This is a genomic window from Streptomyces sp. NPDC047869, assembly GCF_040704065.1.
In the GTDB taxonomy this organism is placed as follows: Bacteria; Actinomycetota; Actinomycetes; order Streptomycetales; family Streptomycetaceae; genus Streptomyces.
In genome coordinates, this window is the sequence record NZ_JBEYRK010000019.1 from 1 (window position 1) to 56,618 (window position 56,618).

Sequence of the window (56,618 nt, forward strand, 5' to 3'; positions counted from 1 at the left end):
CTCCGTCGCTCCCATGGTCATCCGCCGTCTGGTCCAGCGGCATCCCGACAACGCCGACGCCGTCTTCCGTGCACTCCTGCGCAAGCCCACCTTCGCCTGGGAACGGGACGGGGAGGAGCTGCTGCGCCGCCGCAAGGCGAAGCACTTCGCCCATGAGCGCCTGCCCAGCGTCACCCCGGTCGGCGCCCGCCTCGCGGAACTCCTGCGTACACAAGGGAAGAAGAGGCGATGAGACTGTCCACCGCCGAACTCGACGCCATGGTCGCCGAGGCGATCGTCGATGCCTACGGCGAGCACGAACAGCTCGCCGCCTTCCAGGCAGTCATCGAGGACCGCCTGGCCCTGCCGTTCACCACCGTCGTGCTCGGCATCCCCGTGACCGTCACCGCACTCCAGGAACAGCCCGGCAGCGGCATCGCCGCCCTGTGCGCTCACTCGGCTCTCTCATACACCCGCTGGAACGTCCATGATCATTTGCTCTCACATCAGGCCTCGGGATGCTAGAACGTTTGGGGTCTGGAGGGCTCAGATGGCTACCTTCTGGGGCGTGAAGACGACGACGCCCGCCGAGCGGGACATGCAGGAGACCGCGACCGGGCGGGACACGCGTACGGCGGTCCTCACTCCGGCAAGGCCCGCCGGTGCCGGACGGCACCGGCATGGCCGCGCCCCAGCACGCGGACGTGCACGTGTGCCGGGGCGACACCACGGCCCGTTTGGGGGCGCCTGCGTCAGGACCACCGACCGCACACTGGGCACCCGTGCACGACGACCATTGCCATGTCCACCTGGCGTACCGGCCGGGCGTCCCGCTGGTCGCGCGGGTCTGGCGGCGCGGCGTGCGCGTGGTCTGACCCGCCCGGATGTTCGGCGACGACCAGTCCTGACGGCGGCGATCCAGTACGAGTACGCGGGTTTCCGGACGTCGTACGACGGCGTCAGGAGGGGCGGGTCCGGCTCGGGCTCCGCGTGGGAGACGGGGACCTAGAGGTCCGGGACGGCGACGGTGTCGCGGACACCGTCGCCGTGACCGTGACCGGCGGCGCGGTCGTGGGCGTGCCGCCGGCGCCCGCTGAGCTGTGGTCCGCGGAGCCGCCCGAGGGCAGCATGAGGATCGCCAGGGGGACCAGGGCCACGCCGAAGGCCGCGGAGGCCAGCAGTAAGCGGCGGGACGGAGGGCGCCGCGACCCCGTGCCGCCGGCGACGACCCGAGGCTCGGGGCCTTGCCGGGTCGTGTACGCCGAACCGGACCAGGGCAGCAGGCCCTCCGCCAGGGCCGCGCGCGGGGTGTCCCGCAGGGTCGTCAGCTCCTCGTGTGCGGCCGTGCAATGCGGGCATTGCGCCATGTGCGCGTGCAGGTCGGCACTGTGGCGGGGGGCGTCCGCCCGCGTCGACCACTCGATCAGGCGGCGGAAGTCCGCGCAGCGCGGGTCGTCGGAGGCGGCCAGGCGCGACCTGAGACAGGCCTGGGACATCGCCTGGAGGGCCTGTGTTGTGCCGTACACCACGTCCTGGGGGGCGAGGTCGAGGAAGGCGGCCGTGCGGCCCGCGGGCTCCTCGTCCACGACGGCGTACCAGAGCAGGCCCTGGGTGCGGGAGGGCAGGGCGTGGAACGCGGCCAGCAGGGGCGGCAGCGGGGCCCCCGGGATGCCGGTGGTGTTCAGGACCAGCAGCAGGCCGGGGTCGAGGCCCGCGGAGCGGTCGTCGCGGGCCCAGGAGGCGGCCAGCCGGGCGGTCAGCAGCAGGAGGTGGTGGCGAAGCGGGACGCGGGGTTCCACACCGTGTGCCGTCTCGCGGGCCGCCGCCGTGAAGGTCTCGGCCACCAGCCGCCGGGCCGCCGACTCGCTCGCGGTGCACAGCCGGGCGTAGCCGAGGGCCGCCGGGCGGTGCCGTCGGTGGAGCTCCCGCAGCGCCGCGTAGGCGGTGGCGGTGTCGCCGCGCAGCAATACGGTCAGCCGCGCGTCCGGAGTCTCGCCGTACGGCCCGCGGCCCGCGTCCCCGGCAGTGTCGCCGCCCTGAGCCATCCTCGCCCCTCCTCGCCCGCCGCCCATCCCCTGTCCTGACGTACCAGCCAGTTTGGGGTGCCCATGGTGGCGGAGGCGGCCCTTTTGGAAAAGAGAGTTACCTGAGGTAACTGAGCGGGGCTTCGGTAACCGGGAAGCGGATCTCCGAAAAGCGGAGCGGTCCGGCGTCGTGGGCCGGACCGCATCCGCTCGTGGAGGTCACCCGGAGAATGCCTGTGGCTCCTCGACGGCGCCGGACGCAGCGAGCGCCGACGCCGCGCCCTGTCGCGGTGGGACGAGGACATGCGCAACCGCCAGCAGTACGAGACGGACACCGGACACCTCCCCTCCAGCGGCGGCATGACCGGCGCTCAGCGCCGAGCCGAGATCCGCGCCATCCCCGACCAGCTCTGCCTCGCCCCGCTGACCGCACCCAGGACCCACCAGATCCTGCTCACGGCCGCACCGGCCGCGGGCCTGACCGCGGTGAAGGTATGCGCCGCCTGGCGCGCAGCCTCGGGTTCGCACACGGCCGCTACTGGCCCAACCTGCGCGCATCCCAGCCCCGCGCGGCGAAGGCGGGAGCCGACGGCGTCCACAACCCGCGTACGCCTTGGGCGTCAGGGTAAGCAGGTACCGGCCGGTGGGGTGGGCGGGGGAGGGGCGGGCGGCGTGGATGGCGTGGACGGCGGCCCAGGAGTGTCCGAACCGCAGGAGTTCGGTGGCGGTGACCGCGGCGTCGGTGTCGAAGGCCTCGATCCGGATGAACCGCAGGCCTTTGATGTAGCCGAGCAGGCCGGGCCGTTCGGTGTCGCCGGCCGTCAGGGAGGGCACCGGCGCGTACAGGTCACCGAGCCCGCCGGAGGCCTGGACGTAGAACGCGGCGACCGCCTCGTTGAACGGGTCCTTCAACAGTGCGTGGCGCCGCCGGTGACGACGCGCGGACAGTCTCGTGCCCGAATGCATGGTTCCCAGGCACGGAGTCGGTGGCGGATGCGGGGCCGACGGCGGGTGTGGGCGGCAGTCGTACCGGGTGGCCCGGGTGCGGTCGTGCTGCCGCCCGGCTGACTCCCCGAGGACCACGTGCAAAACAGCTTGGTCTGCTGACGGAATCATCTCCGAGATGATCCCTCCTGACCTCGCCCCGACCACGCCCTTGTTGTGACGCTGTCCCCGTAGCAGACCAGGGCTTGATCAAGTTCCGGAGTCGTGTGGCTGGTCCGGGATGTGACCGGTTGGGGTGCACAGGAGAGCACGGGTTTCGTGATCATTGGGGTGTCGAAGCTCAACGATCATGAGATGGCCCGTGCCTGCCGTTGTATCTTCCCTGCGGTGCTGGTGAAGCTGGGGCCGCTCGATGCCGGCCGGGTCGCCGACCTGCGTCCTTACCTGGATCTGGTGCCTGATCCGCGCGCGCGGCGGGGCCGCTGGTACTCGCTGACCGCCGTCCTGCTCATCTGCGCCTGCGCGGCCGTTTGGGGAGCCAGGAGCCTCGACGAGCTCGCCGAATGGGCGGAACGTGCCCCGGACACACTCCTGACGGCTGTCGGCGTCCGCCGTCACCCACTTCGCTGGCGGCGTGCTCCCTCGCGGACCACGATCGGGCGGGTCCTGGGGGCCGTTGACGGTGACGCCCTGGACCGGGAGGTGGGCGCTTACCTCGCCGACCTTCATGACGCCTCCGCGCGAGCCGTGTCCGGACAGCGGCGCGTGATCGCCGTCGACGGCAAGGCCCTCAGGGGCTCCGCCCGTCTCACCGCCGCCCGCCGGCACCTCTGCGCGGTCACCCATCACCGGGCCGTGACCCTCGCCCAGGCGGAGGTCGGCGCGAAGACGAACGAGACCGCGCACTTCCAGCCCCTGTTGGAGCCACTGGACCTGGACGGAGCCCTCGTCACCTTCGACGCACTGCACTCGGTCCAGGCGAACGTCGCCTGGCTGGTCGAGACCAAGAAGGCCCACTACATCTCGGTGATCAAGGCTAATCAGCCGACCGCACACCGCCAGCTCGCCGCCCTGCCGTGGCGGGACATCGCCGTCCAGCACACCACGGCCTCCACCGGCCACGACCGCCGCGAGTCCCGCTCGATCAAGACCTGCGGCACCGCGGACGAGCTCGGCGGGATCGCCTTCCCCTACGCCTGCCTGGCCATCCGTGTCCACCGTCGCCGCAGGCAGAGCGTCCGACGCGAGAGTCGCGAGACCGTCTAGGCCGTCACCAGCCTCGACGCTCACCAGACCACCCCCGCCGACCTGGCCACCGCGATCCGCGGCCACTGGACGATAGAGGCCCTGCACCATGTGAGAGACGTGACCTTCGCGGAGGACGCCTCCACCGTCCATACCGGGACCGCACCCCGCGCCATGGCGACCCTCCGCAACCTCGCCATCGGCCTGCCCAAGCTCCTCGGAGCCGACAACATCGCCAAGACCACCCGCGCAATCCGCGACCAACCCGAACGAGCACTCCCACTCCTGGGCATCACCAACAACCGCGACGTCTGCAGAACTTGATCGAGCCCTGGTACGGGTAAGGAGGCGGTGTTGGCGGTCCGGAGGTAGGTCTGTCGTTCACTTGCCCTACTCTTCGTCTTCGATGTGGTGTGCGCCCGGCCCGGCGACGCGGTTGCTGTTGCCCACGACAACAGGGCACAGGGCACAGCAGCTTGGGGCCTTTCAGTCGGTCACAGCTCGGTCAGAGGCACGTGGCAGTGTGTCCAGTGGATGCTCCAGTCGCTGTCGAGCGGGGTGTAGCCGGCCTCTCGCACTCGTTCCGTCGCCTGTGCCAGGTGGCTCCGCAGTTCTTCGAGACTGCCGCTGCCCAGCTCCTTGCGGTCAGCGTCCAGCTCCAGCTGGAGGTACATGACGTGGTCCTCTCCCCGGTGCTCGGCACTGAACTCGACGGTGTAGTAGCCGTTGCTGCCCTGGCTGTAGATGGACACATAGTGCTGCGTGATCTCGTCCGGATCGAAGCCGTACTCTTCGAACACTTCAAGGGTTTCGTACGGCGGGTCCGTGACGTCGCACGAGCTGCACCACCACTGGATCTGCCATGGACCGTTCGGGGCCCACCCCTCCGTTTCCAGCCTTGCCTGGGCGAGTTCGGTGAGGGTGGTGAGCGTTTCGAACCAGTCTCCGTCGGTGTCCGAGGTGATGTCGCCGCCCAGGTGATAGGCCGACTCCTTCCCCGTGCCGTCGGCGAAGTCGTCCACGACCGTCAGAACGCAGCCGGTGTCCTCCTGGTACTCCACCTTCGCGTACCGCCGCTTGTCCGCGTCTCCCCGGTGGATGCCGGGCATGCCGGCACCCGTCCGGGCCTCTGTTCCGTCGGCCTCCTCGCCTTCCGCAGACACCGGGTCCGGGTTCCGGGGCCCGACGGGTGCGTGCCGGTGAGGATTGAGGCAGACCGACTCCAACCGGGCCTTTCCGATACGGCTGCTGATCAGCGATCCGGGAACATGCTCCCCCTGGCTGACAGCACGTGCCTGAAGGGGTCGGTCCTCGCTGCGGTAGAAGGCGACGTCGAATCCGCTGTCGAGCCACTGGCCGAAGATCTCGTCAGTTCCTGGCAGGCCGGAGCTGCTCACCTCGGCCGTGCAGAACAGTGCCCGGGCGGTGTCGAGGGCGATGGTCACCAGGCCCGCGCGGTCCGGCTCTGCGACTGCGGACATGGCGGGTTCGGGTGCCGGCTCAGGCTTCTGGGTCTGCCGCCCCGTCGGCAATTCGGGGATCGCGTCGGAAACGGGCACGGGCGGTCAACCTTCCGGAGTCGATGGACCCCGGTAGTGCCCGTCCGCACCCCGGTGATCTGCGGTTTCCCAACGCACCGTGCGCTGGGCTGGTCGTCACCCGGGGCATCCGCGGCGAGCGGGATGTCGTTCAGCAAGCCGGGGCTTGACCCTGGAACTCGTGACCGGGCGCGAAGGTAACACCCGTCCGGATCTTGCACAATGTGATCCACAACGCTTTACCCCTTGACCGGTGGTGTGGCATCGTTCCGCTCGGTCACGACGCCGATCGCGCCGAGGACCGGCTCCCACGGCCTTGTGGGAGCGAGCACCGATCTCCCTGCTGGTGGGTAAGGGGGTCCTTCGTCCACAGGAGGGCCTCATGCAGGTCACTGACGCTGCGACCACACCCCCGAACTGGGATCTCTACCGGCGGACGGTCGTCGATATCCGATTCCCGGACCGGACGGTACGGGTCGCACCGCGTCCGCGGGGCACGGCCGAGGGCCCTTTCCCCGACCTCTCCGGACCTGCCGGAACCGCCGCCCTCCACGTCGTCACGGCGTGCGACCCCCACGGCCGTCCCGCCCTCGCCGCGGACAACGCCCGCGCTCAGGCCCTGCTCCTCGACGAGCTCGACCGGCGAGGGCTCGCGTGGTGGCCCGCAGCGGGAGGTGATGCGCACGGCACACACATCGAGCAGAGCGTCGCCATCGCCGGCTTGAGCGACTCGGCGGCACGTGAACTGGGACGGTGCCTCCGCCAGGACGCGGTCTTCGCCTGGACCCCCGGTGCCTGGCATCTGCTGTCCTGCGACGGCGGCGTGACGGACGTCCAGGGATGGAGGGCGTTCACCAACAGGGGTCGGAGCTTCGTCACTTGGCCCACCGCCTGACGGACCCGCGACCGGACGCCGAAACAACAGCACCAGGAACAGGAAAACGATGGGCATGTACCCCATGCGCACCCCAGACCGTTGCCCCCGATGCGCCAGGGTGCTCTCCGGACCGCCCGCCGAGCGGGTCAAGGCCGACGGTTTCCCCGCGGAGGTGACCTACGAAACCGACCCCGTGTGCGGTGCGCGCTGGCATGTGTGGGACAAGACCTCCCTGCTGCGCCACTTGGCCCGCCCCCACGTGGACGGCACAAGCTGACGTCACGATGCTGGAGCCGTACGCCCGCACCGACGTCGACGCGGTCGCCCAGCGTGCCCCTGCCGCCCGCAGCCAGGACCAAACCTCGGCCCGGCGTTCCGGCGGGTGTCTGTCGTATGGAATAGCGGGTCTCAACGTCCCTGCTGGCGCAACCTGCAGGGCGGATAGCGTCCGGTCACACACGAGAAGGCCCGCCGCATCGAATGATCGGACAACCTGTGAGTACTGCTGGCTTCGGAGGGGGGACACAGCGCTCCGGCGATCCCTCCCGGATCGGCCTGCAGGGCACCAACGAGGGCCTGGACGCCGCTCGTGCCCGCGGCGCCCGACTCGGGCGCCCGTCGGCGATGACGGAGGAGCAGGTACGTCACGCCCGCGACCTGCTCGCCCGCCCAGAGAACACCGTTACCTCGATCGCGAAGCTGCTCGGCCTCTCCAGGAACACGATCTACAACTACGTGCCAGAGCTGAACGGCGGTCGCCTCGCACTGGCTGAGGCGACGAGCACGCCGGAGCTGCCCCAACCCACCCGGTCCGAGGACTGATCACCGCCGTTTGCGGCTGGTGACAGCGTTCTTACCGGCACGACGGCCGTGGGTTCAGCGTGACTGAGGTGCTTTCACTGGGAACCCACGGCGTCTTTGGCAGGCAGGCATGGAAGTGCGGTGGGTCCGTTGCCGCTGAATCGGCAGGTCCTTCACCACTGGGCTCACTCGGCGCGCTGTCCGACGCGGAGGACGCTCAGGTAACGGCGTGATGCTCGGTCACCCATCCGCGCGCGGATGTGCTCGGCGATTGCGTCGAGCAGGGGCTCACGGACGTCGCGGTCGAGCCTCCGGTACAGCGACAACGAACGAAGGTGATCGGCAAAGCCGTCCCCGTTGAACCACTGAACGGTTGGATACCAGCGCACGATCGTTGGGCCGAACAAGTCTCCGGGGTCGTCGACCAGGCCCCAGCCCTCGTCGGTGGTGCGCACGTCGTCCTCCAGGGGAGGATGACCCCAGCCGGGGTTCCCAGGGCAGAACCGCTCGTGGAGATCGGCGGTCTCGGCGTACACCTCCGGCTCTCCCGGTCGGCGGACAACGACGTTGCCGAGCAGTGCCATCCAGCCTGCGGGATGGAGCACGTCGTGCGCTCGCTGCCAGCCGATCGAGGGGTCGACCCAGTGCCACGACGACGCAGCCACGAGGACATCGAAGCGTCGACCGCGGTCGTCCCACTCCTCAAACATCGACGTCTCGACTTCGACTTTGCCGAAGGTAGCGATCCGCTGGCGAGCGAGTGCGGCCATGTCCGCGCCCGGCTCGATGGCCGTTACTGAGCACCCGAGCGCTGCCAGCGAGCGCGTCGCCTGGCCGGTACCGCAGCCCAACTCCAGCACCGACGACCTTTCGTCCATGCCGGTGACGGTGACAAGGTCCGCGAACAGCTCGTCAGGGTATCCCGGCCGGACCCGGTCGTAGAGCTCGGGGACTTCGTTGAACACTCGGCCGAGGTCCTGCCGATTCGGGCGCATCTGCGGATCATCAGTCACGAGCGCACAAGCTATGAGGCTCGTCCACGGGACACCACTGGTTTAACGGGAGCTCCTCGACAGCAGCCGTGCCGGTCTCTTCTGTCTGTTCCGCCAGCACCGTTCGGCCGGGGATCACTTCACGGGCAGCTGTCAAGACCACCCGCTCTGCCTTTCGGCCGCACCTCGGCGGTCTGCTCGATCTGGTCATCGAGCAGGTTTTGGGCGATGGCCGCGTAGCGGCTCGCGGCGCTGTGGGACAGGTTGAAGACCAGGGCGAGATGCAGTGGGTCGGCGCCGGCGGTCAGTGCCTCGTGCAGTACCCGGTCGCCGCGGACGCGTTCGAGGTAGACGCCCTGGTGCAGCAGGTGCCGTTTAAGGTGTTCGGGGCTCACGGGCCCGGCACCCAGGGCTGTCTTCGCGTTGATCAGGACGTGCCGGTTGGGGGTCTTTGGCCAGGTGGCCCGGCGCTGGTCGAGCCAGGCCAGCAGGGTCTGGTGGGGCAGTTCGCCGAGCCGTTGGCCATGTCCGGCGATGGTGATCCTGCGGTTGGGCAGGTCAAGGTCGTCCAGGCTGAGGTGTCGGATGGCCGTAGCGCGGGCGGCGTGGACGGCGGCCAGGGCGACGATCAGCCGTTGAGCCGGGGTGACGGCGATCCGCTGGACGGCAAGCACTTCGTCGTCGGTCATCGGCAGCAGGCTGCGTGGGATGTCCTCCGCCCTGAGCCGGGTGGTGGGGTTGGCGAAGATCAGGCCGCGCTTCTTGGCGAAGCGAGTCGTCGCCCAGTTCTCCAGCAGGGGCCGGACACAGCCGAAGTAGACGTAGAGACAGGTACGTGACCGGGGTTTGGCGCGCCTGTCACCGTCGAGGAGGACCAGCAGCCAGGCGTAGACGGCACCGGCGAATCCGTCGGGCAGTTCGCCGGTGCGGTCGTCGATCCAGGAGCGGATCGACGAGGCGCTGTCATCTTCCAGAAGGTCCAGGTCGGCGAGGACTTCGGCGACCCGAAAACTGGAAGCGTGTCGAGGCATTCGCGTACGGATTTCGGTGAGCTTCACGGGCTTGCCGGGCGGGCGGTGCTCCAGCACCGCCGTCAGGCCGTCCATCGCGCACCGCACGAGCGACGGCGACCATCCGTTGGCCTCGCCGAGTTGTTCGGCGTGGGCCGAGGCCGACCGGAGCGCGAGGTTGTCCGAGGTCAAGGCGGGGTGCTGCCAGCGTGGCGGGGGTGGGACTCCCGCCTTGCGCCGGTAGTAGGAGGCCAAGCCCCGGCACTTGTTGTCGCAGTACGCCCGGTCCCGCCGGGAGCCCTCGGGCAGCAGCTTGCCGCGGTGCACGCAGTTCATCGAGGGGGCAGAGACCTGCCTGTGCGAGGACGTGGGGCGACGGCGCGCGGCTGGCCCACCGCAGTGGCCTGCGAGTCGGTCGCCAACGTCGGCTTCGGCACCCGCTCCGGCTCGGGCAGCAGCAGGTCCTCGACGCCGCAGCCGAGCACCGCGCAGATGACGTCGAGCTCATCGAGCTTGACGGTGTTCGGCTGACCGGGCCACAGCCCCGACATCTTCCCCGCGCTGATCACCACGCCACGCTCGGCGAGCATCCGCTGGAGTTCGCTGGCAGTCCAGATGCCGCGGTTGGCGGCCGCCAGACGAAGGTTCCACTTCACTGGGCCAGTCCCTTCCATGGCTCGGTTGCGCGCTGCTGTCCGGCGACCCAGGCCTCTTCGACATGGGTGCCGTGGACGTGGATATACCGAGCCGTGGTACCGGTCCAGGCATGTCCAAGTAGTTCCTGGATGGCGAACAAGGCCATGCCGGCGAGATAGAGCTGAGAGGCGCAGAAGTGCCGCAGCACGTGCCGGGGTGAGCTTCCCGGCCCAAGGTCGGCAGGTGCTGGGCGGCGGCATCGGCCAGCGACCGGCGGAAGACGTCGGCGGTCGCCCGCGAGCAGGAACCGTCCTGGTTCTTGCGCTCGGAGGGGAACAGCGGGGCGCCCGGCCGGGTGTGGTCGGCGTCGAAGTGGCCCCACACGTCCTCGATGAACCACCGCAGGTTCCGGTCGGCGGCTAGGTTGTCGCCTGCGACGGGGCGCCAGCTCTCACTCTGTGCCCGGTGGGACCCAACCCCCCCCCGTCGGTCAGGTGGGCCTGCTCGGGCCGTCTGTGGGCCGTGCGGGGGTGCGCAACGACAACCAACGCTGACAAACGTCGACGGCTCCGTCGCTGGTCAGATGGTTGACCAAGGACGGAGCCGCAGATCGCAGGCGGGCGTTTTCAGAACTTCAAGTCTGTGCCGCCCAGAGGGCGCGTAGATCAGTTGCTGACTACGCGGGAGGGGCGTAGGGGTTCCCGTTGGACGCCGGCGGGCCACCCCACCGTGCCCCCGGTGGCGGGACAGGAACCCAGTCTGGGCCGCGGTGATCCAGCCACCACCTACCGATGGTGTGGAACTTTCCCTTGCGTCCGTCAGGCCGGGCGTCCGGGAGCCCGCCCCGTACGCGCTGCTGTCGAGGTCAGCCGGTCAGTGCGTGTCGAGGGTTTCGTGGCAGTCGATGAGGGTGTCGAGGCCGACGAGTTGCAGGGTGCGCAGCACCGCACCGGTCGGGCTTGCCGGGCGGAGCCAGCCGTCGGCCTCGGTGAGGGCGTGGTGGGCGGCGATGAAGATGTTAGGACATCCTGCGTACCAACCGCGTGCGAAAGGCGATTCCTGGCTCAGCACGAGATGGAAACAGAAGTTCCGGGCCGCGCCGTAGGCGGCAGGCCCGGGCGCCGACGCTGGGTGTGGCCGCTCCCTGCGAACCCATGTGACAGCCGGGAATGAGGGGTTTAGCGTCGAAATGGAGCTGGATGACCCCACTGGTGTGAGGCGAGCTGCTGTGGTTACCGACAGGGCCGATGCGCTCACCGTCCACAGGCTCCGGGAAGGCGACGAGGTCGCGTTCGTGTCGATCATGACCTCGTGGTCCCCGGCGATGCTGAGGCTGGCGCGGGTGTACGTCAGGACGTCACAGTCGGCGGAGGACGTGGTTCAGGACACGTGGCTGGCCGTGCTGGCGGGGCTGGACGGGTTCCAGGAGCGCTCCGCGTTGCGGACGTGGGTGCTGGGGATTTTGGTCAACAAAGCGAAGACCTGCGCCCTTCGGGAGCAGAAGGTGTACCCGACGGACGTGCTGGACGGCCAGGAGGCAGGTCCCGCTGTGTCGCCCGATCGATTCCGTGGACCAGAGGACCGGTGGCCCGGGCATTGGCGGGTCTTTCCTGAGCGGTGGCCCGTGATGCCGGAGGACGAGGTGTTGTCCGGCGAGCTTCGTCAGCGGATGGGGCGGGTTTTGGAGAGCTTGCCGCGCAGGCAGCGGGAGGTGATCGAGCTCAGGGACGTCTATGGGTACTCGGCGGACGAGACGTGCTGGATGCTGGATGTGTCCGCGGTGAATCAGCGGGTTCTGCTGCACCGGGCGCGTGCGCGGATGCGTGCCGGCATCGAGGAGTACCTTCGATCCACAGGGGTGGGGTGACGCGATGGCTGAGGCGGAGGGTCTCAGTTGCGCCGAGTTCGTGGAGCTAGTGACGGACTTTCTCGAGTGGGCGCTCGATACACGGTCACGTCTTCGGTTCGAGCAACACCTGGCTGAGTGCGAGGGCTGTGAGACCTATCTGGAGCAGATGCGCGAGACGTTGAGCATGCTGGGTCGTATTCCGCGCCAAACACTCTCGGAGGAGGCCCAGCACCGGTTGCTGACTGCTTTCCGCGACTGGAGAGCCACCGCGCCGTGAAACGCTTCGGCTGTCGGAGGCCGCATCCGTGGCGGGCCTGGGGGCGCGGCACCGAAGGTGCAGGTGGAGGGCACCAGATCACCGCGGCGTGACAGCGGGAACCTGGCGGGCACAGACGGCGTAGAGGCTGGGTGCCCCAGGCTGCCCTGAGGGTGCCGAGGTCGGCGAAGCTCGTTGTTGGGTGCCTGAGGGCCGGCAGCGGTCAAGCGGACACGCAGGTCGGGGCCATTTTCCACGGAGACAGCCTCGGGGTTTTGGTGTCGCCGGAGACACGGTCAAGAGCCGGACTACGCGTCTGCCTGTGATCTGCCGATGCGCCGCGTTCGGTGCAGCCGGCTTCGGTGCAGCCGGGATCAGGGCAGCCGGCAGGGCGGCTGTAACGCCCGGCTGGGGTGGGGGGACACAACCGGACGGGTCGTTCGTGTGGAGGAGGCGGACATGCGCGAGCTGCAGGTGGATGTCGTGGTGGTCGGGGCGGGACCGGCAGGTGAGAATGCGGCGGGTCGATGCGCTGATGCCCGGCTGTCGGTTGCGGTGGTGGAGCGGCAGCTGGTGGGTGGGGAGTGCTCCTACTGGGGCTGTATTCCCAGTAAGACGCTGCTGCGGCCGGGGGACGCGGTGGCGGCCGCCCGCCGGGTGCCGGGGGCCGCTGAGGCGGTGACTGGGGGTGTGGACGCGCAGTCTGCTTTCGCCCAGCGCGATTACATGACGAGTCACTGGCAGGACACCGGGCAGGCCAAGTGGCTCGCCGACCGGAATATCACGCTGGTACGCGGGGCTGGGCGGCTGGCGGGGGATCGCGTGGTGGAGGTGACCTCCGAGGACGGCGACACCACACAGGTGACGGCGAGCAGGGCCGTAGTACTGGCCACGGGTACGGCGGCGGCCATCCCGCCTGTCGACGGATTGCGGGACATCCGGGTGTGGGACAACCGGGGTGCCACCGCGGCCAAAGAGCTCCCGTTGCGTCTGCTGGTGCTGGGTGGCGGTGCGATCGGTGCGGAGATGGCGCAGGCGTTTCATCGGCTGGGCTGTCCGGAGGTCACCGTGGTGGAAGGGACCGATCGCCTGGTTCCGCGGGAGGAGCCGTTCGCGGGCGAGGAGTTGCGGACGGCTTTCGAAGCCGAAGGCATCACCGTCATCACCAGTGTCCTGCTGCAGAAGGTCCGGCGGGAGGCTGCGGACGCGCCGGTGGAGGCGACGCTCGCCGACGGCCGGGAAGTGGTCGCCGACGAGATCCTGGTCGCGGTGGGACGCCGTCCGGCGACGGCCGATCTGGGTCTGGACAGCGTCGGCCTGCAGCCGGGCCGTTTCGTGGAGGTCGACGACCACATGAGGGCGACCGGCGTGTCCGGTGGCTGGTTGTACGCCATCGGGGACTGCAACGGCCGCGCGCTGCTGACCCACATGGGCAAGTACCAGGCCCGGATCGCCTCCGACGTCATCATCGGCAAGGGCGAGCCAACCGCCACAGACGTGGTTCCCAGGGTTACGTTCACCGACCCGCAGGTCGCCGCCGTGGGGCTGACCGAGGAGCAGGCACGCGACCAGGACCTGCCGGTGCGGACCGTCAGCTACGGCACCGGCGACGTGCCCGGCTCGTATGTGCGAGGCAACGGGCTGGGTGGCACCAGCATGCTCGTGGTGGACACCGAGCGGCGGATCGTGGTGGGCGCCACCTTCACGGGCCAGGACGTTCAGGAACTGTTGCATTCCGCCACCGTCGCGGTGGTGGGCCGGGTGCCGCTGGAGGTGCTGGGTCACGCCGTGCCCTCCTTCCCGACGGTGAGCGAGGTGTGGCTGCATCTGCTGGAGCAGTGCGGGGTGTGAGGGGGTCTCGGCATGCCTGACGTGTCGTTCGTGAATCTCTTCGCGGTCACTCTCGTGGCACTGCTGGCCCCCTTCCTGCTCGGGCTCGCTCCCAAGGTGCGGATCCCGGCGGTGGTGCTGGAGATAGTGGCGGGCATCGTCCTGGGACCGTCCGGCCTGGGCTGGATCAGGGCCGATCTGCCGGTGCAGATCGTGGCCCTGCTCGGTCTGGCCTTCCTGCTGTTCCTGGCGGGCCTGGAGATCGACGTGCACCGGCTGCGCGGACGCCTGCTGGGCTCCGCACTGCTCGGCTACGTGATCACCGTGGTCCTCGGTGTCGCGGCCGGGGCGGCCTTCCGCGCGGCCGACTGGGTGCACAGCCCTGTCCTGATCGCGGTCACACTGTCCGCCACATCGCTGGGTCTGGTCGTGCCCGTACTGCAGGACGCGGGACGGGTGAACACCGACCTCGGACAGATCACCATCGCGGCTTCGTCCGTGGCGGACTTCGCAGCGGTGCTCTTGCTGTCGCTGTTCTTCTCCGGTTCCGGCGGAAGCACCGGAAGCCGCGTGGTCCTGCTGGTCGCTTTCGCTGCCTTGGTGGCCGTGGCCGCGGTTGCCGTCGGCCTGGCGGGACGCTCGATGCGGGTGGGTGATGTGCTGTTGCGTCTGCAGGACACCACGGCGCAGATCCGGGTTCGAGCGGCCGTTGTCCTGCTGGTGGCGTTCGTGGCCCTGGCGGAGAAGTTCGGCCTGGAAAGCATCCTCGGGGCCTTCCTGGCCGGCGGGGTCGTGGGCCTGGTGGACCGTGACTCCGCCTCCCACCCGCACTTCAGGATCAAGCTGGAAGCCATCGGGTACGGCTTCGTGATCCCGGTGTTCTTCGTCGCCAGCGGCCTGCGGCTTGATCTTCGCGCGCTTCTTGCGAGCCCCTCGGCACTGCTGAGGGTCCCGGTGTTCCTGCTGGCCCTGTTGGTCGTGCGCGGTGTGCCGGCCCTGCTGTACCGGCGTTCGGTGGGGAACCGCTCGTCGCTGGCGGTGGCGCTGCTCCAGGCCACGTCCCTGCCGTTCCTGGTCACCGCCACGCAGGTGGGTGTGGCCTCCGGCTTGATGACGCCTGTCACGGCGGCGGCCCTGGTGTGTGCGGGTCTGCTGTCGGTGCTGCTGTTCCCAATCTGCGCGCTGGCCCTGCTACGAGAGCGGGCCAGGCCCGAGCTCCCTGCCCGAATGGATTCGAGGATGGGCGAAGCCATGTGAGCGGGTCTGGGGAGAACCATGTGGGCGAAGCCGTGTGATCGGGTCTGCTGAGAACCATGCGGGCGAAGCCGTGTGAGCGGATCTGCTGAGACTGCGGGCGCAGCCAGTGAGGGTGGCGGAGCTGTGGCCGTCACCCCCGGCATCTCGTTCAGGCTCCGGCGATCTCCACGAACACTTTGATCGCACCCGGCGCACCGAGCGCGGCGAGCGCCTCGTCGTAGTGGTCGAGTCCGTGGACCGGGTGGGTGAGCAGGCGCGAAAGCCAGCCCGGGTACTGAGCTTCGGCGACGGCGAGGTCCCGGACGCCTGCCTCGAAATGTTCGCGGTTGGCGTTGACGGTGCCGAACATGACCTTGTTGCCGAGGACGAAGTCCAGGTTAATCGCGTCCGAGGGGACTTCGCTGCGGCGCATGCCGCCGGTGACGCTGGACAACACGAGAATGCCGTTCTTGGCGACGAGATGGCACATGGCGTCGAAGACGATGGGCGAGTACCCGGTCGCCTCAAACACCAGGTCGTAACCGCCCGTCTGGGCGGCGTTCTGGGCGAGAGACTGCTGCTTGGTGCTGATGTAGGCGGCGCCGACGGCCTCGGCGAGGTCGGAGTTGAGGTAGGGCGGCTCGTCCAGGCCGAAAGTGGTGACCGCCAGGCCGCGGTTGCGCAGGATCACGGTCGCGAGCAGTCCGATGGTTCCCGCGCCAAGGACCGCCGCACGGCGAGGCTGCCACACCTTCAACCGCCGCTGGATCTCGTATGCCTCGATGATGCCCTTCTCCGCCACACTGGTGGGCTCCAGCAGGACGGCCACGTGGTTGAGGCCCTGGGGGATTTTGATGAGGTAGCGGGGATCTTCGACGTAGTACTCGGTCAGGAAGCCGTTGACCCGGCTGATGCCGTGCTCGTAGTAGGCGTCGTCCGTGGTCATGTCGGGCGTGTCGATCAGGTCGTAGAGACTGTCCCCGGCCCGGCGGACCCGGGCTACCACGTAGTCGCCCGGGGCGAACTCGGTGACGGCAGGGCCGATCTCCTCCACGCGGCCGAGGCTTTCGTGGCCCGTGATCAGGTAGTCCTGCCCGGCAGGGGCGGTGCCGTACTCCCCGGCGTTGATCTCCTTGTCGGTGCCGTCCAGTCCCAGGCGCAGGATACGGACCATGACTCCACGACCGTGCGGGATGTCCTCCAGTGCCGGCCGGGGGACGTCGATGAGGTGCGCGCTGCCGGCTTTTCCGGGAAAAACGCCGATGGCTTTCATGGTGTCGGTATTCCTCTCTGGTGAGCGGCTCGGGTCACGAACGGGTGCCGGGACTGCGCCCGTGGGAGTGCGCCAGGTGACGGCAGGCTTGTGCCGGACCGCCTCGCTTGCGGCTGACCGTCTGACCGGTATGCCGCCGGTGCATGGCCGTCGGGACCGCACCCTGCGCACACGCCGCTCCGGCGGGGTGTAGCGACAATCCAAGAAGGGGCAGGCGTAGGCGTCGTCGTGGATGAGCTTTCCGCACGCCACCGTCCGGCGGCGCCGCCGGTACAGCACCGCCGCGGCCAGCGCGCCCGCCGGCGGGGCGATCAGGTACACCCACCATCCGGTCCAGGTGCCGCCCACCAGAGCCGGTCCCAGGCTGCGCGCGGGATTGAGGCTGGTGCCCGACACCGGCGCCTCGACGAACACCAGCGTCGCGACCAGCAGACCTGCCGCCGCAGCCGTATACGGCATCAGCCGGGGTCGGTCCACCAGGTTCAGGATCAACGCCACCAGCAAGAACGTGGCTGCGGCCTCGGCCGCCAGACAGGCCCAGACACCCCCGGTCCCGGGCACGGTCGCACCGAGCTGCACGTCGGTGGCCCAGCTGCCCCACAGCAGCAGGACGAGCACCGTCCCCAGGATCGCTCCCGCGACCTGCGCTGCCGCGTAGCCGGCGGCGCTGCGTCCGGTCATCTTGCCCAGCCGGTAGAAGGCGAGGGTGACGGCCGGGTTGATATGCCCTCCGCTGATGCGGCCGAGCGGGGAATAGACGATCAAGGTCGCCGAGCCCGCGAACAGCACCCCGGTCAGCAGTCGGCGCAGGTCCACGCTCGGAACGGCGGCGACCACGGGCGAGTGGGCTGCGAAGTCGGCGACGACCGCGCTGAGGCCCAGCAACAGCAGCAGGGCGGTGCCGGTGAACTCGGCGGCCATCTCACGCCATCCCGTCACGGTGCGGCCTCCTCCAAGGCCCGGTCGTCCCGCTCAGGCCGCGACGGGCCGACGTGCCTGGCTGATCGCCCAGGCGGCGTTGACGAGCCCGATGTGGCTGAAGGCCTGGGGGAAGTTCCCCAGCAGCTCTCCGGTGGCCGGGTCGACCTCCTCGGCGAGCAGACCGACGTCGTTGATGTATGCAGCCGCCCGCTCGAACACGCCACTGGCACGTTCGGTCTGCCCGGCCAGGGCCATGGCCTGGGCCAGCCAGAAGGTGCACAGCAGGAACGTGCCCTCCTCGCCGGCAAGGCCGTCCACTCCGCCCTCGGTGCGGTAGCGGTAGACCAGCCCCGCTCCATCGGTCAGCCTCTCCGCGGTGGCGTCGATGGTGGCGACCATGCGCGGGTCGTCAGCCGGCAGGAACCCGACGATCGGCATCATCAGGTTCGACGCGTCCAGAGCCGTGGAACCGAAGTACTGGGTGAAAGCGCCGGCGGCCTCGCTCCAGCCCTCCCGCAACACGGTCTCGTGGATCTCCTCACAGGTGCGACGCCACGCCACCACCTTGTCCGCGGGCGCATCGAGGTGGTCCGCGAGGCTGATGGCCCGGTCCAGCGCGGTCCAGCACATCACCTTGGAGTACAGGAAGTGGCGGGGTTCGCCCCGCACCTCCCAGATGCCCTGGTCCTTTTCCGTCCAGCGTTCGGCGGCGGTATCGGCGCAGGCGATGAGGAAGCGCCGGGTGTCGTCGTCGATGCGCTGCAACTGGTCCGCCAGGCGGTGAGCGGCGTCCAGCAGTTCCCCGTAGACGTCGATCTGCTGCTGGCTCCAGGCTCCGTTGCCGACCCGGACCGGACGGCTGTCCCGCCAGCCTCTCAGGTGCGGCAGCGTACGTTCGGACAGGTCGTGCTCGCCGCCTACCCCGAACATGATCTGCAGCGACCGCTCCTTGCTCAGGGAGGGCGCGGCGGTCGCCAGGAAGGAGAAGAAGTCCTGCGCCTCGTCCGGGCAGGCCGCGACCCAGAGTGCTTCCATGGTCAGCGACGCGTCGCGGACCCAGGTGTAGCGGTAGTCCCAGTTCCGCTCACCGCCCACACCCTCGGGGAGCGAGGTGGTAGCGGCTGCGACGATGGCGCCGCTGGGCTGGAAGGACAGCGCCTGCAGCACTCGGCCGCTGTGATGCACCAGGTCCCGCCACGGCCCGTCGTACGCCTGGTGCAGATCGGACCAAGAGCGCCAGGCGCCGATCGTCGACTCCAGCCGGCCGGCGAGTTCCTCTTGAGGCCACACATGGGCCGGGGCCTCCTCCAGCGTGGAGCGATGCATCCCGAAGTACAGCGACTCACCCGCACGGACGGTGAACGCCGCGCGGGCGCCGGCGTCCGTGAAACTCATCGCCGTCGGTGTCGTCAGCACCAGCCACTCGGCGCCTCCTCGCGAGGTCACTCCACCCGGCGTAGCGGACAGGATCGGAGCGATCAGCCCATACTCAGGGCGAGGCCGATAGACCATCTCCATCGGCACCTCTCCGTCCACACCGGAGACCCTGCGCGCCAGCAACCGCGGCACCCCGACCCCAAGCCGATGGCCGCCGTTGTCCGCCCCCACCAGCAGAGCATCGGTCAGCACCACCGTTCCAGAAGCGGTCCGGAATGTCGTCTCCAGCACCATCGTCCGCTCCACATAGCGCCGCGAGACCTCGCACGTCGCTGACGGCCGAATGGACCAATGACCGGCCTCCTCGTCCAACAGCCGGCCGAACACCGAAGGGCTGTCAAAGCGGGGAAAACACAACCAGTCGACCGAACCCTCACGGCTGATCAACGCGGCGGAATGACGATCGGAAATCAGTGCGTAGTCGGCGATGGCGATCGAACTCATGGCAGCTCCCACAAACGGCGTCGACACCATGCAGTCCATCCAGAGGCCCAGACGTTACGCGGCAACGCACACCGAGCCTCTCTCGACCCCTGTTGAAGACGTTGAGCTGAGGGGTGAGGAAGCCAGAGGACCTGCGAAGATGCCCGAAGACCGGCCGGGAGGATCTGACGACGGCGCTCGGTGCGGCCCTGATCGCTACCTGGTCAGCGCCTCGATGCACTCATCGTGCGCTTCGTCGGCCAGGAAGCGGTAGCCGAACTCCGGATCGTTACGGTGCGCGTCGAACAGCGCGTTCGCGCGATACGCCTCCTCCAGCATGGCTTCGGTCACCGGCTGGTCCAGCCAGCGGTAGTAGGGCTGTCTGGCGAGCTTCAGCACCCGGCACGCAACCGTGACGGGCACCCCGTCCCCGGTCAGCTCCTTCACGAGCGGGTAGATCCTTTTCCCGGCAGATGGGCCTGCGACAGATAGGCCGCGGCCCGCCGCAAGACCTCGTTCTCCTGCTCCAGCAGCTTGATCCGCCGACGCGCTTGCCGAAGCTCTGCGCTCTCCTGGCCGGTCGTTCCGGGCTTGGTCCCGTCGTCGATGTCCGCGCGACGCATCCACTTCCACAACGCGGATGGACTCCGAAGTCGGTGGCCACCTGCTCGACCGTCACACCCGGCCCGCGGTTCCTCGCGACCCGCACGACGTCCTGACGGAACTCCTCCGGATAAGGCTTGGGCACAGCGACATCCTTCCCACCCACCCCACAGGGCAAGCCAGTTCAGATGTCACCCGATCGTGCGGCAGATCCCCCTGGCCGACATGCAGCTGGGATCGGATCCCTTCACCGGGAACTGCTACGCCTTCACCGGCGGCAACCCGATCAACAGCGTCGAGCTCGACGGACACAACTGGTGCGAAGGGGGTGCCCTCTGCCCCTGGGACGACAACTCCGCCTCTGCCTGGGTCGGCACCGTCGAGACTGTCGCCGACACGCTTGCCAGCCCCGTGATCGCCGCAGAGCCGATTCCTCGGGAGAAGTGGGCTGGGTGCTTCGGAACTCCCGGTGATCCCAATGGAGTGGATCTGGGATTCGAATGGTTCTGGGGCCGCGGCCCCAAGCATCGGGACTTCTGCGGAAACGACGCCTTCACGCAGTCGCTCATGGACCACTACCACGTCCAGCGTTGCGGGAGATCGCGGCTGACAACATCAACGGCGGAAACTGCAATCTGGGCGCCAAGGTCGCCCAGTACACGGACGAGGACACGGGTGTCACATACAATAACTGCTTGAATCACTCGCTGAACTCCAAGACCGTCTTGGACTTCACGTCGAACATGTCCGCGGCGTTCCTGGGTTCCTACACCATGGACTACACGGTCAAGTCGGTCGACAAGAAGGCGGGAACGGCGACCATTCAGTTCCATGTGGCAAACGACAGCACCATGAATTCCGGGACGCATATCGCCCCGGAGCTCGGCGGGTACAGTAAGTGGTGGAGTGAACACATCGCCAAGCCCCTCAATTCGCAATACGACACGGGGCGTTTCAGCACGAAATCGCAGGACATAACGTGGACGGAGACGGTCGACCTCAACGATCCCAAGGCTCCGTCGGCGTCATCGGGGTCATCGGACTCGTCGACCGGCGGCCTGCTGGACAACATCACAAGTTGGGTCTCCAGCCTCTTCTGACGGCAGTCTGACGCGCTCGCTACCGCCGGTCGACCGGTCGGGACGCGCCTTGAAAAATGGCGAGGTTGCTCCCAGGGAACCCTGGGAGCAACCTCGCCGCCCGTACGACTGGAAGTAGATGGCGTGAAATTCGACATATTTCGCATCAGTGCAAGCCTTGCGACTGCCACCTTGACGGTACTCGCCTCGACCGCTTGCGGGACAAGCAAGCCCGCCCACGTCGTCCCGGAGTCCCTACCCCATTCCGAATTGGTCGGCCGATGGGACGGAGAGCGGGAATGTGGATCGCCGCTTCCGGTCATTCGAGTGCGCGACGATTACACCTTTTCCGTCAAGGACTTTCCGCTCGAGTGGGACGGCCCCGTGCCGGACGCGCAGGTGACGCGTCGTTCAGTCGGCGGGAAATGGCATGCGGTCAACGAAGACCCTGGCCTGCCCCCCTATGTGATGCTCAGTTTCGAGAATCAGAAGGACAGCAAGCTTCTCACCTTCGCTTTGGATCATGGGAAGCTGCGTATGAATGGGAGTGTCGAGGCGAACGGGGGGGATCCCTATGCCTACCCATGTCACTACAGACGTACCTCTGCCGATCCCGACTTCGGCCGATAGCGGCTCTGTCAAACGTACGGCTGTCTGGGTGTGTCCTGCCAACGGCTCTTGGTAAGCATTTTCGAGGGCTGCCCGGCAGGTCGAGTTGACGGTGTGACAGGTGGTCTGGTGTTTGGCATGCTGCGCGATCATGTCTGCTGAGGGCGTTGTCACGTTGTTGGACTTGTGGGCGTCTGACGGTGTGTCGGGGCGTGGGGGCTTGCGGTTCTGGTCCGCGTTCAGGCCGTTGCGGCGGCGCCGACGACTCCGGTGACGTGGTCCCAGATGGCGAAGCGAACGGTCATTTCGGCTCGGTGGTCGGGGGCGGTGAGCAGGTGGCGGTGGGGTCGGAGGTGGGGTGAGATGCCGCTGAACGCGGACAGGAACCGCTGGGCTCCGCCGGCGGAGCGGAAGCCCTTCATGGCACGCTCGCGCTGCCGGGTGGGCTGGTGGGTGTTCTCCGCCCGGTTGTTGAGGCCCTTGTGCGAGCGGTGTTCCACGGAGGGCATGACCTCGCGGTGGGCGGCGCCGTAGGAGCGCAGCTTGTCCGTGACGACCACCCGGGGCACCGAACGTGTCTTCTTCATCAGCCTGCGGAAGAAACGCCTGGCCGCGGCCTTGTCCCGGCGGCTCTGCGCGAGGATGTCGAGCACGTTCCCGTCCTGGTCGACGGCCCGCCACAGGTACTTCAATCCTCCGCTGACCTTGATCCGTATTCGACTCCCAGCAAAGGTTGGGAGTCGAATACGGCCTTGTGCAGATGCACAATCGGGTGAGCCGATCCGGTTTCACCGCTCCATCGACCCCGCCGTAACGGCTCGCGCACACTGCCGGGAAACCGGGCCGAGCAAGGAGCACAGCCATGAAGACATACAGCGGGCACTTCATCAACGGGGAATGGACGAAGGCGCCGAACGCCGAAGTGATCGAAATCGTCAACCCCGCGGACGAACGTGTGATCGGCTCGGTCCCGGCCGGTACGCCCGAGGACGTCGACCGGGCGGTGCGTGCCGCCGCCCGGGCATTCGAGGAGTGGTCCCAGGCCTCCCAAGAGGTTCGTGCGGACTATCTGCGCCGTATCCACCGTGCGTTGGAGGAGCGCGCGGAGGACATCGCACGCCTGGTGGCGAGCGAGGTCGGTACTCCTGTCCAGGAGAGTCGGGTCCTGCAGTCGGGGCTGCCCGTGTTCACCTTCGGCCAGGCCGCCGAACTGGCGGCCGGTTTCGACTTCGGGCCGGAGCAGGTCGGCAACTCGCATGTCGTCCGTGAGCCCGTCGGAGTCGTCGGCTGCATCACGCCGTGGAACTTTCCGCTGCACCAGGTCTCGCTGAAGGTGGCGCTGGCGCTGGCCGCGGGGTGCACCGTCGTGCTCAAGCCCTCCGAGGTCGCTCCTCTGTCCGCCATGCTCCTGGCGGAGATCGCCGAGTCCGTGGGGCTGCCCGCCGGAGTGCTCAACGTGGTGACCGGATACGGGCCGGTGGTGGGTGAGGCGCTGGTGAGCCACGCCGACGTGGCGATGGTCTCGTTCACCGGATCGACCCGGGCAGGCCGGCGGGTGGCGGCGCTGGCGGCGGAGACCGTCAAGAAGGTGGCGCTGGAACTCGGCGGCAAGTCTCCCAACATCATTCTGGACGACGCCGACCTGAAGGCCGCGGTCACCGACGGAGTGGCCAAGTGCTACCTCAACGCCGGCCAGACCTGCATCGCTCTCACCCGCATGCTCGTCCCCCGTGACAAGCTCGAGGAGGCTGGCCGGATCGCCGCCGAGACGGCGCGCGGATACCGCGTCGGCGACCCGCAGGACGAGGAGACGCGGATCGGTCCCTTGGTCTCCGACATCCAACTCAACCGCGTGCGCGACTACATCGCGGCCGGCATCGCCGAGGGCGCCACCCTGCTCACCGGCGGTCCCGACGCGCCGCAGGACGGGCCCGGCTACTTCGTCGCTCCTACCGTCTTCACCGACGTCACCAACGACATGACCATCGCCCGCGAGGAGATCTTCGGACCCGTCCTGTCGATCCTGCCCTACGACACCGAGGAGGAGGCCGTGGCCATCGCCAACGACACGCCCTACGGTCTCGCCGGCGCCGTGTGGTCGGGCGATCCCGAACGGGCGCGCTCGGTTGCCGGCCGGATCCGGGCCGGGATGGTCGACGTGAACGGTGGCGCATTCAACCCCCTTGCCCCGTTCGGGGGTTACAAGCAGTCTGGCGTGGGCCGGGAGGCTGGGCGCCTGGGCTTCGAGGAGTTCCTGGAGACCAAGGCCATCCAGTACTGACCGCGTGGCCGGCCGCCGAGAGAGAGGGCACACCATGTACGACTACATCATCGTGGGTGCGGGATCCGCGGGCTGTGTGCTCGCCGCCCGGCTCAGCGAGGACCCCGACGTACGCGTCCTGCTCCTGGAGGCCGGCCCGGCCGACGACGCCCAGGAGATCCACGTTCCGGCCGCGTTCTCGAAGCTGTTCCGGACCAAGTACGACTGGGACTACCTCAGCGAGCCCGAGCCCGGCCTCGAGGGCCGACGGCGCTATCTGCCGCGCGGCCGCATGCTCGGCGGCTCCTCTTCGATGAACGCCATGATCTACATCCGCGGCCACCGTCGCGACTACGACTCATGGGCCGCCGTCAGCGCCAAGGGCTGGGGCTGGAACGACGTACTGCCGTACTTCCTGCGGTCGGAGGACCACCACGCCGGCGCCTCCGAATGGCACGGCGCCGGCGGCCCGCTCCCGGTCAACCCCGGGCGCTCCCGCAACCCCCTCATCGACGCCTTCCTGGCAGCGGCTCAGCAGGCGGGGCATCCGGTCAACCCCGACTTCAACGGCCCTGAGCAGGACGGCGTCGGGTATTACGAGCTCACCCAGCGCGGCGGCCTGCGGTGCAGCACGGCCGACGCCTACCTGCGGCCCGCCGTCGAACGGCCCAACCTGTCCGTGCTCACCGGGGTGCAGTGCACCCGCGTCCTCCTCGACGGGGAACGGGCCGTAGGTGTCGAGGTGGACCGGGACGGGGCGACGCAGGAACTTCGGTGCGAACGGGAGGTCGTCCTCTCAGCGGGCGCCTACAACTCACCCCAGCTGCTCATGCTCTCGGGCATCGGCGTGGCCGACGAGCTCGCGGCCCTCGGCATCACCCCCAAGGTGAACCTGCCGGTCGGCGAGAATCTCCAGGACCACCCGCATCTGGCCGTCGTCCATCTCACCGACACCGAATCCCTGCTCACCGCTGAGACCTCCGAGAACCTCCGGCTGCTGGAAGCCGAAGGCCGCGGGCCCCTCACCTCGAACGTCGGTGAGGGCGGCGGGTTCTTCCGCACCACCGGCGGTCTCGACGCCCCGGACGTGCAGATCCACGCCGTACCGGCCATGTTCCACCAGGAGGGGCTGGGAGCCGCCACCGACCACGCCTTCCACATCGGCGCGGTGCTGCTCGCACCCACCAGCCGCGGAAAGGTCACGCTGCGCTCGACGCTGCCCAGCGCCAAGCCGCGCATCCTGCACAACTACCTGTCCACCGCGGAGGACCGGGCCACAGCGATCCGGGCGCTGCGGCTGGTACTGGACATCGTCGGACAGCCCGCCCTGCGCCTCCACCGCCGGTCGGACTTCCTGACGCCGCCGTCCGACAGCGACGCCGACCTACTGGCTTACGCGCGGCGCGAGCTGCAGACCCTGTACCACCCGACGAGCACCTGCGCGATCGGCCTGGTGGTCGACCACGAGCTGCGCGTGCACGGTGTGGCGGGGCTACGGGTGGTCGATGCCTCGGTCATGCCGACCGTGGTCAGGGGCAACACGAACGCACCGACGATCATGATCGCGGAACGGGCTGCGGACCTCATCCGCGGCACAGTGTCCGCCGACGTCTGACGCGGGCGGATTGTCGACGTGGGCGGACTGTCGCCACAACCACGTCGTGTGGTTACTCTGCCAGTGGCCCGGCCGGCTCCGGGCCACTGGCACGTCGTGGTGGGACAGCCGGCGCGGCGGTCCCGCCGACCTCGCTGCGGGAGCCCGAATGACTGTCACCCCTCATGACAACGGCGTACGCGACAGCGGCGTGGACGACGGCCTGCGCAGGTTGGTCGACGTGCTGCTGCCCGGGATCGACCGTTTCGCCGACCTGCTCACGGACCGGATCACGGAGGGGGAGGACGCCTATGGCGACCACGGCCACGTGACGCACGACCAGCTGCGCACTTCCTGCGCGGACAACCTGCACTCCATGATCACCCAGCTGGGCCGGGACGCTCTTGACCTGCGCGTGCCGCACGACACCGGCCGTTTCAAGGCCGAGCACGGGGTGCCGCTGTCCGCGGTGACACACGCCTACCGGGTCGCCGGACGGTTCATGTGGGAGTGCATCCTGAACGAGGCGGGGGACACCGTCACCAAGGAGATGCCGCACGTCGCCGCCGCGGTCTGGTCGGTCAGTGACACCTTCACCGACGCGGTGGCCGTGGCCTACCGCGAGACCATGTCCGAAAGAGCCCACCGTGACCGGCAGGTCAAGAGCCTGCTGCTGGCCGCGCTGCTCGACGGCAGGCTGGATGAGGGCACCCACCTGTGGGAGTGCGCCGACGCGCTGCGGCTGCCGCAGCGGGGAGTCTTCGCCGTGGTCAGCGCCGAGACCGCCGCCGTGGGCCGTCCGGCAGACGAGGACGCCCTGCATGACGTGGAGGGCGCACTGCGAGCCCTCGGCGTCTGGTCGCTCTGGCGCCAGGAGGGCGACGCGCAGGTGGGACTGCTCTCGCTCCGGTCGCCCGGGAGCCTTGCGCAGGCCGTGGACCTCCTTCGCGGGCGGAGCATCGGGCGGGCGGGCGTGAGCACGCTCTTCCACGGTCTGGAGCAGGTGCCGGGTGCCTTCCGCCAGGCGCGGCTCGCCTGCGCCTGCGTCGAGTCGGGCGCCCGCGAGGTGGCCTCCTACGGTGACTCACCAGTCCGCCTGATGGTGGTGAGTGCCCCCGACTCGGCCCAGCACGCGGTGCGCAAGGTGCTCCGCCCTGTTCTCGAACTCCCGCAGCACGAAAGGGAGCTGCTGCTGGAGACGCTGAGCCGGTGGTTCGCATCGGGCGGATCCGCCACCGAGACCGCTGCCCGGATGTACTGCCACCGCAACACTGTGACGTACCGTCTGCGGCGCGTGCAGGAACTCACGGGGCGCTCACCCACCGACCCGGTGGGGGCGAGCGAGATCCACCTCGCTCTGGAGGCGCACCGCCTTCTGACGGGCCCCCCGCCCTCCGGCCCCGCCGGTTCCTGAGACAGGTGTCGTCTCCCCTCCGTCAGGAACTGGGTGGCCACAACGGTCGGTTCAGCGGCTGAGTGCTTTCCCTGTCACCGGCCGTTCCGCTGGACGGGGTCGGTGCGCCCCGGCAGGATGCGGGTCCGCAGTCCCGAGTACTCCGCCCCGCCCCGCCCCGTTCCCTCGAGCGGGAAGACGGCGAAGTCCGCGAGGGGCTCGGGGGCCGGGAACCTGTCCCGCTACCCCACCGTGATCCATCACCCGTGATCGTCGAAGCCGGACCTAGAGCAGGATGCGGAGGTCGAGCACGGGCCCGGTGGCGTCGAGCGGCGTCGCATCCAGTTTCCCCAGGACATGGAGCATCGGCTTGTTGCTCGCCACCACCGCGGCGGTCAGCGTGTGGTGTCCCTCGCGGCGGGCTAAGGTCGCCGCATGTTCGGCCAGCGCGGTGCCGAGCCCCCTGGCCTGCCACGCGTCCTCGACCAGGATCGCGAGTTCCCCCACCCCTTGCTGATGTGTGCGCATGACGTTGGTCATGGCGATGATGTGGTCCGTACGCTCGGCCGGAGCGGTCACCAGCGTTGTGCCGCGCTCCGGGCTGGACAACTGACCCCATTCGGCAGGTGACAGCCCGGACTTGCCCACGTGGTACCGCAGGGCTCGGCTGCCCGGCGAGCAGCGGCGGTGCAGTTCCTGGACCGGCACCAGGTCGACGGGGCCCGCCTCACGGGTCCGCGTGGCGGTGCCGTCGGTCAGCGTGATCGAGTGTGCGGCGTCTCGACGGCAGGCGTCGGACATCGGCGTTCTCCTCCCATTGCGATCGTGACTGCTGTGCCGCGGCTCCCGGGATGCAGGCGCGGCCTTGCTACCGCAGCAGTCTTTAGCCGCCTGCAGGCCGTCTCAAGAGGACTTCGCGCCACGTTGACTGCTGTGCGCATACGCTCAACTACGCAGCGAAGTGAAAACATTGAGGAGTCGTGGTCCTCGTCGACGCCGGTGCTGGGCATTGCTCGCGTCATCGCTCAAGGATTTACATGGAGTGCCGCCCGACCCTCGCCATCAGGACAGGCCGATGAGCGTCCACACTTCGCATAAGTGACCCACTTCCAAGTGGCTGTGCACCACTCAACCCGCTGGTGCAGAGAACGCGGGTGCCGGCAAGCGGCCAGCACCAGTACCTGGCATCCGGCCTCTCTCAAGCGGCGGCCGGCCGCGGCCGTCGGCCGGGGAGAACGGCACGTCATCGCGGAGACGAAGTGGGTCCCGCCAGCCACTTGGGCAGAAGATCGCCCACGGCTAACACTTCATCCGGGATGCAGCCCGCGAGTGCACATCCGCGCTCGACTCGGAGACGGACCACGTGCAGCGCTTGTGAACCACCCACCGCGCATCGGCCGCGACACCAGGGCCGGCACCGTGTGACCAGCCCTCCTTGAAGAACGACCCCATCCCACGAATCAACGAACCACGGGCCACGGCCAAGCACTCGCTCGCGACTGATGCTGACGGTTTACTGACCGGCAGCCGTCACCCAGGGGGAGATCGAGCAGGCCCGTGAGGACTGGACGAAGGGGACCCGTTTCGGCGAGGTGAAGGGCTACGACGGGCCTCCGCTGCCCGCACCGGAACTGCCGGGAGTACCGCTGAAGCCGCGGGGAAGGGTGCGCCGACGACTGCGCAGGCCGCGCGGCGTCACCGCGCGGCCACCTCGTCGATGAGTCAAGCCGAGGACCTTCACCACTTCCGCCTGATCGGCGGACTCAACCGCGAGCCATGAGAGCCAACAAGCGCGTATGAGAGGGCGTTAAGTCCGTTTCCCCGGCGCGTACGAGGCGCCGGCGGGCCCGGCACGCACCTCGAGCGGCTGGCGCACGACCCTCCCGGCGACCCCGGGGGCGTTGCGGCCGGCCCGCTGCGGATGATTGTCAGCAGCATCCGCTCGGGCACGGCGGGCGACTGCGTTTCGGCCCCTGTGCGAGGGCCCAATGCAGCGCTGGTACTGATGGACGAACTGGCCGGACGCCGGAGCGGCGCTCGCTCAGGCGGGGAAGTGACGCCACTTGCCCTCAGAGACGACCTCGACCGCACCGTCGACGACCGTGATGGCGGTGTCGTCGTCGATCGCGTATGCGGGATTCGGGAGGCCGGCAGCCCACTTCTCCGCCTCCGCCATGGTGTTCTCTGGCAGGTCTACGTGATCCACATGCGGGAAGATCGAGAAGTCGACCACGCCCAGCGCGCTGTCGTCCCCGGTGGGCGCCGTCCACTCGACGAAGTACTCGCCGATACGAGGGGCCATCGCCATGCTCCCGGCGCTCAACCCCACCCAGACCTTCTCGCTCAACGACGGCAGCAGGTCCGCCAGGCCGGACTGCCGCATCCAGTGGGCCAGATACAGCGCATCGCCGCCGTTCACCAGCAGGACGTCCGCCTCCTGGACCCAGGGGACCCAACGCTCTGCACCGATGCTGGGCAGCGCGGTGAGCTCCAGCACTCCCAAGGACTTCCACCCTAGGTCGCACATGGGCAGGCGAGACTGTCCACTGATGAACCGCCAGGCCCCGGCAGGACTGCCCATGGGGTGCCCGTACCCCGCAGTGGGAATGCACAGGGCGTCGGACTCGGCGATCGGCTTGCCCAGCAGCCGCACGAGCGCGTCCTGGATGCTCGCGTTGGTGATACCCGCCGCCGTAAGAAGAAGCTTCAAGATGACTCCTGACACGAGTGCGATGGAGCGGTCTGGCCGGTAGACCGGGGACCACCTCAAAACTCATCGCTGTGCAGCGTGGCAATACTTCTGCACCGGCGGCCTTTCGGAAGATGACAAGTCCCTTCTCCCTCGGTTCGTGATCACTCGATCGTGGTACTGATCGCTGCGCGGGCAATGTCTTCGCCATGTCCATGTTGAGATGCGGGCATGGACAGAAAGCCGTACCTCAGCGACTTATCGGATGCGCAGTGGGTGTTGATCGAGCCGATGATCACGTCCCGGAAGCAGGACCGGGTGGCCCGGTCGGCGACCGGGGATCCCGGGTCCTGCGAGCTGCGGGAGGTCGTGAACGCGATCTTCTACCAGAACCGGACGGGCTGCCAGTGGCGCTACCTGCCCCACGACTTCCCGGCCTGGTCGGCGGTGTTCTACTACTTCGGCCTGTGGCGCGAGGACGGCCTGGACCAGCGGATCTCCGAACTCCTGCGCTGTCAGAGGACCCGTCCCTGGTGATCCTCGATACCCAGTCCGTCCGCGCGGCCGCCGGCGTCCCCAAGCCCACGACGGGACTGGACGCCAACAGGAAGGTCTCGGGCCGCAAGCGGGAACTGGCCGTCGACGTCATGGGTCTGATCATCGGTGTCGTGGTCCTGGCCGCGTCCGCCCATGACAACGCCGCCGGCACCGCCCTGCTGGACCAGGCCGCCGAGCGGTGCGGGATGCGCCTGGAGAAGGCCCTGGTGGACCAGAGCTTCAAGGATCGTCATCCACGGCGCCCTGATGGACATCAACGTCGACATCGGTCCGCCGCAGTCCCTCCGACCAGGGCAAAGGCTTCGTACCGCAACCGAAACGCCGGGTGGTGGAGCAGATGAACGGCACCTTGCTGCTGCACCGGCGCCTGGCCCGCGAGTACGACCACCGCCTCGACACCTCCGTCTCACGCGTCTACTGGGCCTCCACCGCGAACTTGGCCCGCCGCCTCACCACACCCGCTCCGGCCTGGCGCGACGTCCTGGCAGTGGCCGCGTGAACGTCATTGAACTCCTGGCCGGCCTCCAGGCCGAGCAGGACGAGGCCGCCACACGGGCCGCGGAGTTGCGCGGCCAGATCGAGCACCTCGTCGCCGCCCTGGCCGAGACCGAGGCGCGGCTTGCTTCCCGTCGCCCGGGCCACCGATGCCGGCCGAGTGGGCCAGCACGGCCTGGAGATCGTGATGGCCGTCTGCCAGGGCTTCGAAGCGCAGCGGGAACCGGTCGGCAAACGCATCACCGCCCGTATCGCCCTGCTGGACGACCCAGGCGGCGCGGTCGCCGGCCATCGCCCCCTGTAACAGCAGGGCAGGCGGGCAAGACGCACGGGACATCCATGTGAGTGGGCCGGTAGCCGGATGCGGACCGGGCACCCGTATCGGGCTGATTTCCGGAGGGGGCCCGAGACCGTGGTCATCGTTGCCTGCCTGCCTGCCTGCCTGCCTGCCTGCCTGCTGCTGCCGACGGTGGCTTTCTTGCTGTACGGGATGGACCGCACCGAGGACTGGCTGACCCGCACCCCGCGGCCGCCCCGCCACGCCCAACCCCGGCACCTGCGCCTGATCCAGGGCGGCACGAAACCCTCAACTCTTTCCGAGGCGGAGCAGTACAGCCGCGAGGTCTACGGATATTCAGAGATCGACTACGAGCCAAACAATGCCAGTTGGCTCGGCAGTCAGCCAGAACAGAAGCTCGACCCAGAAGCCGCACTTCGCCAACTCGCCCAGTTCGAGGCCGAGGCCCGCGATCGAGGCATCGCGCACACAACGTTCCGCAGGATCACCGAGGCCCTGGGCCTCAACGGCAAGCAGCGCCAGGAACTGAGAGCTCTCCTGCTCATAGCCGGCCGGAGCAGTATGCCGCTCCGCTGTGGCGCATTCCAGCCGAAGAGGTCCAGGTTTCAGTCGATGCTTGACGGGTCGGCGTCGGGTGATGCTTGACACCTGACCCGGACGATCCTCTGCCAGGCGATCAACAGATCGACCAGTGAGTTCCCACCCGACCTCACGCCTGGGCGCGCGATGAGTGGGAGCGCGATCAATTCCAGAGCGTGCGGTGGTGCGGACGCCACGGGCCCTGACCCGGCCCCACGGGCCATGCCGGCCATGCAGCGCTCGGGCCGCCAGCGGACGGATTCCCCGTGCCCGGGGCCACGGACGGTGCCGACGGTGCAGCACTCGGGCCGCCACCGGACTGGTTCCCCGTACCCGAAGCCTGCGCGCCACCGCCGGCCCACAGCTCGTCGACACGCGCACGCTCGGTGGCGTTCGGGTTGCGGTTGGTGCAGGACGGGCCAGGTCCGCCGCCCGACATCAGCTCACTGCACGGCCCGCTGTAGTTGTCCGGCAGGCCCAAGACGTGCCCGGTCTCGTGGGTGACGACGCGGATCGAGTCGTTCTGCTGGGTCTGGGTGTAGTCGAGGAAGATCTGGCCGCTTCCGTGGCCGTCAGTGGAGGCGTGGGACCCGCGGGGGTCGTTGCCCTCGGAGTAGGAGAAGTCGGCGCTGCTCGAACCGCTCGAAGCCTCCTCGAGCTTGACGTTGGACTCGGAGCTGTTCCAGATCTCGGCCGCGCTCGATATCTGCGAACGGAAGCTCGGCGCCTTGGAGACGTCGTAGTGGAGCGTCACCGCCTGCCCGCTGGGCTGGGCGGCACTCTTCTCGGCGACCGACTGGAGCACAGCCTCGAAGAACGCCTTGTTGTTCGCGGCCTCCTCAGCCGACCCTTCGTACCCCGCCACGGAGGTATCGGAGGGATTGGCGGCCGGCTGGGCGCTCGCCGGCACCGCCACGGCCAACGCGCTGGAGGCCAGACCCAGGCCGAGAGCGAGGGCGAGGAATCTCGGGGACATGCGGGACGACTTCATGTGGGGGAGGGCTCCTACTCACTCGGTGACGCCGAGCGCCACAGCGCGCGGTCGACTCGGCGTGAACACCGGTTCCGAACTGCAGCGACGTCCTGTGGGTCGACATTCTTAGAACGGCTCGACAGGGCACGCAATGGGTCCCACTACTACGTCGCTTCGTAGATCTCAGGACCTCGCCAAGGCCATGCGCGGGCCTCCGGTCCCCACGCAGCGAAAGGAGGAAGAGCTGTCGCAGCGTCAGGAGCCTTGCAACGCGGGCAATGGGCATGCCGATCAGCCGGGCGGAATTCCGACACACAACGCAGGATCCACATCCAGGTCAAGACGGACAAAGGCTCAGATGTACGCCATGGCGCATCTACTAAGTGCACCGATTGATTCGCGAAGCACTGTGACTGACGTCACGAAATAATCGGCTTCCGCTTCTTATGCGCCCCACTGACCTCGGGTCACTCTCCCCAGGGAGCCACCCTTGTTGGCGCAGGGCAGATCCCCTCACGACTGAGCCACCACCGCTCAGTCCTGATCAGGATGGAAGCCGGGCCAGCCGTGCAACCCGGCGCGCGGCGTGGGGAGAAGTAGATCGGTTCCTCGCACGCCTCTTAGCGGCGCGTCCGCCGCACCCAGCGGCTTCGGGACTATGGGGGCCAGACTGTCGCCAGCCACACGAAGCAGGCGCGTGCCCGGGAGTAGGCAGGCCGCCCGAAAGCCGCTAACCGCCGGGCTTGACGGCGGACGCCGAAAGTTTCCCGGGCGTGGACTCAGCTCCAAGGTCCGCCGACATCACGCTCAGTAGGACCCGGAAGTTGATCACAACGGTTCTGGCGTACGGCAAAGGTCAAGCGTTCAGCCAGCCAACAAGGTGTAACGGACTGTAGTGGAAGTGGACCGGCCCAGGGCGCGCGAAGTGTCCATGTGGCTCAAGGCGGAGGAGCCGGCGCAGTCCCGGCAGTGACGGCGTCGTGGCGGAGGTTCAGTCGAGGCTGTGGGCGACAGGGGCGCTCAGGCTCCGAGATGGAGAGGCGCCGTCTGCGAGTGCCGGCCGAACGCGGCGTGCGAGGGAGGCTCCCATTCCGTCCGCCGTCGACCCAGGCAGAGCCGAGCAGCCGCGGCCCAGGGCGTCAAGGTCGTTCGTACAGTGGCGCGCTCCACCTTGACGCCCTGAACCACGCTCGCTCCACGGTGTGTGGGTCGACGGCAGACGGGATGGGAGCTGGGGAGAGTGGTGGGTTGAGGTGGGGTCGCGTCCTGGGAAGGCAGAGGGTGGCCATGGCCCGGATTTGAACCGGGGTTTCCGCGTCGGGGCGAACCCGAGCGCGACGTCTTGGGCCGCTAAACGACTCATGGCCAGGCGGATCGTACCTACTCAGGGACTGGCGAGCCCACCTCTTTTCAGGGATGACGCCTCAGAACGCCAGCTCACCGCACGACGTGTGTCACCGAGCGGGGTGAGCCGTAGATCGCACGGCAGCAAGCAGGAGGCCCGGCCCCGTGCCCTCTGCGTGCCCGATCGAGCAGCGACCGGCGGGAGTGGCGGGGAACCCCGGAGAGGGACCCGAGAACCCGCACGTCAGCGACTTGCCAGCTCAGCCCCGGTCCGCATACGCGATCTTCCAAACTAGGTGAGTCAGTGGTGCCGCCTAGAGTGCGTAATGTCGGCACAAGATCGAGCACCCGGGGTGGGACGTGAAGGAGCGCGAGTGGTTCACGCTGCTGCGGATCATCGGCAAGCACGGCGGCAGTGTCGTGGTCGAGTTGAACGACTCGTACGCCCCGGGCATCCCGGATGTGAAGGGACAGCTTCTGGTTCACAACGACTTCGTGTCCAGCGTTCACGACACCTTCGTGGAGCCAAGAGACCTGGCCGACCGCCGACGCGCCGCGGCCGGACGACGTGCGCCTGCGTTGCACCCGCTCGTCGAGCCGACACCGCTGTACGCGAGGTCGCCGGCCTGGCCGGAGTCGTCCCGCCAAAACTCGTGGTCCGTCAGCCCAGGTGATCACCGAGGACAGTAGAAAGGGCGGGGTCTCTGACCTGGGGCGGGCGTCGCCTCACCTCTGGGGGGCGCAGTCGTAGAGGGTGAAGCTGCCGTCGGTGCGGACGCCGTAGGCGGTGGGTCGGATGCGGGTGCAGTGGGACTTCACCCAGGTGGTGGCGGGAGTGGTGGGGCGCTGGGTGGTGAGCAGCGCATAGCGCAGCTGGTGGGCGGTGACGAGGCTGCCGAGCTGCTGGGCGGTCGGGAAGGGGGTGCTGCCGGTGAAGCCGCCCATGACGAGGATGGGCTCGGACTTCGCGCGCAGCAGGGGCTCGGCGGTGTAGGCGGCCTGGGTGGCAAGCAGGTATTTCTCGCCGTGGCGGTGCGTGGTGAGGTAGCCGAGCAGAGCGGTGTCACGGGCGCTGGGCCGGTCGAGTCCTCTCCTCCGCGGAGCGTGACGGGGATGCTCGTGGTACGACTTGCCGACCGGACCGGCCATCGGCGAGGTGGCGGCGCCCGCGTAGAGCGGGTTGAGGCTGGAGACGGCCCAGCCGGCCGGTACGACCAGGGTGGCCGCGATCCCGGCGGCGAGGGCGGCGTGGATCTTCCGCGGGGAGGTGCGCGGCCCCCGGCTGCTCAGGCCCACCACGCCGCACAGCGCGAGCATCACAGCGACCGGCAGCAGCCAGGAGACGAATCGGGTCGGCCAGTCGAGCACCAGCGCCCACGCCGCCGTCAGCGCGATCGCCGCCGGCAGCGCAAGGTGTCGCCGGCCGGCCGCCTCGTGCTGCGCCCCGTACTCCGCCGCCGGCTCCGGCTCGTACGTCGCCTCGTACTCCGAGCGGAAGAGCGCGAGGCCGCCGCCGGCCAGCGCGGCGAGCGCCGGGGCGATGACGGCCGTGTAGTAGGCGTGGTTGCCGTTGGAGACGCTGAACACCAGCGCGTGCACGGCCAGCCAGCCACCCCACAGCAGAAATCCCGCGCGCGGCAGGTCGGTTCGCGGTCGGCCGGCGCGCCGGCCGACGCCCAGGATCGCGGCGAGCACGGCGAGCGGCAGCAACCAGGCGACCTGCGGGCCGACCGTGTCGTTGATCAGCATGTCCCAGCCAGTGTTGCCGGTGGTGCGGCTGGCGGCGGTGCCCGCGACGGCGCCGAACCCGGTGGGATCGCTGCTGAAGCGGCTGAGGCCGTTGTAACCGAAGACCAGGGCGAACGGATTGTTGTCGGACGTTCCGTCGAGGTACGGGCGGTCGGCGGCCGGTGTCACCCAGGCGATGAACATCCAGGAGCAGGAGACCGCCAGCGCGACCGCCCCGCCCACCAGGACGCGCACAGCCCGGTGCAACGGCCTGCCGGGCGCGACGAGTTGGTACACGGCGGCGAAGACCGGCAGCACCAGCCACGCCTGCAGCATCTTCGCCTGGAAGGCGAGCCCGACCCAGATCCCGCAGGTGATCAGCGGCAGCAGCCGCTCGGTGCGCACCGCCTTCTGCAGTGCTCCGGCGGCCGCCACCAGGAGCAGAGTGAGCGCGGTGTCCGGGATGGTGGCACGGTTGAGCGCCACGGTGACCGGGGTGAGGGTGAGCGCCAGTGCGGCGATCAGCGCGGCGAACGGACCGGCCCAGGCCCGTACGATCCGGTGCAGCAGCCATACGGTGAGCACGCCCTCGACGACCTGCGGAAGCGCGGCCGCCCAGGTGTGCGGGCCGAAGAGCCAGACGGAGACGGAGTCGGGCCAGAAGGCGCCGGGCAGCTTGTCGAGGCTGATCGAGCCGGCGGCGTCGAGCCCGCCGAAGAAGAACGCACGCCAGCTGCCCGCCATCGAGCGTATCGCCGCACCGTAGAAGGGGTGGAGCGCGGCCTGCCCGATGCCCCAGGAGTACAGCACCGTGGCGACGGCCAGTACCGCGGCGAGCGCCGGGCGCTCCCAGCGCGGGGCGTCCTCCGGCCGGTCGGAGCGGCGGTTCGCCGCCCGGCGGCCTTGCTGCGCTCCGGTGGGCTGGGCGGCGGGGATGGCGGTCATGGCAGTGGTCCTCGGATCAGCAGGTCAGGTGAGGCGGCGGTGCACAGGCGGCGACATCACACGCGGCGGAGTCACAGGCGGCGGGCCGCCCGGAAGCCGCGGGCGTAGAAGTCGGTGCCGTCCAGCAGCGCGTGGCCCGACAAGTCGCCCAGGGTCGGACCGTTGGCGGCGGAGCGGCTGGAATAGAAGCGGTGCCGACCCTGGTCGTCGAGGCCCATGTACATGCCCACGTGGTCGATGAAGTCCGGCCGGTCCTTGATGATGGCGAAGAAGACCAGATCGCCGGGTTGCAGGGCGTCCAGATCGGTGGCCTGCTTCTTGCCGGTGTGGGGGATCACCGTGCGGCCGGGACCGTAGGCGGCGATGGCGTAGGCGCGGCGCGGCAGACCGGCGCCCTTGGTGTTGGTGTTGTGCATGGGGATGCCCATGCGGTAGCCCCACACCAGACGCTGGAAGCCGGAGCAGTCGACATCGCCGTAGCGGGCCTGCTCCGGCTGCACGAGGGTGCCGTCGGGGAAGGTCCAGTCGATGCCCAAATAGTCGTAGAAGTCGGACTGCTCGTCGTGGTAGGCGAAGTCCAGCGGGTTCTTGACCGCGGAGTTGCGCGGGCCGAAGTGCGCGGTGCCCGCGTAGCGCACGCCCTTGGCGTTGTGTTTGTCGGGCGCCCCGGCGCTGCTGTACTGGTACGCCACGGCGAAGACGTCCGGGCTGCTGTCGCCGAGGGCCTTCTTGAACCAGCCCTTGAACCAGGCGGACTTCTCCATGCCGCGCTGCCACGCGTGCGGCAGCACCCGCACCCAGGCGTCCGTGGTCACCTTGGCCTCGGTGGTCCGCGGCTCGCTGAAGGTGCGGCTGGGCCCGGTGAGTACGGCCGTACGGGCGCCGTCGGTGAAAGTGGCGAGCGTGCCGCCGTCGCCGGCCCGGACCACGGTGCGATCCGGGGCGGACAGCCGCTCGAAGGTGTGGGGCCCGGTGGACCGGGAGCTCGGGCCGGAGCCCGTGCCGCCGGCGGCCGTACCGCCACCGTCGTCGCTTCCGTGCCCGAGGCGGTCCCAGGCGTACCCGCCTGCCACCCCGGCGGCCGCCACGCCCGCGATCGTCCGGAACACGGCGCGTCGAGTCGGGCGGCTACGTCTGCCGTCATGTGCGGAGTGCATGGCCGATCCTCCTGGAACTGTGAGGTGAGAGGGTGTGAACAGGTCAGCCGGTGGGCAGTGCCCCGATCAACAGACCGGCGACCAGCACCACGTACGTGGCCAGGGTCACCGCGGTGGTCGAGATGACCGTGGCCGCCAGCGGCTGGCGGGCCATCTGGTAGGAGACCAGGCCGGGGACGATGAAGCCAAGGGTCTGTGACGTGTACAGCAGCGGGAACTCGTGGCTGAGGGCCAGCATCACGGTGGTCTGCATCAGCACCGCGCACAGCACGACGGCGGCGAACAGCCGCTTGCCGTAGAGGATCACCGTGCGCTGCACCAGCTTCGTCATGAAGTACGTTCCCGCCGCCACGGCGACCATCAGCCCGGCCATCCGCACGTCGGTGACGAGCGTGAGGGCGATCCAGCCCGGGGTGATCATCCCTCCGGGGGAGAGGTTGGTGGTCAGATAGCAGACCAGCGAGAGGACCAGCCCGAGGGCGATCCCGAGCGCGGCGGTCTGTGCGGTGAGGTTGGCGGGGATCACGGGTTCCTCGTGGACTGGGTCGGATCGTAGAGGTGTTGCGGGTCGTCCGCGGTGCTCCGGTCATCTGGCCGGCCCTGGCGGGCGGCGGCTCGGCGGGCGAGCTCGCGCTGCTCCGGGACACGAAAGGCGTACGTCGGTGAATCCAGCGGTGCCACCCAGCTGTACGGCTCCGGCTCGGGCGGCCGGGCCACCGAGACCCGAGCCCGGGGTATGGCGAACTGCATGGTCTCCTGGTCCAGGCCGTCGCCGTCGGGAACGAGGTCGAGCGGGTCCTCGGAGTCGTCCAGCGGCAGCTCGGCCAGGGACTCCAGGAACAGCTCGCCCTGGCCGTGGATGTTGCCGATCGCCACCAGCGAGGAGTCCGGGCCGAGTTCCGCGAGGATCGCCGTCGTCAGTTCCTCGGGGTCCCGGCGGTCGCCGCCGAGATCCACCACCCGCCCGGTGAAGCCGGCCGGAATCGCGTCGCCGGCGCTCTTGGTCGGGTGGCCGATCAGGAACACCGTCTCGGCGGCGAGGTCGGGGACGATCGTGCCCATCTGGCCGTTGCGCTCCACCCGGTCCGGGCGGCAGTTGATGACCACGCCGATCGGCCGTCTGATCGCGCCCAGATCCTCCAGCTGCCTGACGTTCATCAGCGTCGACTCGGGATCGTTGGCCGCGAAGACGTTGGCGAACCGTAGCCGCTTTCCCTCGGGGGTGACATAGCGCTCCACGGACAGCACGCCCGGGTCGGGCGGCGCGTCCCACATGCCTTGCATCGCGGTCTGCCGCTCCACGCCGAGCAGTTCGGCGACGGCGAGCGCGATCGCCACATTCTCCTTGAAGGTGAACCAGCTGAAGCCGCGCAGCTCGGCGTCGGTCACCGCCTCCGGATCGACCGCGATCAGGCGGCAGTTCCGCTTGTCGGCCTCCTCCTGGAGGATGTGCAGCCGGTCCTTCTCCGCCGTCACGCACACCCCGCCCACCGGCATCGAGCGGGAGAGCGAGCGGGCGACGTCGTCCAGCGTCGGCCCCATCTCCTCCAGATGGTCCTCGCGGACGTTGCACAGCACGCCGATCGTGGAACGGATCAGCTTCTCCTGATTGATCTCCTGCAGCGCGGGCATCACCGCCATGCACTCGATCACCAGCGCGTCCGGCCGGTAGGTCGCCGCCCGCCGCACGATGCCGATCTGCTCGACGATGTTGGAGATGTTGAACTTGCGGTAGATCGGCTCCTCGGTGGCATCCGGATGGATGAACCGGGCCGCGGTGCCGGTGGTCTTGGCCACCGTGACCAGGCGACCGCCGCGCAGCGCGCCCGCGCACAGCCGGGTGATCGAACTCTTGCCGCGGATGCCGTTGACCAGCACCCGCGTAGGTATCTGCTCCAGCGAGGCGAAGTGCCGCCGCTGCTCCAGGATTCCGGCGATCCACAGCCCGGCGCAGCACAACAGGACGATGACATAGAGGAAGAGCACGCCGATTCCGTCCTTCTACCGCTGGAGGGTGTTCTCACGCAGGGACCGCGAGGGCCCGGCGGCATGGCCGGATCTGGCTGCCCGGTCGCGTTCCGCCAGGGCCTGGCGCACCAGCTCCAGCCTGCGGGTGACCGAGCCGATCTCGTCGTGGTTGACCGGATGAAGCACGGTGCGGCGGTCTCCGCCGGCGAGCCGCTCGACGAGCACGGCGACCGCGCGCAGCGGCCGGACCACCACGACATGCAGCCAGCCCAGGCAGGCCGCGCCCACGGCGAGGCCCAGGATGCCGGCGAGCATGGTGCGCTGCTCGGCCTGCACCGCGGGGATCTGGAGCCCTGCTGCGGGCTCCGCGGTCACCACGTGCCAGCCGAGACGGGCCGTCGGGCCGCCCTGCGCCAGCGGGGCGGCGGCGTCGACCGATGGACCGGAGGACGTGTCGTGCACCGCCGAGGTCGCGGTGCCCGTGGTCCCCGGGGCGCCCTGGGTGGCGCGGACGAGACGGGTCAGGCCGGAGTCCGGCAGCGACTGGAAGGCGCGGTAGCCCACGCTCGCCGCCAGCACCTTGTCGTCGCGGTCCGTCACCCAGACGCTGCCCAGCTTCGGCCTGGGCAGAAGAGAGTTGAGCACCTTCACGTCGATCTCGCCGAACAGGACCACCCCAGCCGCCTGGGCCTTGCCCTTGCCGGCCCGGACCTGCGCGTAGGCGGCGATCACCGGGATCCGGCCCGAGGTGTTGACGTTGGTGATCCCAGCGCCGCCGGGTACGTGGACGAGGGTGCGCAGCGGTGTGCCGCCCACCCTCAGCGTGATGTCGCCCGAGCGGTCCAGGAGATACAGCGAGCGGTACTGCTTGTGGTCGGCGAGGGACTGCCGCAGAACGTCGGTCTGGGCGGCCCGGCTCGTGCCCGGCAGACTCGCTGCCGCGGCGCTCAGGTCGGTGTACGACTGGTCGAGGGACTGCCGGATCCGCTGCGTCGCGATCTCGGTGCGCGTCTGCTGGTCGGCGAGGACCGGAGCCGGAACCGCGGTCGCGATGTCCGCCCGGTTCAGCAGGAAGACCATCGGCACCGACCAGCAGGCCACCACCACCACGCCGGCCACGGCCAGCGCCCGGTAGCCCGGTCCGCGCCGGGCGGGGAACTCCTGCGGGCCGCTCTCGCCGAGCAGTTGCCGGCGCAGTGCGTCAAGTGCCCGCCCGATCCGGGCCGTTTCTCCGAAGCCATGCACCGGAACCGGCCGGGACAGCTCCGCCCGTGCGGTCGGCTCGCCTCCGTTCGCGCCCCGGGCCAGGCGGCCCGCGGACAGATACAGCCGCAGCAGTGGCCGCTGCACGGAGAAGTACAGCACCAGCCCGAGCAGCAGCGCGACCACGGCCAGCGCCCCGGCTGCCTCGAGCGCGAAGCGCGAGTAGTCGGCGGCGGTGGTCGTGGCGGGCACCGCGCGGGAGGTGAGCACCACCAGACCGAGGTCGTCGGTTTCGCCGGGACCGGTCGCCGAGGCGACCTGGGCCCAGCCGGCCACGGGGCGCCGGCTGCCGGTGGTGGCGCCCAGCAGGCTTCCCGAGGCGTCGGTGTCACTCCCCGACCCATGCGCCGCGCGGGCCGCCGCCGCGGGCAGACCACTGTGGGCGACGGCCGGCGCCGCCTCGCCGTGGACCGCGGTGGTGAGCACCGAGCCGCTCGCGTCCAGCACTTCGGCGGTGCGTCCGTCGCCGTACGCCGTGAGGGCGGGGAGCGCTTCGGAGACCACCAGCAGCCACTGCCGCTCGGTCCGGCTCGGGGCCTGGTACTGGTCCTGGTCGGGGTCTTCCTGCTGCGCGGGCAGCGTGACCCTGGCGAAGTACAGCAGTTGTCGCGTGCCGCCCGAAGTCACCAGCCGGGGCGGGATCTCCCCGTGCCCGGATGCCGTCCTGGCGTCCACCCCGGACAGCGGCACGGTCTTGCCGCCGGTCGCCAGCAGTTTACCGGTGCGCGCGTCGAGCAGTGCACGGCCGAGGGCCGCCTTCCTGGCGGAGGTCAGCGCTTTGAGCGCGGTCGTGGGGGTCGATGTGCTCGTCGCCGGGTACGCGTTGGCCGTACGGCGTACCGTGCTCGCCTCGGCTTCGATCGCGGTCCGCATCGACAGCGCGGTGTCCGCGGCGATCCGCTGCTCCCCGTCCAGCGCGGCCTGCGGGATGCCCCCCGTGTGGATGCCGTCGAGGCCGATCACGGTCAGGGCGGCGACCACCAGCAGGAGTACGACAAGTGAGGCTATCGGCGGGCGCACCCCGCCAAGCATCGGCATATCGGCGCGGCGGCGGGTGCGGTGTCGGCGTGGCGCCCGGGATACGGAGGGCAGGGCAGCGGGTCCTTCCTCAACTGGCGCCGGGCGCCCACATGTTCGACCTTGCGAACATTCTAGCTCCCTGCGATCGCATAACCATCACACATTCGCCCCATGTGTCGTACGAAACAACGGGACTTGTGTGCGGCGGCGACACATGCGGGCCCCCACGCGCCGAAGGGCGGGCCCGCGAACAGGCCCGGCCCTTCGGATGTCCGGTCAGTTGTCCGGTCAACTGTCCGGTCAGCGGACGAAAGAGATCTCCGGGTACGTGTTGACGGGCCCGTCAAGCAGGGTGCTGTGCTTGTCACGCAGCTCCTGGTCGAAGAATGCGGCGAGGTAGACGCACTGGATCTGGACCGCCCGGTCCGGGGCGATCGTGCCGTACTGCTTCTGGATCTGATCCTGGGAGATCCCGAGCAGGGGCGCCCACTGCGGCACCAACCACTCGTTGTCGCTGAATGACAGGTGCGCCGAGCCCTTGAGCTTGATGTCGACCCGGTATCCCTTCAGATGCGACCACAGCGTGCGCCACGACTTGTCGTTGTTGCGGTTGTGGTAGCCGGAGCTGAAGAGCATGAAGGGGCGGTCCAGGTCCTTGCTCGGAGCCGTCCCGAAGAACTGGCCGTCCAGGTTGGCACCGGCATCGATCCGCTTGTCGAGCTGCATCGCGGTGTCGACCGCCGCGCCGCCCAGCGACCAGCCGAACATCCCGATACGTGAGGTGTCCACCGACTTGGACAGCCCGGAGGGGAGCGTCGCGTGGCCGGCGTCCGGGTTGCCGCCACTGCTGATCTTGCCGAGCGCGTTGATGACGAACTTGATGTCGGCCGCGCGCACCTTGAGCGTGTCGGAGGAGTGGGCGCCCGACGGCATCTTGTTGACCTCGAGCCGATTGCCGGGGAACTGCACCTCGTTGGCGTCGTGGGTGTGGTCGACGGTGACGACGAGGTAGCCGCGGCTGGCGAGATCCTGGGCGAGCGCGGTGCCCATCGCGCGGTCCGAGTGCAGCCCGGTCGAGTACAGCAGGACCGGCAGCTTGCCGAGCGAGGTCTTCACCGGGGCGAGGACATGGCCCGCGGTTTTCGGCAGGGTCACCTGCTGCGGCGACAGCCCGCGTGAGGCGAGGAAGTGGGCGCCGGAGATCGACGGCATCCACGGCGCCTGATAGTGCCCGGACGTGGCGGTGGCCGGATACCAGAGCGACACCATCAACTCGCGGTGGTTGTCGCCGGGCACGTACGGATCCGTACGGGACTTGTCGACGAGGTGCAGACCGACCATGCCCACGCTGTATTTCCCGGTCGGTGCGGGCATCTTGAGCTGCAGACCGGACCCTGCGGTGCGGGCGGACGTGAGTGCCTCAGGATGTACGGGCCTGTGGTGCAGCGGCAGTTCGTCGTTCTCAGGCGCCCAGGGCGTCTTCGGGTCGGGCTGGTCGGCCGAGAACCCGGTGGCCGAAGGCTTGTCGGACGTCTTCCCGGCGGCCATCGTCGGCGTCATCCCCATAGCCAGCGCGACGGCCAGCCCACCCGCCGAGCCGACCGCTGTGGCGATCACTCTACGACGGTGGCGCGGGCGGCGGTGTGTCATGAAACCCCCTTGTTGGTCAGCGATCGCAGAACGCGCGATCGACTGCCGCACACCGTACCGCCGCGGCAGCGGGCGGACTCGCCCGCCCGGGATGCCGCCGTAGCGAATTCACGTACCGGATGCTGAGCGCTGCCACGGCCCGGTGATCCGCCGACGCTTCATGGCACCGGTCGCGCCCCGGCTGTTCTCCAGGGCCTGGCCGGTGTAAGCCTCGATACGAGCATCGTGCGCCGCCTAGATCGCTCTTCTAAGAGCTGTTCACGCTGGTGTCGCCTCTGGCCGTTGACCGAAATCCATCCACCGCCCAGACCGCCGAGAGCTCCGACAACGGCTCCGCAAACCCCGACCGCAGATGCATCCATAAGCGATTTATGGGCACCTTTGGCTACTCGTAATCTCGTAATTCCGCCGATCAGGATCGGCACAGTTGTCAAGTCTGTCTACGACCACTGACACCAACCACTGACACCAACACCGGCGGCCACCAGCGGTCATGGCTGAACTCTGACGGACGGTCTGCCGAGGACCATGGCCGGTTGATCGACGTCCCGCCCCGTGATCGACCTGATAAGGATGAGACCACAGGCCCGAGGCCCGGCGCCCCGAAGCCTACGGGGACGTGATCTCTTGCCCCGGGACAGCTCCCGCCCAAAGCTGCTTGACCGACCTGTGGTCAGCGGCAGGGCTTGGATCAGCACATTGGTGGCCATCCACGCCGGGCGCCCAGCCATTCCACCCGCTCGAACAGGTCCTCAGGCACGTCCACGCCCTTCTCCCGCGCAGTCTCAATGCGGTGCCTGACATGCCCGAGAATGTCGTCCAACTCTCCATCGCGTAGTGCGGCAAAGCCCGTCAGCTGTTCCCACAGACGGGTCTTCCGTGCGTCCCCCGAGTTGATCACGAGATCGAGCATAGGCGGCTCAGAGGTCGGACGCGATGGGCTTGGAAGGCCGCGGAGTCCTTGGAAGCGTCGCACCGTCGTGCCCCATGCGTGCCCGATCGACTAGTGCTGAGCGGGGGCCACGGGGAACCGGAGCGAAACAGCCGCTCTCCCGCAGGTCAGCAGCCTCGCAGGCCAGCCGGAATCCGCGTGCGAGATCTTCCAAACTGGTGCTCCAGGACCCGGGCAGCGGCGCTTGACGGGTAGTTGAGACTCCGCCGACCGCACGCCTCTGCCGCTCGTGTCAGGGCCCGAGCTTGTCGTATTGGGGGTCGAAGCAGACCAGCCCCATGGACTGCGCCAGGGACGCTGCGAAGGTGGAGGCTTCCTCGGCGATGCTGTAGCGCATCGGGAAGTAGATCAGTGGGCCGCTGGCCTCACCGATCAAGGGTCCGGTCGACCAGCGGGAGGTATCATCCTCGTCCTCGGTCAAGTCGCACCAGCGCTCAAGGAGCCCGGCGACGTAGGCCGCGATGCGTTCGGTCGGCGGGTGGTCGGTATCCGAGTCGATGTACCGCGCGTAGAGGTCTTCGACGAGACGAACAACTGGGTGCGGCCCTCGAAGACGTCGATCAGGGGAACGGCCCCGGTGCCCGTGACGAGCGGGGTGGACGGATCCACCTCGGTCATGGGCAGGCGCCGCCGCGCGGCGGCGATCGCGTCGCCCTCCCGGGTGTGCGCCTTCTCCCGGGCGCGCAGGGTGTCGATGGCGGTCAGCCACTCCCGGCGGGAGACGACCGGCGGCGTATTCACAGCAGTCATGCCTGTACTGACCCGGCAGCCCATGAGAACTCATCGGTTGGAGCCCGAGGCGGGCGAGAGGCCATTGCGGTACAGCAGCGAAGTACAGCAACCTCAGCGTCCAGCAGCACCCAGCATCGTCCGGCATAGCCATCACGGCGGCCTGCATGACTGGAAGAGGTCGGCCCAATCATTGAGCGGCTCCTATTGGACGCTCACAACACCGCAGTTACGCAGGAGACGGCGCAGGCCTTGCTCGAACGGAGGGACCTGGTCGGTCTGCGCGCGGTGCTGGCGGCGCTGTCGCGGGCTGAGGAGTGGTGGAGGCGGCGTACGACACTGTCCAGCACGGTCGCCGCTGTCCCCGCCGTGACGACGGCCCTGCACGACGGCGCCAGACCCGCCGGCCTCGCCGTCTGCGCCCTGTGCTGCGTGCTCTGGCTGGGCTTTCTGCTCCTGGCCCAGTACCGCATCCGCGTCCTGGCGCAGGAGGGCGTGCCCCCGGCCCCACGCCGTCCCTCGCCACGGTGGCGGCTCTGTACGCGGTTGCCCTGGCGGTGTGCGGGGCGGCTCTGGTCGTCTAGCCGGGCCAGCCGGGCTAGAGGGCGCCCTCGTAGTCGGGGGCGGGTTCGGGCCAGTCCACCTTCACCACGATCTTGCCCCGGGTCCGCCCCTCCTGGTTCAGCCGCTGCGCGTCCGCCGCCCGCTCCAGCGGGAACGTTTGCGACACGTGCACGGACACCACGCCCTCCTCGGCCAGCTCGGACAGCCGTGTCAGGTCGTCGGCGTCGGGGCGGACGAAGTAGTACAGGCCGCCGTAGCTGACCACCTCCGGGTCGGCGATGGAGACCAGGCGCCCCTCCGGCGTCAGCAGGTCCGCCGAGGTCTTCGTCGTCTGACCGCCGATCGTGTCCAATGCCGCGTCCACGCCCGCGGGCGCGAGCGCCCGCACCCGTTCGGCCAGCCCCTCGCCGTACGTCACCGGTTCGGCGCCGAGCGAGCGCACGTAGTCGTGGTTGTACTCGCTCGCCGTACCGATGACCCGGGCGCCCAGGTGCGCGGCGAGCTGGACGGCGATCGAGCCGACCCCGCCCGCGGCGGCGTGCACGAGCACGGTCTCGCCCGCCTTGACCTCTATCACCTTGGTCAGCGCCTGGAAGGCGGTGAGCCCGGCGAGCGGCAGCCCTGCCGCCTCCTCGAAGGAGAGGTTGCGCGGCTTGCGAGCCAGCGTGCGCACGGGGGCGGCCACGTACTCGGCGAAGGTGCCCCGGGACAGGAAGTCCTCGCGCACGTAGCCGATGACCTCGTCGCCGACGGAGAACTCCGGTACCGAGGCGCCCGGCTGCACCACCACCCCGGAGACGTCCCAGCCCGTGATCACCGGGAAGACGGCGTCCAGGATCTGGTCCAGGTAGCCCTCGCGGCACTTCCAGTCGACGGGGTTCACCGCCGCGGCCCGCACCTTCACCAAAACAGTGTCGGGTCCGACCTTGGGATCGCGGACCTCGCCGTACTCCAGCACCTCGGGGCCGCCGTACCGGCTGTAGCTGATCGCCTTCATGGCTTCGACCCTCCGGGGTATGCGAACGCCACGCAAGCCAGATGACCCGATATGAGCTGCATGCGTGGCAGCCTTTCACCAGTCAACACCTCGTACCCCTGAAGGTGAGCACCAGCGCACGCCTGCCAGACCGGCGCCCCGCATCACACGCGCGATCCGGTTGTGGTTGATGTGCTCACCCGCCTCGCGAAGCTCGGCGGTGATCCTTGGAACGCCATAGGTGCCGTCCGACTCGCGGTGCACGACCCGTATCCGGGCGGCGAGGCGAGCGTCGGCCGCCTGCCGGGCGGCCCGGTCCGCGGCCGTCCGACGCCAGTAGTAGAAGCTGGAGCGGGCGATACGAGGATGGTGCACAGCCGCTTCACGCCGTAGCGGCGGTGGTGGTCGGCAACGAACTGGAAGCGGTTCACCAGCGCGTCTCCCCGGCGAAATACTTCCCCGCCTTGCGCAGGATCTTGCGTTCCTCCTCCAGTTCGCGGACCTTCTTGCGCAGAGCGGCGTTCTCCGCCTCGAGCGGTGTCGGCGGCTCGGTCGGCGTCTCCGCCCGGCGTCCCCGCGGCCGGCTCGCGCCGGCCGCCCGGACCCAGTTCCGCAAGGTCTCGGGATTGATTCCCAGATCGGCAGCGACCTGCCGGATCGTCGCCTCGCGCCGCGACTGGTACAGCGCGACCGCGTCCGCCTTGAACTGCGGCGGATAGTTCTTCATGACCACGAGATGTCCGTTCTCAGATCCTCAGGATCCAGCGTCTCGTGTGTCCAGGATCAAGGGTCAAGGCCCGTGCCCGCCCCGCCGGCCGATGCGGTGGGCCACGGTGTGGCGGATGACCCGGCTGGGCCGGCCGCCGGTCATCTGATCAGGCGGAAGCGGCCTTGGACTGGGAGCGCAGCCACCCCGGTCGCGGGCGTCCGCGCCCCGGGCCAGTGCCTCCCGATCCGTCTCCGGCTCGACCGGGCCGATCGGAGCCGGGGGAGCGGCGGAGGTGGTGGAGACGGTGGGCTGAGAAGCAGGACGGGTTGCCGCCGGCTTCTTGCGGGCGGTGGGCCTCTTGCTGCGGGTTCGAGTGGCGGCCACGCTGCCTCCTTCCAGATCGGGTGCCCCCCCCCGGACAGGGCGGCGGGGTCAGGGGGCCAGGGGGCGCTGGGCGGGCAACGCCACGTCCTACGCGAGCTGCTGGCGCAGCCATGCGACGGCGGCCGGGGTCATCACTCCGGTGTCCGGCTCACTGATCGGCGCGGTGTCGATGTCGTGCGTCGCGTCGGTCGCCGGGAGCAACCGCATGTAGGCGGGGTCGACCGCGGCGCGGGCGCGGTTGCCGCTCAGCTCAGTCAGGTCGTAGAGGACCTTGCGGGTGTCGGCCTGCGTCCAGGACCGCTCCACGCGTCCGACGAAGGTGTGGCCGGGCAGCCCGAGCCAGAACCGTTCGACGTCGCGGAACAGGACGATGTCGCCCCTGGTGTAGGTGCGCGGCGCGAACGTTCGCACGCTGCACGTCCTGGCGCCCGCCCCCGTGAAGGCTGGCCCCGCCGCGGCGGCCGCCGACCCGACTCCGCCGACCGTGCCCGCCGCGCCGGTGGAGCGCCGGCCCCCGCCGGACGGTTACCACCGCGCAATCGAGGCGCACCGCCAGGCCGCCCGGCCGTCCAGGCTGGACCCGGCCATCACGGAGGCGGTGCAGCGGCAGACTGCCGCGATGCGGGAGCTGTCCCGCCGCGCGTTCTCCGAGCCCGAAGTCGTCCCGGACGATGCGCCGACCCCGATCGAGCAGGTGCGCATCGAGCGCCGCCGACAGGCTGAGGTTACCCGCGCAGCCGCGCTGCACGGGGCCCGGCAAGAACGCGGGGGCTGGGAAGCAGGTGTGGTTGAGCGACGGGTGACCGGTGAGGGACGGCACCAGAAGGCTGGAGCGGCTGCACCGCGCCGCTCGACGGGTCGAGTTGCGCTTGAAAGTGGGCGCTACACGTCGTGAGGGCGGCGGCGCAGGCGGAGCTGACCCGGCTGGCGGGCATGCTGGAGTGGCCAGAGACGGCGCTGCGGCTGCTGGCCCCCCTGTTGGTCCGCGCCCCTGACAGGCTGCGGTCGAACAGGACCCGGCTCACTGCTCGATGGACATTTTGTCTGATAGGTATCTATCGGGGTGCTCGCCTCTATGAAGAAGATCATGACGCTCACAGCCGCCATGACGTTCGCTGCTTCGCTGCTTCGCTGATGTCGGGGGCTGCCAGTGCTGCTCCGATGCCCGCGCAACCGCACCCATGGGACAAGCGGGGCAAGTGCCAAACAAACGACCCAGAGGGCAGGCACATCGTCACCCGCTATGGGAACTCAGAACTGGGCTGGTACCACTTCACCGGCCGCCACAACATCAAGAAGTGCTCCACCCTGTATGCGGCCCTCCACGGCCGCGTGGACCGGGACGACCATCACGGGCATCTGGAGTACGACGGGATCGAGTTCGAGACGGGCGTGCCGAGGCCGCGGCAGGTGAGGTTCACGGTAGTCGTGCAGTACACGCGTAAGACCACGGACGGCCACTATGATGCCGGTCGCGGTCAAAAGATCGGCGTCATCACGGCGTATTGCCACAACCAACCGGGGAACAAGTGTCCGGCATGGGCCAAGCTGTGAACTCTCCTGAACCAGGGAGCGAGCAGGCGGTCACGGGCCGTCTGCTCGATCTCGTTCGTACCTTCGTCACCACGCATGTGTCGTGGAAGCCGCTGTTCATCGGCGCGGTCATCACGGGCGACGACCGGATGCGCCTCTATTTCCGTTCACCTGAGCGCGATCGCACATACGGTGTGGACGTGCTGATCAGCCATACGGGGCCCGGCCTGGTTGGCTCTCTGGTTTCCCCGGCGTTCCTGGCGAACGAGCATCTGCATCAGCCTTCCGACGATCCGCACTGTGACGTGATCGTGGATCTCACCGACTACTGACAGATGTAGCAGGAAGAGGGCGGCCGGCATCCCGAAGCCCAGTACCTCGCACGGTCTCGAACCTTCGCCACGCTCTCCCCCTGCTGTGTCGACTTCGTCGTGGGCACCGTTCCGGCCGCGCCCAGGCGGATCCGCCGATCAGCAGCAGCCGGGCGGAAGTGGCCGGCTACTCGCGGCGCGAGAGTTCCTCGGGGCGGGCACGTGCCGGGTGACGTACGGCTGGCCGCTGAAGTCGACGGTGATCGGAAGTTCACCCAGTGGGCCCCCACGAAGGCCAACCTGCCGGCAGCGCGAGGGCAGTGCCCACGACCGTCCTGGAAGCCGTCGTTGTCGGTGCTGGCTGCGAGCATGGACAGCGACGATGAGCAGCTGCTGTGCGGCCGGATCTACGGGAAGGACTCACCCAGGGACCGGCTACAGACACTGACGTCATGAGCGAGAGCAGCGAGAAGGTTCACCAGCCGGGCGAGATCCTCCCCCAGTCCGGGATCTACGAATGCGACTGCGGCCAGGGCCACGAGTACAGCACCGACGTGAAAGGGCACCGGTTCCCGCCCCTGCATGAGGCCTGCAGCGGCAGCGGCTGGAAGCTGAAGGCCGCCTCGCACCCCGGGCCCTGAGCAGCAGGGCGCCCGCCCCTTGGTCGCGAGGCACGCGGTCACGGCACCGGCCGCAACCCCTACAGCTCGCTCCCGAGGGCTGGTCGGTGCGGCATGGCTCTTCTACGGAGGCCAACCGGTTCGGCCGGGCTCCGACGTCGCGTTCCACGAGGACCGGGCCACGGGAAGCCTCCGCTTGCCCCTCTCGCATTGAACAGCACACACGAGCGGCAGCGGCAGGCCGAGGGAATGTTCGCCGGGCTCTTGTCGTTGCACAACACGTGATGGTGAAGGGGACAGTGTCCCCGGGCCTCATCTATTGCCTGCGGGGACGATCGTTCGGCTGAAGCCCCGCAGAGCCTTTCGGCGCGTAGGCGACCGCCCTTCACGATCACACCCTTTTCAGGATCGGCCTCGGACAGCGCACGCTGTCCGAGGCCGATCCTTGTCTTAAGTCGACGATGCCGAGGCCCGTGTCGGGCCGGCAGTGGGGGCAGGCGCTGGTGCCGTCGGCGAGCAGACGGCGGGCCTCGTCCTGTTCCACGGGCCGGCGTCGTTTGCCCGCCATCTAGCAGGAGCCGCGATGGACCTGCACCGGGGGCCGGCCGACACCGATACCGAGTTCGACGACCCACTCCACCCGGCATGGCGGCCTGGCCGGATTCAGCGGCTCTTACGTTCTGGAGGTCGAGCGCGCCTGGCGGTTGATGCGTCACTCCAGGTGTCGCCGCACAGCGCCGCCCGACAGGGGGTGTGGGCCGGAGCTCGGCGTCCCCCTACCGATGCTCCGGCAGCCTTCATGAGGCGTCCCGGCGGCGCGAGCGGTGGCCGAGCGACCCGCGTAGGCAGCCGACCGCGATGATCCCGACGCAGTGGCGCTGGATGCACAAGACGTACGCGTGGGAGCCATACAACCTCGAGAAGAACGACCAGGTCGCCGGGTCGAAGGTGTTCGAGTGCGTGGCGATGGCACCCGTCTCCCACCGGAGGAAGCGCGCCGGCTGCAACCGCGGTTGACGTAGCAGCTGAGCAGATCTCGATCAGGTCTGTGAACTCTGCAGGGTCGGATGGCGTGGGTGACGGAATTCGGGGGCGGGCTGACCGAAGATCTCTCCGGGAACGTTCCCGTCACTGGGCCGACGGAACGTTCCCGTGCTGACGCGAGACCGGAGGAACCGCCATGGAGCCGGATGACCAGATCATGCAGGGTCCCGGGGAGCAGAGAGTCGCCGAAGCGGCGGAACGTATCGTGGCCGAGGGCCGGCAACGGCTGCACCGCACCTGGACGTCGCTGGTGGCCACCTCGCTGCTGGGCGGTATCGATGTCGGTGTCGGCGTCATGACGCTGCTGTTCGTGCGGCACGCGACCGGCAGTGAACTCCTGGCCGGACTGGCCTTCTCCGTAGGGCTCATCGCTCTGTTGCTCGGGCACAGCGAGCTCTTCACGGAAGGGTTCCTGGTGCCCGTCGCCACCGTCATCGCCGGCGCGGCCACCTGGCTCGACCTGGTGCGCATGTGGGCGACGGTCCTGGTGATGAACCTGATCGGCGGATGGGTCTTCATGTGGCTGGTCATGCAGGCCTATCCGGACCTGCACCGCACCGCTGCTGCTCTGGGCGCGCACTTCGTCGACGCAGGCTACACACTGGGCACCTTCTGCCTCACCGTGCTGGGCGGCGGCGTCATCACCCTCATGACCCGCATGCATCACGGCACCGAGTCCATGACCGGGAAGATCACCGCGTCGATCACCACCGCGTTCGTCCTGGCGGGGCTCGGGCTGTGGCACTCAGTGCTGGACTCCCTGATCGCGTTCGCCGGCCTGCACACCGGCAGGACGTCCTACGGTTACGCCGACTGGCTGAGGTGGCTGGCCTGGGCGGTCCTCGGCAACATCGTCGGCGGCCTTCTGCTGACGACTGCACTGCGCCTCATTCGCAGTGCCCCGGTGCTCAGCGCCGACAACGAGTCGGCGAAAGCCGACTCCTGACGCCCGCGAAGTGGGCATGGAGCCCCGCGGCTCACATCTCGTCCGCTGACCACCGACCCTCCAAGCCCGCTCCACCTACCGGCCTGTCCCTACGGCTTCGAAGCGACGTGGTCTCGCTCAGTTCGTGTCCGGGGCAGGTGAGTCGTGACCAGGCAGCGGACCGGGAAAGGAGCGTCTGTACCCGCCGGGAGGCGGGTACTCACGTGATGCCTGAAGGACGGGTCACGTGGGCCCGGCGTCTGCGCCGGATACGCTGCCGCTCCTCCCGCTGCGGGGCATGCCCTTCGACGTCCGCTGCGGCCACCTGCACCTTTTCGTTCCTGCGCGCGGCCCCCTTTTTCGTCGGTGGCGGCCTCCCTCCAGGGCCGTCAGTACCTCCTCGTGCGCGGCCATGCCTGCTGCGTTGTGGTGGGGGTGGGGCACCGTGGAGTCCGCACTGACCAGCGACATGTCCACCTGGCCCCGCCGTGTCGCCTCGGCGACTCGTCCATCAGGTGCTGGAACACGCCCGCGTCACGCCACTGCAGAAACCGATGATAGACGGTCTGTCAGGCCGCGTGCCCGGCCGGCATGTCCCGTCATGGGCTGCCAGTGCGGAACCGCCAGATCAGCCCTCGAACTGCTGCCGCAGCCGCTCGGGGTAGGGGCCGAACGTGCCTAGCGGCAGGAGCGGCTCGATCAACTTCCGTTCTTCGTCAGTAGGTTCTGCAGGCGTGCGCTGGCGGTCTACCTGACCGGCCGGCGGTCCGAAGCCGGATCTCACATGGGGGCGCCGCCAGTTCGTCTTGCGTTGCAGCACCCCAGTTCAAGGGGTGCGACGGATTTCGAGATCCGTAAGGACCGGACGAAGGCTCAGGGCAGGAAGAAGCTCACCCGGGAGCGGGAGGCATACTCCCGGCTCATGCAGCAGGGCATGAGCAACCGGGAAGCGTGCCGGATCGTCGGGATCGACAGGCGGACCGGCCAGAAGTGGCGCAGCGGGCGTCACGCATACGGAAACCGGAGGTGGCGTTGGCGCTCGAGCGGGGCCGCCGTCGGTTGCGGGCGGATGGTGAGGATCTGCTGGGCGTGACCGAGGGGGCCGTGGACGTCGTGCAGGACGCTGGTGGTGACGCCCTGGCCGGTGGCGCCGAAGGTGACGGTGGTGTCGAGTCCGGTCCAGCGGCCTTCCGGTTGGCGGTGCAGGTGGATGGTGAGGTCGACGTTGGGGAACATCCAGGCGGTGGGTGGCTGGCGTATGGCGATGCCGTTGGCGGTGTCGACGAGCGCTACGTAGGACGCGAGCGGGCTGGACCTCTGTCCGGCGACGAGGTCGAGGCCGGTGGAGATCCAGGCGGTCGTGCGGCCCGGCTGTGGGGCGGCGAGGGGCCGTACGTCCAGGGAGGCGATGTAGCCGCCGGGCCACACGTCGGTCAGGGGCCACGAGGCGAGCTTGTCGGGAGAGGTGAGCGGTTCCGGGGCGCCGCCGGCGACGGCGGTGGTGTCACCGGCGGCGAGCAGCCAGGCGCGAGCCCGCACCACAGGGCGGTCGGCGATGAGCGCGGTGGCTTCGATCAGTTCGATCGTGCGGCCGGGCCGGATCGTCTCCACCCGGATCTCGCACTCGTCGAGGGCGAGGCGGCCGAGGATGTCGAAGCTGATCCGGGACACGAGCAGGCTGTTGTCCGCCCGCCTGGCCAGGTGGCGGTCGATGGCGTGCACGGCGAGGCCGCCCAGCGGGCTGAAGTGCTGTTCGTCGGGGTCCCACGCCCCGCTCGCGTGCGCGGTGGGCTTGTAGCGGCTGGTGTCGATGGGCTCGTAGTAGCTGCCGGTGCTCAACAGGGTGTCCTTCTCAGTGGGTCAAGGCTGTGCCGGCCAGGGTTACATGGACGGCTGTGCCGCCGGGGATGCTCAGCAGGGCGTTACGACGCCACAGGTGAGGGCCGGTGGTGACGGTCAGCGCGGCCGGACGATGTCCTCGTCGATCATCCACTCGACGTGGTACTCGCCTGGTGCCGCGGCAGGATCCCCGCACCAGCGGACCGCGGTGTGACCGAACGATGTCCGGACATCCGCAAGCCAAGGCCTTCGGGAAACTTCGCGACCTTCACCAGTTCGATCAGCACCTCTCGATCATGCGGCATCCGCGTTGCCGGCGGAACGCGTGAAGTGCCGGCGCTGCCCGACACGGGTCGTCGGAACATGTGCATTTGACGCGGCCCCGGGCGTCACCCGGGGCCTGCCGTGGTGCGCGCCGCGGACAGCCGGGTGTACGCGACGGTCGGTCAGGCGGTGGGCGCGGTGTGGACGCGCTCGCCGTCGATGTAGGTGAGGTGGACACGGGTCTCGGCGATGGCCTCGGGCGGAACGCTGAAGGGGTCCCGGTCGAGGACGACGAGGTCGGCCCGGTTGCCGGGGCGCAGACTTCCGGCGTCGTCGAGGTGGTTCACATAGGCGCTGCCCGCCGTGTAGGCGGTGAGTGCGGTGGTGAGATCCAGGGCCTGCTCTGGCAGGAACGGCTTGTCGGCGGCGCCGGGCAGGGTGCGGTTGACGGCTACGTGGATGCCGGCCAGGGGGTCGGGGCTGGAGACGGGCCAGTCGCTGCCGGCGGCGAGGGTGGTCCCGGCGCGCAGGAGGTCACCGAAGGGATACTGCCAGGCTGAGCGTTCCGGGCCGAGGAAGGGGATGGTGAGCTCGTCCATCTGGGGTTCGTGGGCGGCCCAGAGGGCCTGGATGTTGGCGGTGGCTCCCAACTGCCGGAAGCGGTGGATGTCCTCCGGGTGGACGACCTGGAGATGGGCGAGATGGGGGCGGGTGTCACGGTTGCCGTTGGCGGCGCGAGCGGCGGCGACGGCGTCGAGGGCTTCGCGTACGGCGCGGTCGCCCAGGGCGTGGAAGTGGACCTGGAAGTCGGCGGCGTCCAGGGCGGTGACGTACTGCTTGAGGGCTTCGGGGTCGACGAAGCTCAGACCGCTGTTACCGGTGGCGCATCCGCAGCCGTCGAGGTAGGGGGCGGTCATGGCCGCGGTGTGGTTCTCCGCGACCCCGTCCTGCATGATCTTGACCGTGGAGCAGCGGAGGTTGCCGTGGGTGAGGCGCTGCCGGTTGTGAAGCAGGTCGGGGATCTGTTCTTCGCCCACGGACCTGCGCCACCACAGCGCGCCGGTCACCGAGGCGGTCAGGGTGCGGTCACGGGCCGCGGTGAGATAGGCGTCGGAGGGATCGGGGTAGCCGTCCGCCCCGCACAGCAGGGCGTCCTGCCAGGCGGTGATGCCGAGGCCGTGCAGGAGTTCCTGGGCGCGCAGCAGTCCGGCGAGACGGTCGGCCCCGGTCTTGGGCGGCAGGTGGGCGCCGACCAGGGCCACCGCGCCTTCCTGGAGCATGCCCACGGGGGCGCCGGCCGGGTCGCGTTCGATGCGGCCGTCCTGCGGGTCGGGGGTGGCGGCGTTGATGCCGGCGATGTCCAGGGCCCGGGTGTTGACCCAGGCGCCGTGGTGGTCCCGGTTGAGCAGGTAGACGGGCCGGTCGGGTACCAGGGTGTCGAGGAACTGCCTGGTCGGTATGCCGCCCTCGAAGCTTTCCATGGACCAGCCGCCGCCGGTGATCCACTCCCTGTCCGGGTGGGCGTCGGCGTAGGTGCGGATGCGGCGGGCGTACTCCTCGGGGTCGGTGGTCCCGGTCAGGTCGCACTCGCCGAGTTCGATGCCGCCCATGACGGCGTGGATGTGGGCGTCCTGGAAGCCGGGCAGCAGCAGGCGGCCGTGCAGGTCGACGACCTCGGTGCGCGTTCCGATGAGGTCCTTGACCTCGTCGTGGCCGACGGCGGTGATACGGCCGTCGGTGACGGCCAGGGTGGTGGCCCGGGTGCGAGCCGGGTCCGTGGTGAGGACCGGGCCGTTGGTGAAGACGAGGTCCGCGGCGGGCTGGGACATGAGGTGGGGAGGTCCAATCGCTGGGGGTGTACGGCGGAGTCGGAATGGCGCCGAGGTCAGGACAGGGAGTCGGCTTCGGCGGCCGGGACGGTGACGTTCGGAGTCGTCCGGGTGAAGGCGGGGGCACGGCGGTACCACTTGGCGACCGCGGACACCACGAGGCCGGCCGCGAGGATCACGGTGGGGCACAGCAGGTTGAACCAGCCGTTGTCGACGCTGACGGCGAAGGTGTCGCTGAGGGTCGCGTAGTACAGCGCGAGGTAGGCGCCGAGGGCGAACAGAAGGACGGCGCACACGGACGGCACGAGGACGGCCAGGACGGCTTCGCCCGGGCTGGTGCGGATGAGGCCGCGGAAGCGCAGGGCGCAGGCGATGGCGGTGAGCCCGTAGTACAGCGCGACGAGGATGCCGATGGCGTTGACCGCGGCCAGGATCGCCTCGTTGAGCTTGGGAATCACCACG

General features: G+C 69.1%; 52 protein-coding genes, 1 tRNA gene, 7 pseudogenes and 1 riboswitch (1 of these 61 running past the window's edge). Of the genes and pseudogenes, 27 read left to right on the plus strand and 33 right to left on the minus strand.

Annotated elements, in window-relative coordinates:
- Positions 1 to 232 (plus strand): annotated as a pseudogene (locus AB0924_RS23640) (hypothetical protein); the annotation flags it as partial.
- Positions 229 to 504, plus strand: a complete 276-nt coding sequence (locus tag AB0924_RS23645; protein ID WP_366912436.1) for a hypothetical protein — start codon at positions 229 to 231, stop codon at positions 502 to 504. The pseudogene AB0924_RS23640 and the gene AB0924_RS23645, both read left to right, overlap by 4 nt.
- A 446-nt stretch (positions 505 to 950) precedes the next feature.
- On the opposite strand, the pseudogene AB0924_RS23650 reads toward AB0924_RS23645, so the two are convergent.
- Together AB0924_RS23650 and AB0924_RS23655 are read right to left on the minus strand one after the other, a co-directional pair.
- Positions 951 to 2,024 (minus strand): annotated as a pseudogene (locus AB0924_RS23650) (ricin-type beta-trefoil lectin domain protein); the annotation flags it as partial.
- Between the two features lie 198 nt (positions 2,025 to 2,222).
- Entirely contained in the window at positions 2,223 to 2,915 is a 693-nt protein-coding gene (locus AB0924_RS23655; protein WP_366912437.1) for a hypothetical protein, read from the minus strand.
- 420 nt (positions 2,916 to 3,335) lie between these two features.
- On the opposite strand from AB0924_RS23655, the gene AB0924_RS23660 reads away from it, so the two are divergent.
- Both AB0924_RS23660 and AB0924_RS23665 read left to right on the plus strand, forming a co-directional pair.
- The gene (locus AB0924_RS23660; protein WP_366912438.1) at positions 3,336 to 4,214 is read left to right on the plus strand and encodes an ISAs1 family transposase; all 879 of its coding nucleotides are present in this window, start codon (positions 3,336 to 3,338) and stop codon (positions 4,212 to 4,214) included.
- Positions 4,215 to 4,313: 99 nt separating this feature from the next.
- Positions 4,314 to 4,517, plus strand: a complete 204-nt coding sequence (locus tag AB0924_RS23665) for a hypothetical protein (RefSeq protein ID WP_366912439.1) — start codon at positions 4,314 to 4,316, stop codon at positions 4,515 to 4,517.
- A 170-nt stretch (positions 4,518 to 4,687) separates the two neighbouring features.
- Here AB0924_RS23665 and AB0924_RS23670 read toward each other — a convergent pair whose 3' ends face one another.
- Positions 4,688 to 5,674, minus strand: coding sequence for a hypothetical protein (locus AB0924_RS23670; RefSeq protein WP_366912440.1), 987 nt, complete (start codon positions 5,672 to 5,674; stop codon positions 4,688 to 4,690).
- A gap of 134 nt (positions 5,675 to 5,808) precedes the next feature.
- Positions 5,809 to 5,918, minus strand: a riboswitch (SAM riboswitch).
- A gap of 195 nt (positions 5,919 to 6,113) precedes the next feature.
- Here AB0924_RS23670 and AB0924_RS23675 point away from each other — a divergent pair.
- The 3 genes from AB0924_RS23675 to AB0924_RS23685 all read left to right on the plus strand — a co-directional run bounded on the left by AB0924_RS23675 (position 6,114) and on the right by AB0924_RS23685 (position 7,430).
- Positions 6,114 to 6,626, plus strand: a complete 513-nt coding sequence (locus AB0924_RS23675; protein ID WP_358940098.1) for a DUF3293 domain-containing protein — start codon at positions 6,114 to 6,116, stop codon at positions 6,624 to 6,626.
- Between the two features lie 100 nt (positions 6,627 to 6,726).
- Positions 6,727 to 6,885 carry a hypothetical protein gene (locus AB0924_RS23680; RefSeq protein ID WP_358940097.1) on the plus strand — a complete coding sequence of 53 codons (159 nt, stop codon included), beginning with the start codon at positions 6,727 to 6,729 and terminating at the stop codon, positions 6,883 to 6,885.
- A 218-nt stretch (positions 6,886 to 7,103) separates the two neighbouring features.
- A complete protein-coding gene (locus tag AB0924_RS23685; RefSeq protein ID WP_366912441.1) occupies positions 7,104 to 7,430 on the plus strand; it encodes a helix-turn-helix domain-containing protein in 327 nt (108 codons plus the stop codon).
- A gap of 164 nt (positions 7,431 to 7,594) precedes the next feature.
- Here the strand turns inward: AB0924_RS23685 and AB0924_RS23690 are convergent, their stop codons facing one another.
- The 5 genes from AB0924_RS23690 to AB0924_RS23710 form a co-directional block, all read right to left on the minus strand.
- On the minus strand, positions 7,595 to 8,422 hold the full coding sequence (locus tag AB0924_RS23690; RefSeq protein WP_366912442.1) for a methyltransferase domain-containing protein: 828 nt from the start codon (positions 8,420 to 8,422) through the stop codon (positions 7,595 to 7,597).
- A 119-nt stretch (positions 8,423 to 8,541) separates the two neighbouring features.
- The gene (locus AB0924_RS23695; RefSeq protein WP_366912443.1) at positions 8,542 to 9,747 is read right to left on the minus strand and encodes a hypothetical protein; all 1,206 of its coding nucleotides are present in this window, start codon (positions 9,745 to 9,747) and stop codon (positions 8,542 to 8,544) included.
- Positions 9,744 to 10,067 (minus strand): helix-turn-helix transcriptional regulator, encoded by a 324-nt coding sequence (locus AB0924_RS23700; protein WP_366912444.1) that lies wholly within the window; start codon positions 10,065 to 10,067, stop codon positions 9,744 to 9,746. The genes AB0924_RS23695 and AB0924_RS23700 overlap by 4 nt, the downstream gene beginning before the upstream one ends.
- Entirely contained in the window at positions 10,064 to 10,213 is a 150-nt protein-coding gene (locus AB0924_RS23705; RefSeq protein WP_366912445.1) for a hypothetical protein, read from the minus strand. The genes AB0924_RS23700 and AB0924_RS23705 overlap by 4 nt, the downstream gene beginning before the upstream one ends.
- A 707-nt stretch (positions 10,214 to 10,920) precedes the next feature.
- Entirely contained in the window at positions 10,921 to 11,118 is a 198-nt protein-coding gene (locus AB0924_RS23710; protein ID WP_366912446.1) for a hypothetical protein, read from the minus strand.
- 118 nt (positions 11,119 to 11,236) lie between these two features.
- On the opposite strand from AB0924_RS23710, the gene AB0924_RS23715 reads away from it, so the two are divergent.
- The 4 genes from AB0924_RS23715 to AB0924_RS23730 all read left to right on the plus strand — a co-directional run bounded on the left by AB0924_RS23715 (position 11,237) and on the right by AB0924_RS23730 (position 15,239).
- The gene (locus AB0924_RS23715; protein WP_366912447.1) at positions 11,237 to 11,914 is read left to right on the plus strand and encodes a sigma-70 family RNA polymerase sigma factor; all 678 of its coding nucleotides are present in this window, start codon (positions 11,237 to 11,239) and stop codon (positions 11,912 to 11,914) included.
- 4 nt (positions 11,915 to 11,918) lie between these two features.
- Positions 11,919 to 12,173: a zf-HC2 domain-containing protein gene (locus AB0924_RS23720; RefSeq protein WP_358940088.1), complete on the plus strand. Its 255-nt coding sequence runs from the start codon at positions 11,919 to 11,921 to the stop codon at positions 12,171 to 12,173.
- Positions 12,174 to 12,611: 438 nt separating this feature from the next.
- The gene (locus AB0924_RS23725) at positions 12,612 to 14,003 is read left to right on the plus strand and encodes an NAD(P)/FAD-dependent oxidoreductase (RefSeq protein WP_358940087.1); all 1,392 of its coding nucleotides are present in this window, start codon (positions 12,612 to 12,614) and stop codon (positions 14,001 to 14,003) included.
- A gap of 12 nt (positions 14,004 to 14,015) precedes the next feature.
- Positions 14,016 to 15,239 carry a cation:proton antiporter gene (locus AB0924_RS23730; protein WP_366912448.1) on the plus strand — a complete coding sequence of 408 codons (1,224 nt, stop codon included), beginning with the start codon at positions 14,016 to 14,018 and terminating at the stop codon, positions 15,237 to 15,239.
- A gap of 148 nt (positions 15,240 to 15,387) precedes the next feature.
- On the opposite strand, the gene AB0924_RS23735 is transcribed toward AB0924_RS23730, so the two are convergent.
- From AB0924_RS23735 to AB0924_RS23750, 4 genes are all read right to left on the minus strand, one after another.
- Positions 15,388 to 17,430, minus strand: a complete 2,043-nt coding sequence (locus AB0924_RS23735; protein WP_366912449.1) for an aquaporin — start codon at positions 17,428 to 17,430, stop codon at positions 15,388 to 15,390.
- A 33-nt stretch (positions 17,431 to 17,463) separates the two neighbouring features.
- Complete coding sequence (locus AB0924_RS23740) at positions 17,464 to 19,323, minus strand: glycoside hydrolase family 15 protein (RefSeq protein WP_366912450.1); 1,860 nt, start codon at positions 19,321 to 19,323, stop codon at positions 17,464 to 17,466.
- A gap of 165 nt (positions 19,324 to 19,488) precedes the next feature.
- Positions 19,489 to 19,719 (minus strand): hypothetical protein, encoded by a 231-nt coding sequence (locus AB0924_RS23745; protein ID WP_366912451.1) that lies wholly within the window; start codon positions 19,717 to 19,719, stop codon positions 19,489 to 19,491.
- A complete protein-coding gene (locus AB0924_RS23750; protein ID WP_358940082.1) occupies positions 19,716 to 19,895 on the minus strand; it encodes a hypothetical protein in 180 nt (59 codons plus the stop codon). Before AB0924_RS23750 ends, AB0924_RS23745 begins: the two co-directional genes overlap by 4 nt.
- Before the next feature lie 570 nt (positions 19,896 to 20,465).
- Between AB0924_RS23750 and AB0924_RS23755 the strand changes: the two genes are divergently transcribed.
- A complete protein-coding gene (locus AB0924_RS23755; protein WP_366912452.1) occupies positions 20,466 to 20,975 on the plus strand; it encodes a hypothetical protein in 510 nt (169 codons plus the stop codon).
- Positions 20,976 to 21,281: 306 nt separating this feature from the next.
- Positions 21,282 to 21,584, plus strand: coding sequence for a hypothetical protein (locus AB0924_RS23760; protein WP_366912453.1), 303 nt, complete (start codon positions 21,282 to 21,284; stop codon positions 21,582 to 21,584).
- A gap of 218 nt (positions 21,585 to 21,802) precedes the next feature.
- On the opposite strand, the pseudogene AB0924_RS23765 reads toward AB0924_RS23760, so the two are convergent.
- Positions 21,803 to 22,273: pseudogene (locus tag AB0924_RS23765) on the minus strand (DDE-type integrase/transposase/recombinase); the annotation flags it as partial.
- A gap of 152 nt (positions 22,274 to 22,425) precedes the next feature.
- Between AB0924_RS23765 and AB0924_RS23770 the strand changes: the two are divergent.
- The 3 genes from AB0924_RS23770 (at position 22,426) to AB0924_RS23780 (ending at position 26,831) form a co-directional block, all read left to right on the plus strand.
- Positions 22,426 to 23,844 carry an aldehyde dehydrogenase family protein gene (locus AB0924_RS23770; protein WP_366912454.1) on the plus strand — a complete coding sequence of 473 codons (1,419 nt, stop codon included), beginning with the start codon at positions 22,426 to 22,428 and terminating at the stop codon, positions 23,842 to 23,844.
- Between the two features lie 34 nt (positions 23,845 to 23,878).
- Positions 23,879 to 25,438, plus strand: coding sequence for an FAD-dependent oxidoreductase (locus tag AB0924_RS23775; RefSeq protein WP_359552340.1), 1,560 nt, complete (start codon positions 23,879 to 23,881; stop codon positions 25,436 to 25,438).
- 148 nt (positions 25,439 to 25,586) lie between these two features.
- Positions 25,587 to 26,831: a helix-turn-helix domain-containing protein gene (locus tag AB0924_RS23780; RefSeq protein ID WP_358940692.1), complete on the plus strand. Its 1,245-nt coding sequence runs from the start codon at positions 25,587 to 25,589 to the stop codon at positions 26,829 to 26,831.
- Positions 26,832 to 27,095: 264 nt separating this feature from the next.
- On the opposite strand, the gene AB0924_RS23785 is transcribed toward AB0924_RS23780, so the two are convergent.
- Complete coding sequence (locus tag AB0924_RS23785) at positions 27,096 to 27,611, minus strand: GNAT family N-acetyltransferase (RefSeq protein ID WP_358940693.1); 516 nt, start codon at positions 27,609 to 27,611, stop codon at positions 27,096 to 27,098.
- 731 nt (positions 27,612 to 28,342) lie between these two features.
- On the opposite strand from AB0924_RS23785, the pseudogene AB0924_RS23790 reads away from it, so the two are divergent.
- A pseudogene (locus tag AB0924_RS23790) lies at positions 28,343 to 28,531 on the plus strand (hypothetical protein); the annotation flags it as partial.
- 320 nt (positions 28,532 to 28,851) lie between these two features.
- Here the strand turns inward: AB0924_RS23790 and AB0924_RS23795 are convergent.
- Positions 28,852 to 29,520: a Type 1 glutamine amidotransferase-like domain-containing protein gene (locus AB0924_RS23795; protein ID WP_358940123.1), complete on the minus strand. Its 669-nt coding sequence runs from the start codon at positions 29,518 to 29,520 to the stop codon at positions 28,852 to 28,854.
- A 210-nt stretch (positions 29,521 to 29,730) separates the two neighbouring features.
- Here AB0924_RS23795 and AB0924_RS23800 point away from each other — a divergent pair.
- The 3 genes and pseudogenes from AB0924_RS23800 to AB0924_RS23810 all read left to right on the plus strand — a co-directional run bounded on the left by AB0924_RS23800 (position 29,731) and on the right by AB0924_RS23810 (position 31,495).
- A pseudogene (locus AB0924_RS23800) lies at positions 29,731 to 30,556 on the plus strand (IS5 family transposase).
- A 120-nt stretch (positions 30,557 to 30,676) separates the two neighbouring features.
- A pseudogene (locus AB0924_RS23805) lies at positions 30,677 to 30,856 on the plus strand (ATP-binding protein); the annotation flags it as partial.
- Between the two features lie 108 nt (positions 30,857 to 30,964).
- Positions 30,965 to 31,495 carry a hypothetical protein gene (locus AB0924_RS23810; RefSeq protein WP_366912455.1) on the plus strand — a complete coding sequence of 177 codons (531 nt, stop codon included), beginning with the start codon at positions 30,965 to 30,967 and terminating at the stop codon, positions 31,493 to 31,495.
- Positions 31,496 to 31,766: 271 nt separating this feature from the next.
- Here AB0924_RS23810 and snpA read toward each other — a convergent pair.
- Together snpA and AB0924_RS23820 are read right to left on the minus strand one after the other, a co-directional pair.
- Positions 31,767 to 32,420, minus strand: a pseudogene (gene snpA / locus AB0924_RS23815) (snapalysin); the annotation flags it as partial.
- A 1,264-nt stretch (positions 32,421 to 33,684) separates the two neighbouring features.
- A tRNA-OTHER gene (locus AB0924_RS23820) sits at positions 33,685 to 33,769 on the minus strand.
- A gap of 337 nt (positions 33,770 to 34,106) precedes the next feature.
- Between AB0924_RS23820 and AB0924_RS23825 the strand changes: the two genes are divergently transcribed.
- On the plus strand, positions 34,107 to 34,436 hold the full coding sequence (locus AB0924_RS23825) for a DUF5959 family protein (RefSeq protein ID WP_366912456.1): 330 nt from the start codon (positions 34,107 to 34,109) through the stop codon (positions 34,434 to 34,436).
- A 36-nt stretch (positions 34,437 to 34,472) separates the two neighbouring features.
- Here AB0924_RS23825 and AB0924_RS23830 read toward each other — a convergent pair whose 3' ends face one another.
- The 12 genes from AB0924_RS23830 to AB0924_RS23885 all read right to left on the minus strand — a co-directional run bounded on the left by AB0924_RS23830 (position 34,473) and on the right by AB0924_RS23885 (position 48,202).
- Positions 34,473 to 36,419, minus strand: a complete 1,947-nt coding sequence (locus tag AB0924_RS23830) for a glycosyltransferase family 39 protein (RefSeq protein ID WP_366912457.1) — start codon at positions 36,417 to 36,419, stop codon at positions 34,473 to 34,475.
- Positions 36,420 to 36,490: 71 nt separating this feature from the next.
- Positions 36,491 to 37,576: an NlpC/P60 family protein gene (locus AB0924_RS23835; protein WP_366912458.1), complete on the minus strand. Its 1,086-nt coding sequence runs from the start codon at positions 37,574 to 37,576 to the stop codon at positions 36,491 to 36,493.
- A gap of 43 nt (positions 37,577 to 37,619) precedes the next feature.
- Positions 37,620 to 38,102 (minus strand): poly-gamma-glutamate biosynthesis protein PgsC/CapC, encoded by a 483-nt coding sequence (locus AB0924_RS23840; RefSeq protein ID WP_358940128.1) that lies wholly within the window; start codon positions 38,100 to 38,102, stop codon positions 37,620 to 37,622.
- Entirely contained in the window at positions 38,099 to 39,562 is a 1,464-nt protein-coding gene (gene pgsB, locus AB0924_RS23845; protein ID WP_366912459.1) for a poly-gamma-glutamate synthase PgsB, read from the minus strand. Before pgsB ends, AB0924_RS23840 begins: the two co-directional genes overlap by 4 nt.
- A gap of 15 nt (positions 39,563 to 39,577) precedes the next feature.
- The gene (locus AB0924_RS23850; protein WP_366912460.1) at positions 39,578 to 41,827 is read right to left on the minus strand and encodes a cache and HAMP domain-containing protein; all 2,250 of its coding nucleotides are present in this window, start codon (positions 41,825 to 41,827) and stop codon (positions 39,578 to 39,580) included.
- Between the two features lie 300 nt (positions 41,828 to 42,127).
- Positions 42,128 to 43,444: a hydrolase gene (locus AB0924_RS23855; protein WP_358940131.1), complete on the minus strand. Its 1,317-nt coding sequence runs from the start codon at positions 43,442 to 43,444 to the stop codon at positions 42,128 to 42,130.
- A gap of 1,217 nt (positions 43,445 to 44,661) precedes the next feature.
- Entirely contained in the window at positions 44,662 to 44,850 is a 189-nt protein-coding gene (locus AB0924_RS23860; RefSeq protein WP_358940132.1) for a hypothetical protein, read from the minus strand.
- A complete protein-coding gene (locus AB0924_RS23865; protein ID WP_366912461.1) occupies positions 44,847 to 45,179 on the minus strand; it encodes a DUF899 family protein in 333 nt (110 codons plus the stop codon). The genes AB0924_RS23860 and AB0924_RS23865 overlap by 4 nt, the downstream gene beginning before the upstream one ends.
- Before the next feature lie 577 nt (positions 45,180 to 45,756).
- Entirely contained in the window at positions 45,757 to 46,719 is a 963-nt protein-coding gene (locus AB0924_RS23870; protein ID WP_366912462.1) for an NADP-dependent oxidoreductase, read from the minus strand.
- Positions 46,720 to 46,794: 75 nt separating this feature from the next.
- Positions 46,795 to 47,073 (minus strand): IS3 family transposase, encoded by a 279-nt coding sequence (locus AB0924_RS23875; protein ID WP_358940135.1) that lies wholly within the window; start codon positions 47,071 to 47,073, stop codon positions 46,795 to 46,797.
- Positions 47,074 to 47,125: 52 nt separating this feature from the next.
- Positions 47,126 to 47,425, minus strand: a complete 300-nt coding sequence (locus AB0924_RS23880) for a transposase (protein WP_366912463.1) — start codon at positions 47,423 to 47,425, stop codon at positions 47,126 to 47,128.
- 453 nt (positions 47,426 to 47,878) lie between these two features.
- Positions 47,879 to 48,202, minus strand: coding sequence for a hypothetical protein (locus AB0924_RS23885; RefSeq protein WP_358940136.1), 324 nt, complete (start codon positions 48,200 to 48,202; stop codon positions 47,879 to 47,881).
- Here AB0924_RS23885 and AB0924_RS23890 point away from each other — a divergent pair.
- From AB0924_RS23890 to AB0924_RS23905, 4 genes are all read left to right on the plus strand, one after another.
- A complete protein-coding gene (locus tag AB0924_RS23890) occupies positions 48,180 to 48,686 on the plus strand; it encodes a hypothetical protein (RefSeq protein WP_358940137.1) in 507 nt (168 codons plus the stop codon). The genes AB0924_RS23885 and AB0924_RS23890 overlap by 23 nt on opposite strands.
- Positions 48,683 to 49,345 (plus strand): hypothetical protein, encoded by a 663-nt coding sequence (locus tag AB0924_RS23895; RefSeq protein WP_358940138.1) that lies wholly within the window; start codon positions 48,683 to 48,685, stop codon positions 49,343 to 49,345. Before AB0924_RS23890 ends, AB0924_RS23895 begins: the two co-directional genes overlap by 4 nt.
- The gene (locus AB0924_RS23900; RefSeq protein ID WP_358940139.1) at positions 49,342 to 49,656 is read left to right on the plus strand and encodes a hypothetical protein; all 315 of its coding nucleotides are present in this window, start codon (positions 49,342 to 49,344) and stop codon (positions 49,654 to 49,656) included. The genes AB0924_RS23895 and AB0924_RS23900 overlap by 4 nt, the downstream gene beginning before the upstream one ends.
- 431 nt (positions 49,657 to 50,087) lie before the next feature.
- Complete coding sequence (locus tag AB0924_RS23905) at positions 50,088 to 50,276, plus strand: hypothetical protein (RefSeq protein ID WP_366912464.1); 189 nt, start codon at positions 50,088 to 50,090, stop codon at positions 50,274 to 50,276.
- 370 nt (positions 50,277 to 50,646) lie between these two features.
- Here AB0924_RS23905 and AB0924_RS23910 read toward each other — a convergent pair whose 3' ends face one another.
- Entirely contained in the window at positions 50,647 to 50,823 is a 177-nt protein-coding gene (locus tag AB0924_RS23910) for a DUF6233 domain-containing protein (RefSeq protein ID WP_358940141.1), read from the minus strand.
- Between the two features lie 290 nt (positions 50,824 to 51,113).
- Between AB0924_RS23910 and AB0924_RS23915 the strand changes: the two genes are divergently transcribed.
- Complete coding sequence (locus tag AB0924_RS23915; RefSeq protein WP_366912465.1) at positions 51,114 to 51,272, plus strand: hypothetical protein; 159 nt, start codon at positions 51,114 to 51,116, stop codon at positions 51,270 to 51,272.
- A gap of 163 nt (positions 51,273 to 51,435) precedes the next feature.
- Entirely contained in the window at positions 51,436 to 52,245 is an 810-nt protein-coding gene (locus AB0924_RS23920; protein ID WP_358940143.1) for a formate/nitrite transporter family protein, read from the plus strand.
- A gap of 984 nt (positions 52,246 to 53,229) precedes the next feature.
- Here AB0924_RS23920 and AB0924_RS23925 read toward each other — a convergent pair.
- The 3 genes from AB0924_RS23925 to AB0924_RS23935 form a co-directional block, all read right to left on the minus strand.
- Positions 53,230 to 54,063, minus strand: coding sequence for a thioesterase family protein (locus AB0924_RS23925; RefSeq protein WP_366912466.1), 834 nt, complete (start codon positions 54,061 to 54,063; stop codon positions 53,230 to 53,232).
- 446 nt (positions 54,064 to 54,509) lie between these two features.
- On the minus strand, positions 54,510 to 56,156 hold the full coding sequence (locus AB0924_RS23930) for an amidohydrolase (RefSeq protein WP_366912467.1): 1,647 nt from the start codon (positions 56,154 to 56,156) through the stop codon (positions 54,510 to 54,512).
- A gap of 56 nt (positions 56,157 to 56,212) precedes the next feature.
- Positions 56,213 to 56,618 carry the final stretch of an APC family permease gene (locus AB0924_RS23935; RefSeq protein WP_358937236.1) on the minus strand. The gene runs 1,079 nt beyond the window's last position, so 406 of the gene's 1,485 nt are visible here — the last part of the coding sequence; its start codon lies beyond the right edge, outside the window; the stop codon is at positions 56,213 to 56,215.

Excerpts from the sequence above, each read along its gene's own strand:
- AB0924_RS23730 (WP_366912448.1), top strand. The coding sequence starts at position 14,016 with ATGCCTGACGTGTCGTTCGTGAATCTCTTCGCGGTCACTCTCGTGGCA.
- AB0924_RS23785 (WP_358940693.1), bottom strand. The coding sequence starts at position 27,611 with ATGTCCGACGCCTGCCGTCGAGACGCCGCACACTCGATCACGCTGACC.
- AB0924_RS23905 (WP_366912464.1), top strand. The coding sequence starts at position 50,088 with ATGAGCGAGAGCAGCGAGAAGGTTCACCAGCCGGGCGAGATCCTCCCC.
- AB0924_RS23715 (WP_366912447.1), top strand. The coding sequence starts at position 11,237 with ATGGAGCTGGATGACCCCACTGGTGTGAGGCGAGCTGCTGTGGTTACC.
- AB0924_RS23720 (WP_358940088.1), top strand. The coding sequence starts at position 11,919 with ATGGCTGAGGCGGAGGGTCTCAGTTGCGCCGAGTTCGTGGAGCTAGTG.
- AB0924_RS23780 (WP_358940692.1), top strand. The coding sequence starts at position 25,587 with ATGACTGTCACCCCTCATGACAACGGCGTACGCGACAGCGGCGTGGAC.
- AB0924_RS23675 (WP_358940098.1), top strand. The coding sequence starts at position 6,114 with ATGCAGGTCACTGACGCTGCGACCACACCCCCGAACTGGGATCTCTAC.
- AB0924_RS23725 (WP_358940087.1), top strand. The coding sequence starts at position 12,612 with ATGCGCGAGCTGCAGGTGGATGTCGTGGTGGTCGGGGCGGGACCGGCA.
- AB0924_RS23770 (WP_366912454.1), top strand. The coding sequence starts at position 22,426 with ATGAAGACATACAGCGGGCACTTCATCAACGGGGAATGGACGAAGGCG.
- AB0924_RS23740 (WP_366912450.1), bottom strand. The coding sequence starts at position 19,323 with ATGGTGTCGACGCCGTTTGTGGGAGCTGCCATGAGTTCGATCGCCATC.
- AB0924_RS23865 (WP_366912461.1), bottom strand. The coding sequence starts at position 45,179 with ATGACTGCTGTGAATACGCCGCCGGTCGTCTCCCGCCGGGAGTGGCTG.
- AB0924_RS23645 (WP_366912436.1), top strand. The coding sequence starts at position 229 with ATGAGACTGTCCACCGCCGAACTCGACGCCATGGTCGCCGAGGCGATC.
- AB0924_RS23830 (WP_366912457.1), bottom strand. The coding sequence starts at position 36,419 with ATGACCGCCATCCCCGCCGCCCAGCCCACCGGAGCGCAGCAAGGCCGC.
- AB0924_RS23910 (WP_358940141.1), bottom strand. The coding sequence starts at position 50,823 with ATGGCGGGCAAACGACGCCGGCCCGTGGAACAGGACGAGGCCCGCCGT.
- AB0924_RS23775 (WP_359552340.1), top strand. The coding sequence starts at position 23,879 with ATGTACGACTACATCATCGTGGGTGCGGGATCCGCGGGCTGTGTGCTC.
- AB0924_RS23750 (WP_358940082.1), bottom strand. The coding sequence starts at position 19,895 with ATGCGTCGCGCGGACATCGACGACGGGACCAAGCCCGGAACGACCGGC.
- AB0924_RS23880 (WP_366912463.1), bottom strand. The coding sequence starts at position 47,425 with ATGAAGAACTATCCGCCGCAGTTCAAGGCGGACGCGGTCGCGCTGTAC.
- AB0924_RS23920 (WP_358940143.1), top strand. The coding sequence starts at position 51,436 with ATGGAGCCGGATGACCAGATCATGCAGGGTCCCGGGGAGCAGAGAGTC.
- AB0924_RS23870 (WP_366912462.1), bottom strand. The coding sequence starts at position 46,719 with ATGAAGGCGATCAGCTACAGCCGGTACGGCGGCCCCGAGGTGCTGGAG.
- AB0924_RS23670 (WP_366912440.1), bottom strand. The coding sequence starts at position 5,674 with ATGTCCGCAGTCGCAGAGCCGGACCGCGCGGGCCTGGTGACCATCGCC.
- AB0924_RS23915 (WP_366912465.1), top strand. The coding sequence starts at position 51,114 with ATGATCCCGACGCAGTGGCGCTGGATGCACAAGACGTACGCGTGGGAG.
- AB0924_RS23835 (WP_366912458.1), bottom strand. The coding sequence starts at position 37,576 with ATGCACTCCGCACATGACGGCAGACGTAGCCGCCCGACTCGACGCGCC.
- AB0924_RS23695 (WP_366912443.1), bottom strand. The coding sequence starts at position 9,747 with ATGAACTGCGTGCACCGCGGCAAGCTGCTGCCCGAGGGCTCCCGGCGG.
- AB0924_RS23930 (WP_366912467.1), bottom strand. The coding sequence starts at position 56,156 with ATGTCCCAGCCCGCCGCGGACCTCGTCTTCACCAACGGCCCGGTCCTC.
- AB0924_RS23705 (WP_366912445.1), bottom strand. The coding sequence starts at position 10,213 with ATGGCCTTGTTCGCCATCCAGGAACTACTTGGACATGCCTGGACCGGT.